Source organism: Candidatus Clostridium eludens (genome assembly GCF_045310515.1).
Taxonomy (GTDB): domain Bacteria; phylum Bacillota; class Clostridia; order Clostridiales; family Clostridiaceae; genus Clostridium_B; species Clostridium_B eludens.
This window is the reverse complement of record NZ_JBJHZX010000013.1, coordinates 57672-115342: the sequence shown is the minus strand read 5'-3', so window position 1 is coordinate 115342 and position 57671 is coordinate 57672. Positions and strand designations below refer to the sequence as shown.

55 protein-coding genes (2 of these 55 cut by a window edge) are annotated in these 57671 nt (G+C 30.6%); 52 read left to right on the top strand and 3 right to left on the bottom strand.

Translation table 11 applies throughout. From position 1 onward, the window contains the following. The 35 genes from pgeF to ACJDU8_RS10315 form a co-directional block, all read left to right on the top strand. Window positions 1-386, top strand: the 3' portion of a protein-coding gene (gene pgeF, locus ACJDU8_RS10485) for a peptidoglycan editing factor PgeF (protein ID WP_406792104.1). The gene continues 334 nt to the left of window position 1, outside the view; only the last 386 of its 720 coding nucleotides appear in the window; its start codon lies off the left edge, out of view; its stop codon occupies window positions 384-386. A 64-nt stretch (window positions 387-450) separates the two neighbouring features. Continuing rightward, entirely contained in the window at window positions 451-1146 is a 696-nt protein-coding gene (locus tag ACJDU8_RS10480) for a response regulator transcription factor (RefSeq protein ID WP_406792103.1), read from the top strand. A gap of 11 nt (window positions 1147-1157) precedes the next feature. Next, window positions 1158-2879, top strand: a complete 1722-nt coding sequence (gene pnpS / locus ACJDU8_RS10475) for a two-component system histidine kinase PnpS (protein WP_406792102.1) — start codon at window positions 1158-1160, stop codon at window positions 2877-2879. 194 nt (window positions 2880-3073) lie between these two features. After that, entirely contained in the window at window positions 3074-3961 is an 888-nt protein-coding gene (locus ACJDU8_RS10470; protein ID WP_406792101.1) for a phosphate ABC transporter substrate-binding protein, read from the top strand. A 112-nt stretch (window positions 3962-4073) separates the two neighbouring features. Beyond that, entirely contained in the window at window positions 4074-4970 is an 897-nt protein-coding gene (gene pstC / locus ACJDU8_RS10465; RefSeq protein WP_406792100.1) for a phosphate ABC transporter permease subunit PstC, read from the top strand. Beyond that, a complete protein-coding gene (gene pstA / locus ACJDU8_RS10460; RefSeq protein ID WP_406792099.1) occupies window positions 4967-5854 on the top strand; it encodes a phosphate ABC transporter permease PstA in 888 nt (295 codons plus the stop codon). The genes pstC and pstA overlap by 4 nt, the downstream gene beginning before the upstream one ends. A gap of 12 nt (window positions 5855-5866) precedes the next feature. Next, on the top strand, window positions 5867-6616 hold the full coding sequence (gene pstB, locus ACJDU8_RS10455; protein WP_406792098.1) for a phosphate ABC transporter ATP-binding protein PstB: 750 nt from the start codon (window positions 5867-5869) through the stop codon (window positions 6614-6616). Window positions 6617-6939: 323 nt separating this feature from the next. After that, window positions 6940-7596, top strand: coding sequence for a phosphate signaling complex protein PhoU (gene phoU, locus ACJDU8_RS10450; protein ID WP_406792097.1), 657 nt, complete (start codon window positions 6940-6942; stop codon window positions 7594-7596). A 310-nt stretch (window positions 7597-7906) separates the two neighbouring features. Further along, entirely contained in the window at window positions 7907-8530 is a 624-nt protein-coding gene (locus ACJDU8_RS10445; protein WP_406792096.1) for a DUF47 domain-containing protein, read from the top strand. Next, window positions 8523-9521, top strand: a complete 999-nt coding sequence (locus ACJDU8_RS10440; RefSeq protein ID WP_406792095.1) for an inorganic phosphate transporter — start codon at window positions 8523-8525, stop codon at window positions 9519-9521. The genes ACJDU8_RS10445 and ACJDU8_RS10440 overlap by 8 nt, the downstream gene beginning before the upstream one ends. Window positions 9522-9908: 387 nt before the next feature. Continuing rightward, on the top strand, window positions 9909-11243 hold the full coding sequence (locus tag ACJDU8_RS10435) for a DUF512 domain-containing protein (protein WP_406792094.1): 1335 nt from the start codon (window positions 9909-9911) through the stop codon (window positions 11241-11243). A gap of 4 nt (window positions 11244-11247) precedes the next feature. Further along, window positions 11248-12564 (top strand): ribosome biogenesis GTPase Der, encoded by a 1317-nt coding sequence (gene der / locus ACJDU8_RS10430; RefSeq protein WP_406792093.1) that lies wholly within the window; start codon window positions 11248-11250, stop codon window positions 12562-12564. A 3-nt stretch (window positions 12565-12567) separates the two neighbouring features. Continuing rightward, a complete protein-coding gene (locus ACJDU8_RS10425) occupies window positions 12568-13566 on the top strand; it encodes an NAD(P)H-dependent glycerol-3-phosphate dehydrogenase (RefSeq protein WP_406792092.1) in 999 nt (332 codons plus the stop codon). 162 nt (window positions 13567-13728) lie between these two features. Beyond that, window positions 13729-15948, top strand: a complete 2220-nt coding sequence (locus ACJDU8_RS10420; protein ID WP_406792108.1) for a glycosyltransferase family 39 protein — start codon at window positions 13729-13731, stop codon at window positions 15946-15948. A gap of 211 nt (window positions 15949-16159) precedes the next feature. Further along, entirely contained in the window at window positions 16160-16837 is a 678-nt protein-coding gene (locus ACJDU8_RS10415) for a response regulator transcription factor (RefSeq protein ID WP_406792091.1), read from the top strand. Continuing rightward, the gene (locus tag ACJDU8_RS10410; protein ID WP_406792090.1) at window positions 16834-18207 is read left to right on the top strand and encodes an ATP-binding protein; all 1374 of its coding nucleotides are present in this window, start codon (window positions 16834-16836) and stop codon (window positions 18205-18207) included. The genes ACJDU8_RS10415 and ACJDU8_RS10410 overlap by 4 nt, the downstream gene beginning before the upstream one ends. A 105-nt stretch (window positions 18208-18312) precedes the next feature. After that, on the top strand, window positions 18313-19287 hold the full coding sequence (locus ACJDU8_RS10405) for a glycosyltransferase family 2 protein (protein WP_406792089.1): 975 nt from the start codon (window positions 18313-18315) through the stop codon (window positions 19285-19287). Between the two features lie 99 nt (window positions 19288-19386). Beyond that, complete coding sequence (gene spoIVA / locus ACJDU8_RS10400; protein WP_406792088.1) at window positions 19387-20865, top strand: stage IV sporulation protein A; 1479 nt, start codon at window positions 19387-19389, stop codon at window positions 20863-20865. 364 nt (window positions 20866-21229) lie between these two features. Beyond that, entirely contained in the window at window positions 21230-22108 is an 879-nt protein-coding gene (locus tag ACJDU8_RS10395) for a YicC/YloC family endoribonuclease (protein ID WP_406792087.1), read from the top strand. Between the two features lie 15 nt (window positions 22109-22123). Continuing rightward, window positions 22124-22402: an extracellular matrix/biofilm regulator RemA gene (remA, locus tag ACJDU8_RS10390; RefSeq protein WP_406792086.1), complete on the top strand. Its 279-nt coding sequence runs from the start codon at window positions 22124-22126 to the stop codon at window positions 22400-22402. Then, window positions 22399-23064 (top strand): guanylate kinase, encoded by a 666-nt coding sequence (gene gmk / locus ACJDU8_RS10385; RefSeq protein WP_406792085.1) that lies wholly within the window; start codon window positions 22399-22401, stop codon window positions 23062-23064. The genes remA and gmk overlap by 4 nt, the downstream gene beginning before the upstream one ends. Beyond that, a complete protein-coding gene (gene rpoZ, locus ACJDU8_RS10380; RefSeq protein ID WP_406792084.1) occupies window positions 23006-23224 on the top strand; it encodes a DNA-directed RNA polymerase subunit omega in 219 nt (72 codons plus the stop codon). Before gmk ends, rpoZ begins: the two co-directional genes overlap by 59 nt. Continuing rightward, on the top strand, window positions 23224-24414 hold the full coding sequence (gene coaBC, locus ACJDU8_RS10375; RefSeq protein WP_406792083.1) for a bifunctional phosphopantothenoylcysteine decarboxylase/phosphopantothenate--cysteine ligase CoaBC: 1191 nt from the start codon (window positions 23224-23226) through the stop codon (window positions 24412-24414). The genes rpoZ and coaBC overlap by 1 nt, the downstream gene beginning before the upstream one ends. Window positions 24415-24517: 103 nt before the next feature. Continuing rightward, window positions 24518-26719 (top strand): primosomal protein N', encoded by a 2202-nt coding sequence (priA, locus tag ACJDU8_RS10370; RefSeq protein WP_406792082.1) that lies wholly within the window; start codon window positions 24518-24520, stop codon window positions 26717-26719. Window positions 26720-26837: 118 nt separating this feature from the next. After that, on the top strand, window positions 26838-27281 hold the full coding sequence (def, locus tag ACJDU8_RS10365; RefSeq protein ID WP_406792081.1) for a peptide deformylase: 444 nt from the start codon (window positions 26838-26840) through the stop codon (window positions 27279-27281). A gap of 15 nt (window positions 27282-27296) precedes the next feature. Beyond that, entirely contained in the window at window positions 27297-28229 is a 933-nt protein-coding gene (fmt, locus tag ACJDU8_RS10360) for a methionyl-tRNA formyltransferase (protein WP_406792080.1), read from the top strand. Window positions 28230-28248: 19 nt separating this feature from the next. Next, entirely contained in the window at window positions 28249-28929 is a 681-nt protein-coding gene (locus ACJDU8_RS10355; protein WP_406792079.1) for a zinc metallopeptidase, read from the top strand. Between the two features lie 30 nt (window positions 28930-28959). Then, entirely contained in the window at window positions 28960-30291 is a 1332-nt protein-coding gene (gene rsmB / locus ACJDU8_RS10350; protein WP_406792078.1) for a 16S rRNA (cytosine(967)-C(5))-methyltransferase RsmB, read from the top strand. A gap of 9 nt (window positions 30292-30300) precedes the next feature. Continuing rightward, a complete protein-coding gene (rlmN, locus tag ACJDU8_RS10345; protein ID WP_406792077.1) occupies window positions 30301-31380 on the top strand; it encodes a dual-specificity RNA methyltransferase RlmN in 1080 nt (359 codons plus the stop codon). Then, a complete protein-coding gene (locus ACJDU8_RS10340; RefSeq protein ID WP_406792076.1) occupies window positions 31352-32080 on the top strand; it encodes a Stp1/IreP family PP2C-type Ser/Thr phosphatase in 729 nt (242 codons plus the stop codon). Before rlmN ends, ACJDU8_RS10340 begins: the two co-directional genes overlap by 29 nt. Beyond that, on the top strand, window positions 32077-33990 hold the full coding sequence (gene pknB, locus ACJDU8_RS10335; protein WP_406792075.1) for a Stk1 family PASTA domain-containing Ser/Thr kinase: 1914 nt from the start codon (window positions 32077-32079) through the stop codon (window positions 33988-33990). The genes ACJDU8_RS10340 and pknB overlap by 4 nt, the downstream gene beginning before the upstream one ends. A 27-nt stretch (window positions 33991-34017) precedes the next feature. Beyond that, window positions 34018-34881: a ribosome small subunit-dependent GTPase A gene (gene rsgA / locus ACJDU8_RS10330; protein WP_406792074.1), complete on the top strand. Its 864-nt coding sequence runs from the start codon at window positions 34018-34020 to the stop codon at window positions 34879-34881. A 69-nt stretch (window positions 34882-34950) separates the two neighbouring features. After that, a complete protein-coding gene (rpe, locus tag ACJDU8_RS10325; RefSeq protein WP_406792073.1) occupies window positions 34951-35601 on the top strand; it encodes a ribulose-phosphate 3-epimerase in 651 nt (216 codons plus the stop codon). 1 nt (window position 35602) lies between these two features. Beyond that, complete coding sequence (locus ACJDU8_RS10320) at window positions 35603-36238, top strand: thiamine diphosphokinase (RefSeq protein ID WP_406792072.1); 636 nt, start codon at window positions 35603-35605, stop codon at window positions 36236-36238. 118 nt (window positions 36239-36356) lie between these two features. Next, window positions 36357-36527: a hypothetical protein gene (locus tag ACJDU8_RS10315; RefSeq protein ID WP_406792071.1), complete on the top strand. Its 171-nt coding sequence runs from the start codon at window positions 36357-36359 to the stop codon at window positions 36525-36527. Between the two features lie 133 nt (window positions 36528-36660). On the opposite strand, the gene rpmB is transcribed toward ACJDU8_RS10315, so the two are convergent. Next, the gene (gene rpmB, locus ACJDU8_RS10310) at window positions 36661-36852 is read right to left on the bottom strand and encodes a 50S ribosomal protein L28 (RefSeq protein WP_406792070.1); all 192 of its coding nucleotides are present in this window, start codon (window positions 36850-36852) and stop codon (window positions 36661-36663) included. A 261-nt stretch (window positions 36853-37113) separates the two neighbouring features. Here rpmB and ACJDU8_RS10305 point away from each other — a divergent pair, with 261 nt between their 5' ends. The 6 genes from ACJDU8_RS10305 to ACJDU8_RS10280 all read left to right on the top strand — a co-directional run bounded on the left by ACJDU8_RS10305 (window position 37114) and on the right by ACJDU8_RS10280 (window position 43031). After that, on the top strand, window positions 37114-37464 hold the full coding sequence (locus ACJDU8_RS10305) for an Asp23/Gls24 family envelope stress response protein (protein ID WP_406792069.1): 351 nt from the start codon (window positions 37114-37116) through the stop codon (window positions 37462-37464). Between the two features lie 17 nt (window positions 37465-37481). Further along, on the top strand, window positions 37482-39155 hold the full coding sequence (locus tag ACJDU8_RS10300) for a DAK2 domain-containing protein (RefSeq protein WP_406792068.1): 1674 nt from the start codon (window positions 37482-37484) through the stop codon (window positions 39153-39155). Between the two features lie 102 nt (window positions 39156-39257). Continuing rightward, complete coding sequence (recG, locus tag ACJDU8_RS10295) at window positions 39258-41297, top strand: ATP-dependent DNA helicase RecG (protein WP_406792067.1); 2040 nt, start codon at window positions 39258-39260, stop codon at window positions 41295-41297. A 128-nt stretch (window positions 41298-41425) separates the two neighbouring features. Then, window positions 41426-41986, top strand: coding sequence for a 16S rRNA (guanine(966)-N(2))-methyltransferase RsmD (gene rsmD, locus ACJDU8_RS10290; RefSeq protein WP_406792066.1), 561 nt, complete (start codon window positions 41426-41428; stop codon window positions 41984-41986). 4 nt (window positions 41987-41990) lie between these two features. Next, window positions 41991-42485, top strand: a complete 495-nt coding sequence (gene coaD, locus ACJDU8_RS10285) for a pantetheine-phosphate adenylyltransferase (protein WP_406792065.1) — start codon at window positions 41991-41993, stop codon at window positions 42483-42485. Window positions 42486-42506: 21 nt separating this feature from the next. Continuing rightward, a complete protein-coding gene (locus tag ACJDU8_RS10280) occupies window positions 42507-43031 on the top strand; it encodes an ATPase (protein WP_406792064.1) in 525 nt (174 codons plus the stop codon). Here the strand turns inward: ACJDU8_RS10280 and ylbJ are convergent. After that, on the bottom strand, window positions 43014-44180 hold the full coding sequence (gene ylbJ, locus ACJDU8_RS10275; protein WP_406792063.1) for a sporulation integral membrane protein YlbJ: 1167 nt from the start codon (window positions 44178-44180) through the stop codon (window positions 43014-43016). The genes ACJDU8_RS10280 and ylbJ overlap by 18 nt on opposite strands. An 85-nt stretch (window positions 44181-44265) precedes the next feature. Then, window positions 44266-45492 carry a nucleotidyltransferase gene (locus ACJDU8_RS10270; RefSeq protein ID WP_406792062.1) on the bottom strand — a complete coding sequence of 409 codons (1227 nt, stop codon included), beginning with the start codon at window positions 45490-45492 and terminating at the stop codon, window positions 44266-44268. A 275-nt stretch (window positions 45493-45767) separates the two neighbouring features. On the opposite strand from ACJDU8_RS10270, the gene pta reads away from it, so the two are divergent. The 11 genes from pta to ftsY all read left to right on the top strand — a co-directional run. Then, the gene (pta, locus tag ACJDU8_RS10265; protein ID WP_406792061.1) at window positions 45768-46763 is read left to right on the top strand and encodes a phosphate acetyltransferase; all 996 of its coding nucleotides are present in this window, start codon (window positions 45768-45770) and stop codon (window positions 46761-46763) included. Between the two features lie 927 nt (window positions 46764-47690). Continuing rightward, window positions 47691-48908 carry an acetate/propionate family kinase gene (locus tag ACJDU8_RS10260; protein WP_406792060.1) on the top strand — a complete coding sequence of 406 codons (1218 nt, stop codon included), beginning with the start codon at window positions 47691-47693 and terminating at the stop codon, window positions 48906-48908. Between the two features lie 161 nt (window positions 48909-49069). Beyond that, window positions 49070-49573, top strand: coding sequence for a YceD family protein (locus tag ACJDU8_RS10255; protein WP_406792059.1), 504 nt, complete (start codon window positions 49070-49072; stop codon window positions 49571-49573). Window positions 49574-49586: 13 nt separating this feature from the next. Then, window positions 49587-49769 carry a 50S ribosomal protein L32 gene (gene rpmF / locus ACJDU8_RS10250; protein ID WP_406792058.1) on the top strand — a complete coding sequence of 61 codons (183 nt, stop codon included), beginning with the start codon at window positions 49587-49589 and terminating at the stop codon, window positions 49767-49769. 197 nt (window positions 49770-49966) lie between these two features. After that, window positions 49967-50974 carry a phosphate acyltransferase PlsX gene (plsX, locus tag ACJDU8_RS10245; protein WP_406792057.1) on the top strand — a complete coding sequence of 336 codons (1008 nt, stop codon included), beginning with the start codon at window positions 49967-49969 and terminating at the stop codon, window positions 50972-50974. A 129-nt stretch (window positions 50975-51103) separates the two neighbouring features. Next, window positions 51104-51337: an acyl carrier protein gene (acpP, locus tag ACJDU8_RS10240; protein ID WP_406792056.1), complete on the top strand. Its 234-nt coding sequence runs from the start codon at window positions 51104-51106 to the stop codon at window positions 51335-51337. Between the two features lie 178 nt (window positions 51338-51515). Further along, complete coding sequence (rnc, locus tag ACJDU8_RS10235) at window positions 51516-52250, top strand: ribonuclease III (RefSeq protein ID WP_406792055.1); 735 nt, start codon at window positions 51516-51518, stop codon at window positions 52248-52250. Further along, window positions 52240-53352, top strand: a complete 1113-nt coding sequence (locus tag ACJDU8_RS10230) for an elongator complex protein 3 (RefSeq protein ID WP_406792054.1) — start codon at window positions 52240-52242, stop codon at window positions 53350-53352. The genes rnc and ACJDU8_RS10230 overlap by 11 nt, the downstream gene beginning before the upstream one ends. Then, window positions 53336-53431, top strand: a complete 96-nt coding sequence (locus ACJDU8_RS10225) for a DUF4044 domain-containing protein (protein WP_406792053.1) — start codon at window positions 53336-53338, stop codon at window positions 53429-53431. The genes ACJDU8_RS10230 and ACJDU8_RS10225 overlap by 17 nt, the downstream gene beginning before the upstream one ends. A gap of 15 nt (window positions 53432-53446) precedes the next feature. Continuing rightward, on the top strand, window positions 53447-57010 hold the full coding sequence (gene smc / locus ACJDU8_RS10220; RefSeq protein ID WP_406792052.1) for a chromosome segregation protein SMC: 3564 nt from the start codon (window positions 53447-53449) through the stop codon (window positions 57008-57010). A gap of 34 nt (window positions 57011-57044) precedes the next feature. After that, window positions 57045-57671: the 5' portion of a signal recognition particle-docking protein FtsY gene (gene ftsY, locus ACJDU8_RS10215; protein ID WP_406792051.1), read on the top strand. 285 nt of this gene lie beyond the right edge of the window; only the first 627 of its 912 coding nucleotides appear in the window; its start codon is at window positions 57045-57047; the stop codon falls past the right edge of the window.

Below are 57671 nucleotides of genomic sequence, written 5' to 3'. Positions count from 1 at the left end.
ATAGTGGGTGGAGGGGCACCTTAGGATGTATTGTTTTAAAGACATTGGAAAAGCTGCAAAGGGATTTTAAAAGTGATCCTTTAAATATAACAGCCTGTATAGGACCACATATCTGCAATTCCTGTTATGAAGTGGGAGAAGAAGTAATACATGAATTTAAAAATTCACCTTTTTACAGAGATAAAAAGATATTTGAAGGACGTAAACTGAGTTTGAAAAAATGTATTTTACACCAATTACAAAGTAAGGGGGTAAAATATGAAAATATAAATTGTTTAGATGTTTGTACTGCATGTAATACAGAATATGAATTGTATTCTTACAGGAAAAATAAATATGGGGGAAGATTGTTTTCTTTTGTTTACCTTAATCCTTCTGTAAATTAATTATATTATGATTAATTGTGCATTTTAGGCAGTGAACTGTGAATTACACAAAAGGGGTGTGTTTATGTCAAAAGAAAAAATACTAATAGTAGATGATGAAGAGCATATATGCGAACTTATTAAGTTTAATCTTGAAAATAACGGATATAAGACTATTGTAGCCTCAGATGGAGTAGAGGCGCTGAAAATTGCAAAGGAGGAAAGACCTAAACTTATTTTACTGGATGTTATGCTTCCAGGAATGGACGGGTATGATATATGTAAAGAAATAAGGAGAGATGAATCTATATCATCTACTCCTGTAATTATGATAACTGCCAGAGGAGAGGAATTTGATAAAGTACTAGGGTTGGAACTTGGAGCAGACGATTATATTACAAAGCCTTTTTCTGTAAGAGAATTAGTAGCGAGGGTAAAAGCCATACTCAGAAGAACCATGATAAAAACTTTAGATAGATATTATGTGTTTGGAGAAATAAGTATAGATTTTGACAGACATGAAGTACTTAAGAACGGTGAAAAAGTGGAATTAACATTAAAGGAATTTGAACTTTTGCAAATGCTTATAAAGAATAAAGGAAGAGTTATGACTAGAGATTTTCTACTTGATAAAATATGGGGATATGAATATGTAGGGGAAACTAGAACTGTGGATGTGCATATAAGGCATATAAGACAAAAAATAGAGAATTGTGATAAAAAGCCTAAATACATTGAAACCATACGTGGAATTGGATATAGATTTAACTGGAAAGAGTAACTGGTGATGAAATGAAAAGAAAATTGATGTTGTATATGTTAGCTACTCTTGCATTTAGTATGCTTATAACTACCTTATTATTTATAGTAATTGAAAATCATGAATATATAAAAAATATGAAAGATACTTTAAAATTAAATAATGAAATCATAATAAATATAATGAGAAATCAGAAAATAGAGGATAAAAGTAGTTTTTTAAAAGAAAATTTTCAAAGTGAAATTACAAGGGAAACTATTATAAATAAAAATGGAAAAGTGCTTGGAGATTCTGTAGCTCTAGAAAGTACTATGAATAATCATAATTCAAGAAAAGAAGTACAGGAGGCTAGAAAAGAAGGAACTGGTTATGACATTAGAACAAGTGATACTACAGGTAAAAAAACACTGTATTTTGCCACTGCATTTGGAAATGGGTATGTAGTACGAAGTGCATTAACCATGCAGACAATTAAAGGATTTGAAAATAATTATCTTAGATATTATGTGTTTATAATGTTCTTTTCCATATTAATGTCTTTAGCTTTTGCCTCAAGACTTTCAAAATCTATAGTAAAACCATTGAAAGAACTTAAGTGTACTACCTTTAGTATAGCAAGTGGAAATTTAAACAAAAGAGTTATAGTTAATTCAGAAGATGAAATAGGTGAACTTAGTAAGACTTTTAATCATATGGCAGATGAACTTCAAAGTACCTTAAGGGATTCTGTGGATAAGAGAAATAAATTAGAAGCTATACTTAAAAGTATGGATAGCGGTGTAATAGCTGTGGATAGCAATTATAAAATTATAATAATAAATCCATATGCAAAAAAAATATTTGGTATTTCTAAAGATATAATAGGGGAAAACTTAATGGATAGTATAAGGGATTTTGAGTTGGAAAGTATATTTAAAAGTGTAAAAAAAGAATATGGTGAGATTAAAATATTAAGACCTAAAGAAAGGGATTTAAGGATAAAAACTGACTATATTATAAATGGAGATGAAAAAATAGGCATAGTAGCAGTGGTTCAAGATATAACAGATATAAAAAAGCTGGAGAATATGAGATCTCAGTTTGTGGCCAATGTATCCCATGAATTAAAGACTCCTCTTACATCTATAAAAGGATTTGCTGAAACCTTAAAATATGTAGAGGATGCAAAAAATAGAAATAAATTCTTAAATATAATAGATGATGAAGCAGATAGACTTACAAGGTTAATAAATGATATACTCATACTTTCTCATATAGAAAGCAATGAGATGGATAAAGTGGAACTTATAAATATAAATCAAATAATAAATGATGTATGCTGTATGATGGAAACTGCTGCCGGAAAAAAACATATAAAAATTAAGAAAATAAATTATAAACTCCCCGATATATTGGGAGATGCGGATAGATTTAAACAGATGATTATAAATTTAGTAGATAATGCAATAAAATATACTAATGATGGAGGAATGGTGAAAATTGGTACATCACTTAAGGATAATGATTGTTTGATATGGGTAGAAGACAATGGAGTTGGAATTTCAAAAGACCACCAGGAGAGATTATTTGAAAGATTTTATAGAGTTGACAAAGCTAGGTCTAGAAGCCAGGGAGGAACTGGCTTAGGTCTTGCTATAGTAAAACATATTCTTCTAAAATTTAGTGGAACTATAGAATTAGAAAGTGAAGTTGGCAAAGGAAGTAAGTTTACAGTTAAAATACCTTTAGATATTAACAGAGATGAAAACATGTAATTGAAAATTACTAATGGAGATAACATCCAGTATATTTTAATATTGGATGTTAATTTTAATTAACATAGCTATAATAAAGCATTAACCTTTGTGGAATATTATAAATACTGTAGAAATTAATGATAATTTTAATTTATTATTTTTATTTTATTTTACAAAGTTAACGGGCAAATCTTAAGGAGGTCTATGTTATTATGAACAAAAAAATATTAAGAACTTTTATAACAGCTGTGGCTATTACCGTAACCACGGGAATATTTGCAGGTTGTGGAGGAAATACTAGCACAGAAGGTGAACAAAAGAATACTAATCAGGAAGTATCTGGTTCAATAACTTTAGCCGGTTCTACTGCACTTCAACCATTGGCTGAACAAATTGGCAAAACATTTTCAGAAAAAAACCCTAAGGCAACTATTAATGTTCAGGGTGGAGGAAGCGGAACAGGATTAAATTTAGTGCTTCAAGGTACTGCAAATATAGGGAACTCTGATGTAACAGCAGAATCAAAATTATCAGCAAGTGATGCAAAACAGCTGGTAGATCATAAGGTTTGTGCTATAGGCTTTGCAGTAGTAGTAAATCCTAATGTAAATGTTGACTCTCTAACTAAGGATCAAATACAGAAGATATTTACAGGAGAAGTTACTAATTGGAAAGATGTAGGCGGAAGTGATATGAAAATAAATGTTATAAACAGGACCAAGTCATCAGGTACCAGAGCTACATTTAAAGATACTGTAATGGGCGGAAAAGAGGAAAAGGAAGGTCTTGGAACAACCCAAGATTCTAATGGAAATGTAGAAAATGCTATTAAGACAACAGAAGGTTCTATAAGTTATCTGGCTTTATCATATTTAACAGATGCAGTTAAAAATAATGTTAAAGCTTTAAAGATAGAAGGAGTTGAAGCTACTTCAGAAAACATAATTTCAGGAAAATATCCGTTTTGGTCTTATGAACATATGTATACAAAAGGAGAAGCAAAAGATTTGACAAAAGCATATATAGATTATGTACTAAGTGATGAAAATAAAGAAACTGTAAAGAAACTTGGATATATTCCAATGAGCGATATGAAATAGAAATGAATTAACTGGCTGTGTACACAGCCAGTTAACTAAAAAATTTTAAAGAGTAATCAGTGACTATACTGGCATGTTTTACTATTAAAATATGATTTTGAGGTTGGTGAATATGGGAAATAAATCATTGTGGCATAAACTAAAAAGTGAATATTTAGGAAAAGGTTTTGCTACATTTTGTGGAGTTATGATTATAATTCTTACGTTAAGTATAATAGTCTTTATAACTTCAAAAGGTGTAGCAACTTTTGTAAAAAGAGGATACCCTATATTAGAATTTTTATTTACTTCTCAGTGGGTACCGGATAGTAATACCCCAAAGCTTGGGGCACTTATATTTTTTGCAGGTTCTACCTTTGTTTCTTTAGGGGCAGTTATAATAAGTGCTCCTATAAGTATAGCACTGGCAGTATTTATGCATTACATATCTCCTAAAATAGGGGCCAGAATATTACAGCCTTCACTGGAATTGTTTGTAGGTATACCTTCAGTTGTGTATGGTTGGATAGGGTTTAGTGTACTTATTCCATTTCTAAAAAGAAGTTTTCATGGAATTGGATTTAGTTTAATGGCAGGTATACTGGTATTAAGTGTAATGATACTACCTACTATAGCCAGTATATCTGCAGACGCAGTAAAAACTATTCCAAGAAGTTATATGGAAGCATCTTATGGATTAGGTGCAACCAGGTGGCAGACTATAAGTAAAGTAATAGTTCCATCTGCAAAAAATGGTATACTTACTGGAGTAGTATTAGGGATTGCTAGGGCTTTTGGAGAAGCATTGGCAGTACAAATGGTAATAGGAAATACTATAAAATTTCCTAAAGGCCTCTTAGATCCTACATCTACCATGACAAGTATTTTAACTATGGATATGGGAAACACAGTATCTGGAACTGCATGGAATGATGCATTATGGTCTCTGGCATTATTTCTTTTAATAGTTTCTTTTATTTTCATTTTAATAATAAAAGCTATAGGAAAAAGGAGTGAAGTTAAAAGATGAATGCTAAAATGAAGGACAAATTCTGGACTGGAGTTTTTTACGGAGTATCTGCTTTTATAGTAGTCATTTTGGTAATTTTAATAGGATATATACTATTTAAAGGTGCGGGATTTTTGAAACCATCTTTTTTATTTGGTGAAGCAAAATTTGGAGAAGCTGGAGGAGGCATAGGCCCCCAGTTATTTAATTCTTTTTATATGTTAATAGTGGCTTTATTTATAAGTGTTCCTTTTGGAATAGGGGCGGGAATATATTTATCCCAATATGCAAAGGAAGGAATATTTTTAAATATAGTTAGGTTGAGTATAGAAACTATGGCTTCATTACCCTCTATTGTGGTTGGATTATTCGGCCTTTTAATATTTGTAAATATGACAAATTGGGGCTTTACTCTTTTATCAGGGGCTTTTGCAATATCTGTATTAAATTTACCTGCTTTAACCAGGGTAAGTGAAAATGCCATAACTGCTGCAGCAGGTCCTGTAAAAGAGGCCAGCCTAGGCTTGGGGGCAACTACATGGCAGACTATATCAAAAATAATTCTTCCATCGGCTATACCACAGATATCTACAGGTGTAATACTTGCTGCAGGTAGAATATTTGGAGAGGCTGCAGCACTTTTATACACTGCAGGTATGAGTGCACCTAAATTAAATTTTTCCTATATAAGCTTGATTGATAAAAGTTCTTCTTTCAGTATAATGAGACCTGCAGAAACTTTAGCAGTATATATATGGAAATTAAATTCAGAAGGAATGGTACCTGACGCAGCCCAGATAGCTAATAAGGCTTCTGCAGTTTTAGTAATTATGGTATTACTTTTTAATCTTATAGCTAGGATATTAGGGAAAAAAATATATGAATCATATACTGGAAAGAAATAAGGAGGAGAATTAATGAATATAATACGGACAGAAGACCTTGATTTATATTATGGCTCTAATCAGGCACTTAAGAAAATAAATTTAGATGTGAAGAAAAATTCTGTTACAGCTTTAATAGGACCTTCAGGGTGCGGAAAATCAACTTTTTTAAGAACTTTAAATAGAATGAATGATTTGATAGATTCAGTTAAAATTGAAGGAAAAGTGTTTTTTGAGGGTAAAAATATATATGAGGATTATGATGTAATAGATTTAAGAAAAAGAATTGGAATGGTATTTCAAAGTCCCAACCCTTTTCCTATGTCCATATATAACAATGTAGCCTATGGTCCAAGAATACATGGGATAAATAAAAAAGGTGTACTAGATGAATTAGTAGAAAATAGTCTTAAGGATGCAGCTATCTGGGACGAGGTAAAAGATAGATTGGATAAAAATGCATTAGGACTGTCAGGAGGCCAGCAGCAAAGGCTGTGTATAGCAAGAACTCTTGCAGTACAACCGGATGTACTTTTAATGGATGAGCCTACTTCAGCTTTAGATCCTATATCTACATTAAAAATAGAAGAACTTATGGACATTTTAAAGAAAAAGTATACTATAATAATAGTAACCCATAATATGCAGCAGGCTGGAAGGATATCCGATTATACTGCTTTCTTTTTAAATGGAGAAATTATTGAAGCTGAAAAAACTGAAAATATTTTCTACAAGCCTAAAGATAAAAGGACAGAAGATTACATTACAGGGAGATTTGGTTAATTCACCCGAGCGCTACCATTGCTAATACTCCCATCGCACTCTGTGAAAGCGATTCACACAAAATTAAAAATTTTGGTTCTCTGCTTTTCTATCAAAGTGGGAGATAAGCACTGCTACGCGCCTGGATAAGTTCTTCCCCTAAAGGATAATGTATTCTAAGTGCTAAAGACACTAAGAATACTGTTAATAAGGTTCAGGTGGAGAAAAGCATTTCTTAGTAAGCAAATTCCATCTGAACCTAAGAATCACTTGATATAAAAAGTATTTTTAAAAACTGTAATATATGGCATAATAAAATTAATAACTGAAAAGAGGTGGATATTATGACGAGAACAGCATTTGACTACGCATTAGAAGAGATGCATAATGATGTATTGAGAATGGGAAGTATGGTTGAAAAACAAATTCATCAGTGTATTGAAGCCCTGGTAAAACAGGATGAGCAGTTAGCAAAGCAGACTATAAAAAATGATGATTTAGTAGATAATCTGTATAAAGAAATAGAGAATAAATGTATAAAACTAACTGCAAAAGAACAGCCACTTGCCATAGACTTGAGAACAATATTTACAACTGCCAGAATAATAACAGATCTGGAGAGGATGGCAGATTATGCTGTAGATATAGCTAAAATAACTATAAGATTAAAAAATGAAAAGTATGTAAAAAAACTAATAGATATATCTAAAATATCTAAAATAGTTAATGATATGATAAAAAGGGCATTGGATGCTTATGTGGATACAAATGTAGAAGAAGCTTATGAATCTTGCAAGATGGATGATGAGGTAGATAGGTTATATAAAAATGTATTTAAAGAAATGATAGAAATTATGATAGAGGATCACAGTAAAATAAATCAGATGACCCAGCTCATATTTGTATGTAAATATTTAGAGAGAGTAGCAGATCATGTAACCAATATATGCGAAGGAACCATATATTTAGTTACAGGAGAACAGAAGGATCTAAATGAATAGCTGGGATATAGAAGCTTAAATTTATGAGATTTTCGGTGTATATCGAAAATCTTTATTTTTTTGAATTTTATTCACTGAATATATATACACTAGTCAGACGGATTTATTTATAATATAAATTGTTATGTTAAACTTAGGTTAACAATAAAATATTGTTAAAGCTTATAGAATTAGAAGAAAGCTTTAATATATGCAATAGTTATTACATACATATTAAATTAAGTATGAAATTTTTTATTTAATTTTTGTTAAATTTATGTTATACTTTATAAGGTCGAAAATGTATACTTTCAATGCCAGGAGGGATATAATGTTCACTTTTACTCCAAAAGAAGACAAGTTTTATGACTTTTTTGTACAAACTGCAAATATTGCTTATAAAGCTGCAAAAATGTTATTGGATTTTTTGAATGATCTTGAAAATTCAGAAGAAAATTTAAAAAAAATAAAAGAGGTGGAACACGAGGGAGATAAAAAACAGCACGAAATACTAGAACAATTAAATAGTACATTCATTACTCCATTTGATAGAGAGGATATATATGTTATAGCAAAGGATACAGATGATATTATTGACTACATAGAATCCACAGCTAGCAGGTTTGTTATGTTTAATGTAAATAAGTGTACTGAAGAAGCTGTTGTTTTAGGAAAAATGATAGTTGACTGCTGTAAGGAACTAATTCTTATAATGGAAGAATTAAAAAATATGAAAAACAGTAAACAGCTGGCCAAGAGAATAATAGAAGTAAATAGAATAGAAGAAGAAGGAGATGTAGTTTCAAGAAAAGCTATTGGAGATATATTTAGAATAAATATGGAAGTTATAGATGTTATAAAATGGAGAGAAATATATCAATGTTTAGAAGATACACTGGATGCTTGTGAAGATTTAGCTAATGTTATTGAAGGGGTAGTAATGAAAAATGCTTGACAGTGCTTTGATTTTAACAATAGTAATAATAGTAATTGCATTAATATTTGATACAATAAATGGTTTCCACGATAGTGCCAATGCTATAGCCTGTTGTGTATCTACTAGGGTAATGACGCTGAAAACGGCAGTAGTGATGTCGGCTTTTTTTAATTTTATAGGGGCTTTTATGAGTGTAAAAGTTGCACAAACAGTAGGAAAGGGTATAGTTAACCCTAATGATATTACTCAAAGTGTAATTATAGCAGCACTTATGGGAGCAATAATCTGGAATTTACTAACTTGGTATTTTGGAATACCAAGCAGCTCTTCTCATGCACTTATAGGAGGATTAGTTGGGTCTGCTATTGTGTATAAGAGTTCTTTTCTAATAATTAATTGGTGGAGTCTTTTTGTAAAAGTCATACTTTGGCTTATCTTGTCACCTATAATAGGATTTATAATAGGTTTTGTGTTTATGACTATAATCAATATGATTTTGAGAAATACAAGACCAAGTACAGTAACAAAAATTTTTTCAAAAGCTCAAATAGTATCTGCAATGTTAATAGCTCTTAATCATGGTGGAAATGATGCGCAAAAAACCATGGGAGTTATAACTATGACCCTAGTCAGCGCAGGTTTTATCAAGGTATTTGCTGTTCCTTTCTGGGTAAAAGTCTGCTGTGCACTTGCCATGGCTTTGGGTACAAGTCTTGGAGGCAAGAAGATAATAAAAACTATGGGTTCTAAAATGGCTAGAATCGCACCTGTAAATGGTTTCTCAGCAGAAATGGGTGCATCTACAGTAATATTTACAGCTACTATGTTTAATGCACCGGTTAGTACAACACACATAATAACTACGGCTATAATGGGGGTTGGAGCTGCTAAAAGGTTTTCGGCAGTAAGGTGGGCTGTAGTAAAGGATATAGTTTTTACCTGGATAGTTACCATACCCGGTTGTGCTTTTATTTCCGGAGGTTTAATATTCTTGATAAATTTAATTTAATTTTAAAAAAAATCTCTTCTATATAAATCTTAGAGAGATTTTTTTTATTTTTTTGGTTTATCCGATCGCTACCACTGCTAACCCCCCCATCTCACTCTGTGAAAGCGATTCACACAAAATTAAAAATTTTGGTTCTCTGCTTTTCTATCAAAGTGGGGGATAAGCACTGCTACGCGCCTGGATAAGTTCTTCTAAGGTTCAGCTGGAGAAAAGCAGTTCTCATAAGCAAACTCCACCTGAACCTAAGAATCACTTGATATACTTAAAAAGTTTAATAATTGACTAAATAGGTATATTAGGTTATATTCTAAATGTATAAAGCGTTTCTTTTAATAGCACTCTATTTTAAAGTTTCTAAAGTAAAAATTTTAAACGGGAGTTGTATACATGAAAAATAAAATTAAGGCAATTAAATCTGGAAGTATTGCTGAAGAAGTGGAAATAGAAGTGGGAGATTACCTGGTAGCTATTAATAATATGGAAGTTAAGGATATAATAGATTATAAATTTCTCATAAGTGATGAATATGTGGAAGTTCAAATCAAAAAGAAAAGTGGAGATATATGGGAGTTGGAAATAGAGAAGGAATATGACCAGGATTTAGGAGTGGAATTTGAAGAGGCAATTTTAGATAAACCTAGAAGCTGTCATAATAATTGTATTTTTTGTTTTATAGATCAGATGCCCAAAGGAATGAGAAAAACTCTTTATTTTAAAGATGATGATTCTAGACTGGCATTTCTTCAAGGAAATTTTGTGACGCTTACAAATATGAGCAAGGATGATATAGATAGAATAATTAAATATAAAATAAGTCCTATAAATGTATCGGTGCATACCACTAATCCTAAGTTGAGAATAAAGATGATAAATAATAAATTTGCAGGAGATATATATAATCTGCTGCAAAGGCTTACAAAAAATCATATAAAAGTGAATTGTCAGGTGGTGTTATGTCCTAATATAAATGATGGCCAGGAATTAAGAAAAACTATAGAAGATCTTTATAAGTTATATCCTGGGGTGGAAAATGTAGCAGTAGTACCTGTGGGAATTACAAAATATAGACAGGGGCTTTTTAATTTAAATCAATATGATAAAAATTCTGCAGCCAAGCAGTTACAAATTGCAGAAGAACTTCAAAAAAAGTATATAAAAGAAATAGGGACTCCTTTTGTAAGATTTTCAGATGAATTTTATATTGTTTCAAATAGGGATATTCCACCTTCGGAATTTTATGGAAATTATAATCAATTAGAAGATGGTGTAGGCATGGTGAGAATTTTTAGGGATAATATAACAAATGAGCTTAAAAATTTAAGTGCAAAGGTAAAAGGTTCATTTACCTTCATAACAGGGGCTTTAGCCTATGAAGAAATAAAAAGTTCAACTGAGAAAATAATGAAAAAAAATCCCCGTATAATAATTAATGTAAAAAAAATAATAAATAATTTCTTTGGTAACACTATAACTGTAGCAGGACTTGTTACTGCAAAGGATATATTAGAGCAATTGAAATATGAAACTTTAGGAAGCTATTTAATTATACCGGATTGTATGCTGAGAAAAGGATATGAGCTTTCAGAATCACAGAAAAGAGTATTTTTAGACGATGTGACTTTAGAGGAATTAGAGAGTTCTTTAAACAGAAAGATACTGGTATGTGATTACACAGGAAAAAATTTAATACAAACTATAAATGAAAACAGCGAGGAGGAATAGCTAAATGGGAAAACCAATAGTAGCTATAGTAGGGAGACCTAATGTAGGAAAATCTACATTATTTAATAAGTTGGCAGGAAAAAGAATATCTATAGTAGAAGATACTCCGGGGGTTACAAGGGATAGAGTATATGCTCAGGCGGATTGGCTGCAGTATAGTTTTACTATAATTGATACAGGAGGAATTGAACCTGAAAATAATGATGTAATAATTTCTAAAATGAGAAGACAGGCACAAATAGCCATAGAGACTGCTGATGTAATAATATTTATAGTAGATGGAAAAGAAGGGCTTACTGCATCAGATAGAGAAGTGGCTCAAATGCTTAGAAAAAGTAAAAAACCGGTAGTACTTGTAGTAAATAAAATAGATAACATAAGTCAAGAAAGCTATGTATATGAATTTTATAACTTGGGAATAGGAGAGCCTATATCTATCTCTGCATCTCAGGGACTGGGACTTGGAGATATGCTGGATAAAGTAGTGGAAAATTTCAGAAATGAAGGTAATGAAGATGATGATAGCGAATATATAAAAATAGCATTTATAGGTAAACCTAATGTAGGAAAATCTTCCCTTATAAATAAGCTTTTGGGAGAGGAAAGAGTAATTGTAAGTGATATTCCAGGTACCACAAGGGATGCTATAGACAGTTATTTAGAAACAGATGAAGGAAAATTTTTATTGATAGATACTGCAGGTGTTAGAAGAAAAAGTAAAGTTAAAGAAGAGATAGAAAAGTATAGTGTTATAAGAACATATACTGCAGTAGAAAGGGCAGATGTATGTATACTAATGTTAGATGCTACTCAGGATATAAGTGAACAAGACGAAAAAATAATAGGGTATGCACATGAATTGAATAAAGCCATAATGGTAGTTATTAATAAATGGGATTTAATAGATAAAGATACCAAGACCGTAGATAAATACAAAACTAATATAGGAAATAGTCTTTCTTTTATGTCTTATGCTCCTTATTTATTTATATCTGCAAAAACTGGTCAGAGAGTAAATAAAATTTTGAAGTTAGTGAGAGAGTGTTATGATAGTTACTGCAAACAGATAAAGACAGGAGTTCTAAATGATATAATAGGTAAAATAATTATGATGAAAGAACCACCTGTTGTAGGTAACAAAAGGCTGAAAATTTATTATGTAACTCAAATAGGAATAAAACCGCCTACATTTGTATTTTTTGTAAATGATCCTAAATGTATTCATTTTTCCTATAGTAGATATATTGAAAATCAATTAAGGGATAGTTTTGATTTTGCTGGAACTGGTATAAAGTTAGAATTTAGAGAAAGGAAGGAATAACTTATGTGTCTATCTGTATCTTTTTTAGGAGGAGGTAGTTTTGGAACCGCTCTTTCAGTAATGCTTGCAAAGAAAGGAATAGACGTAAAACTATGGGATAGAAAAGCCAGTATAGTGGAAGATATAAATGTAAAGAGAGAAAATATACAGTATCTCCATGGTATAGTGATTCCAGAAGAAGTAAAGGCTTCTAGTGACGTAAAAGAAGTTATACAAAAAAGTGATATTTTAGTTTTATCAGTACCCTCCCAGGCGGTGAGAGAAATTTGTAGAAATTTTAAAAGTTTCATAAGCCAGCATCAAATAATTGTAAATATAGCAAAAGGCATAGAAGAGGAGAGTACAAAAAGACTTTCTGAGGTTATTAAAGAAGAACTTCCAAACAATAAAGTAGTAGTACTTTCAGGACCAAGTCATGCAGAGGAAGTAGCACGGGACATACCAACTACAGTAGTTGTATCTTCAAAAGAAATGGAATATGCAAAAAAAATTCAAGATGTATTTATGACAAAAAAATTCAGAGTTTATACTAATGAAGATATTATAGGGGTGGAAATTGGAGGTGCTGTTAAAAATATAATTGCAGTGGCTGCAGGAATTTCAGATGGAATAGGATATGGAGATAATTCAAAGGCTGCCATTATGACAAGAGGTATTGCAGAAATAATGAGAATTGGTGAAAAGCTTGGAGGAAAGAGAGAAACTTTCACGGGACTTACAGGTATAGGAGATCTTATAGTTACCTGTACAAGTATCCACAGCAGAAATAGGAGAGCGGGTATTCTTATAGGTCAGGGAATACCGGTGAAAGAAGCAGTGGATCAAATAGGCATGGTGGTAGAGGGCATAAAAGCATGCAATGCCTTTTATGGATTAAAAGAAAAATTACAAGTACAGATGCCTATAACAGATGCACTTTATAAAATTTTATTTCAAGGAAAAGATCCTAAATATACTGTATATGAACTAATGAGCAGAGATAAAAAAAGTGAAATATATTAATATATGCTCTCTTTAAATTACTTACAATCACATAAACTTCACATAGATTTTTGATATTTGCACAACAAACAGAGGTTATAATTTTTTACATAGTATAACCTCACATTGTGAATGAATGTAGGTAAAAAGGGAGAGTGAAGTCTAATGAATAAAATAAAATTAGTGAACAGAATAAAATTCACCAAACAAAATATTGCACTAATACTAATTGTAATACTTTCTGCTATATTAAATTTTGCAAATTTAAGTATAGAAGGCTATGGGAATTCGTATTATGCTGCGGCCATAAAAAGCATGACTATGAATTTTAAAAATTTCTTTTTCGTATCTTTCGATCCGGCAGGTTTTGTATCTATCGATAAACCGCCTTTGGGTTTTTGGATTCAGGCTATATCTGCTAAAATGTTTGGCTTTAGCGGTATCAGTATAATTTTGCCTCAAGCTCTGGCGGGGGTAATTTCCGTTATATTAATGTATTTTATTGTTAAAAGAGCTTTTGGCAGTATAGCAGGACTTATTTCTGCATTATGTCTTGCAGTAACTCCAGTATTTGTAGCTGTAAGCAGAAATAATACAATAGATAATCTGCTTGTGATGGTTTTATTATTTGCATGTCTGGCACTTTCCATAGCAGCAGAAAAAGGGAAGTTTAAATATCTTATAATAAGTATGGTACTAGTAGGATTGGGGTTTAATATAAAAATGCTTCAAGCTTATATGATAGCGCCTGCGTTATATATAACATATCTTCTTTCTACAAATGTTTCAGTTAAGAAGAGAATACTTCATCTTGTAGTAAGTACTTTTGTACTTTTGGCAGTTTCGTTGTCATGGGCATTAATTGTTGATTCTACACCTGCTGCAAACAGACCTTATGTAGACAGTAGTACAAATAATACAGTTATGGAACTTATAGTAGGTCATAATGGAATGGAGAGGATATCACTTGGTAATTCATCTAATAAAGGCGGCGGAGGTACACCAGGAGGGAATAGACAAGCTATGGGGCAGTCTAAAGATGGTTCAAAAGTTACCTCTGAAACATCTCAATCTAGTTCAAGTGAATCTCAAAGTCAATTTCCAGGAAGTCCTCCAAACAATAATGAAGGTATGACTGGCAGTGCTCCAAATGGCAGTGGAAAAATGAATGGTGGTCCAGGCGGTGGTCAGGGACCTGGAGGCGGAAGTACCCAAGGAGTTCAGTCTGGTACATTTGGAGGTCAAACTACAGCAGGAATTACAAGATTGTTTTCAAAAAATACACTTTCAGATCAAATATGCTGGTTTATACCACTTGCCATATTTGGATTTATAGCTGCATCTATTAAAGAAAAATTGAAATTTAAGTTAGATAATAAGAGAAAACAGGCATTAATTTTGTGGTTTATATGGTTTTTACCTGTATTTATATATTTCAGTTTCAATACAGGCACATTCCACTCTTATTATTTAACTATGCTTGCACCGCCAGTTGCAGCACTTGCGGGAATAGGAATTATTTCAATGTGGGAACTTTATAAAGAAGGTGGATGGAAATGCTGGTTTTTACCTGCAGCACTGGCTGTTAATGGAGGTGTCCAGCTATTGGTAGCTTATTACTTTAATAGTTATTCAAGTATTGTAAAGATATTAATGGCATTAATAGTAGTTTTATGTTTGGTACCTTCTATAATACTTGCCATATTAAACTTTATGAAAAATAAAGAAGTTTATATGAAAAACAATGAATTTAATCAGAGTAAGCTTATTAAATTAAAGAAAATCTTAGTGAGTTTGTCACTTATAGGGCTTTTAATAACTCCACTTGTAGGATCTTCTACTGTAATATTTAATAAGTTAAGCGGATCTACTCCAGCGGCAGGTCTGGAGCTCTTATCCACAAACAAACAGTCTGATTCTAAATTTCAGGGAAGTTCTAAGGGAACTCAACAGGGAAATATGGATAGCAGCAATTCAAAACTTATAGAATTTTTATTAAAAAATAAAACCAATGAAAAATATCTGCTTGTGGTTTCATCATCTAATGATGCTGCAGATATAATAATTAATAGTGGAGAATCTGTAATGTCTCTGGGAGGATTTTTAGGCAGCGATAAAATAGTTACCCTTGATGAATTTAAACAAATGGTTAAGAATGGAGAAATAAGATATGTAATGGTTGGAGGCACTGGTGGCGGGAACTCTAGCAGTGAAATTATGAATTGGGTTAAGAAAAATGGAAAAGTTGTTTCCGCAAGTGAATATAGTAATTCTAGTGAATCTGTCACTAAGTCAACTGATAGTACAGATGGTAATAAAAACTCAAATAATCAAGCTGGAGGTGGCGGCAGAGACTCTGAAAAACAATTATATGACTTGAAAGTTTATACCGATAGTTTATAGTTATATTTTAATAAATAACTAGTCATTTTGACTGGTTATTTATTTTTGGATACTTTGAGAAGAGTGGTAATTAAAGTAGATAAATTAAAAGATGTAGGCAATGTTAGTGACAGTTTTTAAAGAATATGATAAAATAGGGGGGTTAAAGTATCTATAACTAACTAGTTATTAATTTTCAGATGCCTAGCCAATTTAAGTTGAGGTGATAACGTTGGCTAAAAAAATATATTTAGTGGAAGATGAACATAGTTTAAATATTTTGCTTGAAAAGTATCTTAAAAATGAGGGATATGATGTTACAACTTTTTTTAATGGAAGTTGTGCAAAAGACAGGATAAAGGATATGCCAGACCTTTGGATACTGGATATAATGCTTCCTGATATAGATGGTTATGAGTTAATTAAATACATAAAGCAAAATAATAAAGATACTCCTGTTATATTTATGTCTGCAAGAAATGAAGAATTGGATAGGGTGGTAGGTCTGGAACTTGGTAGTGATGACTATTTATCTAAACCATTTCTACCAAGAGAATTAGTTATAAGAACTAATAAACTTATGGAGAGAATTTATGGCAATAAGGATCATAGTAAAAGTACAGATGTAAAGCTGGGAGAATATTTAATCAGTAAAAATCAAAGAATAGTTTTTTTTAAAGGGGAAGAACTCCAGCTTACCAACAAAGAATTTGAACTATTAAACTATCTTATTGAAAACAAGAATAATTTAATATCAAGAGAACAAATTTTAATGAATGTATGGGGAAATAATTATTTTGGTTCAGATAGGGTAGTAGATGATACTATAAGAAGACTTAGAAAAAAGGCAGATAGATTAACCATAGAAACGGTATATGGATATGGTTATAAATTGGTTGTAAGATCATGAAGATATTTAAAATAAGATCTTTAATGTTAAGAATATGGATGACTTTTACAATTATGATTCTTGTAATAATATGCTGTATTTCACTTTTATATTTATTTGTATTTAGGGCCTCTGATGAAAAGGCTAAGATTGAAGATTTAAAGGCAGCTCACATTATGTTATTAACAAATGGTAATTTTAATGATCCTTTAAGTTTTGATAAATTAAGAAATCTTAAGGAAGTACAAAATTTAATTGTTAATATAAATGATAAAAAGACTGAAATAATAGATATAAATAAACCTCCTGACAAACATGGGGGACCTGGACCTGAAGAAAATGATGAGAGGAACTGGATGGTTAGTTTTGTTAAATATACAGGAGATGAACAAAAGCAGTTTAAAGAGTATTACCATAATAAAAAATTCTTTTTTATTATAAGTTTAATGAAAAATGAGAATTCAGAAAAATCTTATTTGATTACCTACATGCCATATTTTTCAGATAATAGTATATTATATAATGTAGTTATTATAGGCATTGTGTTTATCATTTTAGCTTTTTTTACTTCAAAACTTGTGGCCGCATATATTTCAAAACCACTGAAGGAATTAGAAAATTATACCAGAAGAATAGCTAATAAACAGTGGGGAGAGCCTATTAAGGTTAAAAACAACGATGAAATTGGAAGTCTTGCGGACTCTATGAATACCATGCAAAAAAAGTTAAAATATGCTGAAGAAAATGAAAAACTGTTTCTTCAAAGTATATCTCATGATTTGAAAACGCCGGTTATGGTTATTATGGGTCATGCCGAGGCAATTATAGATGGAATTTATATAGATTCTGTTGAAAAAACAGCTGAGATAATAAAGGAAGAGGCTATAAATCTTGAAAAAAGAATTAAACAAATTTTATATTTAAATACCCTTGAATATATACTAGAAAATAATGTCGAAAATGAAACTGTAAATTTACAACGGATTATTAATAATATGGTAGATAGATTTAAGGTATTTAATAATAATATTAATTGGGAGTTAGACATTGGTGAGAGTTTTATTGTAGGCGATAGGGAAAAAATACAGGTTTCTATAGAAAATGTACTGGATAATGCCCTAAGATATGCAAAGACTACTATAAAAATAAATTTAAAAAATCAGGCCGGTTTTTCTATACTTGAAATCTATAATGATGGAAGTATAATTGAAAATAAAAATATAAATCGTATATTTGATAATATGTACAAAGATAAAAAAGGGAATTTCGGATTAGGACTTGCTATTTCAAAAAAAATAATAGATTTTTATAATGGTCATATTAGAGCAGTAAATAGGGAACAAGGTGTAAGTTTTATAATTAAATATCCAGCAAAAAGCAATCATCTGTAAGGGTGGTTGCTTTTTTATCACATAAATTTCACATAACAATTACATATTATAACTACAATTATTATTTATAATTTCTTTAGAAACAAAGTTAAGTGAGGTGTAGAGATGTTTAAAGATAAAATAGTTTATAGCATTGTAGTACCTCTATATAATGAGGAACTTGTAGTTTCAGAAAGTTATAAAAGACTTAAAGAGATTATGGATTTAACTCAGGAGGAGTATGAAATTGTATTTGTAAATGATGGCAGCAGAGATACTACAAGAAAAAAGGTAGAACTTATTTGTAAAAAGGATTCCAAAATAAAATTGGTTAATTTTTCGAGGAATTTTGGGCATCAGGCAGCAATAACAGCGGGAATGAATATATCTATGGGAGATGCTATTGTTGTAATTGATGCAGATCTGCAGGATCCTCCGGAAGTCATTTTAAAAATGATTGAAAAATGGAAAGAGGGATATGAGGTAGTTTATGGCAAGAGAGTTAAAAGGGAAGGCGAAACTTTTTTTAAGAAGTTTACTGCAGGGGTATACTATAAATTATTAAAATCCATGACTAATATTGATATACCTATGGATGTAGGAGATTTTAGACTTATTGATAAAAAAGTATGTCATGCCCTGTGTTCACTTCCAGAAAAAAATAGATATATAAGAGGACTTGTTAGTTGGGTAGGATTTAAACAGACCTATGTGGAGTTTGTAAGACAAAAAAGATTTGCAGGAGAAACAAAATATCCATTAAGTAAAATGGTAAAATTGGCTCTAGACGGTATAACTTCCTTATCCTATAAACCTCTGTTATTTATAAATTATATTGGAGTTTTTATTTTGACAGTAAGCTTGATTTCAGGAATTAGTATAATTATTAAAAACATAGTTAATCAAATCAATGTTTTAAGTATGGGAGTAGTGCTCTCTGTTAATTCTTTTATGATAAGCCTAATTCTTATAAGTATAGGCACAATGAGTCAGTATATTGGAAGAATCTTTGATGAAGTTAAGGATAGGCCTATATATATAGTAGATAACATTGTAAATTATAAAGAAACTAATTCTAAGATTCAATCTTATGGTAGATAGAACGGGAGTTATAATAACCTCTTAAAAAGATCTAGTAATAAAATGGTATATCTAAAAATATATATATACTGTTAATATTAGATTATTGGAGGGCATATTTTGGAAAGTTTTGATATATACAATGATATTGCAGAAAGAACTCAGGGAGACATATATGTGGGAGTTGTAGGCCCTGTTAGAACAGGAAAGTCGACTTTTATAAAAAGGTTCATGGAAATTATGGTATTGCCCAATATAAATAATTCCTATAAAAAGCAGAGGGCTAAAGATGAATTGCCTCAGAGCTCTTCAGGAAAATCTATCCATACTACAGAACCTAAATTTGTACCTAATGAAGCTATAGAGATAAATCTAGAAGGAGGTGCCAAATTTAAAATAAGAATGGTAGATTGTGTTGGGTATATAGTTAAAAGTGCATCGGGATATATGGATGGTGAAGAAGCTAAGATGGTAACTACTCCTTGGTATGATTATGAGATACCTTTTGAAGAAGCTGCTGAAATTGGAACGAAGAAAGTAATAAATGAACATTCTACTATAGGACTTTTAATTACTACGGATGGTTCTATAACTGATATAGATAGAGAAGATTATGTTGAGGCAGAGGAAAGGGTAGTAAATGAACTTAAGGCTATAAATAAACCTTTTATAACAGTTTTAAATTCGCAGCATCCCTATGATCCTGATACCATAGCTTTAAAGAAGGAATTAGAGAGTAAATATGATGTTCCTGTTCAGACTATGGATGTGTTAAATATGAAGGAAGAGGATATAACAAGTGTATTTCAAAGGGTACTTAAAGAATTTCCAGTTAAAGAAATAAATATTGATATGCCAGAATGGATAGAAAAGATGGAGCCATTACACTGGTTGAAGGTGAACTTTATAAATTTAGTAAAAGAAATGTGTGAAACTATATATAAAGTTCGGGATATAGGCAGAGCACTTCAGGGTGTTAAGAACATAGAATTTATTGATGAACCTATAGTAAAGGAAATTAATATGGGAGAAGGTACTGCCAGGATTAATTTAAGGCCTAAAAAAAGTCTTTATTATAGAGTACTTAGTGAAGTTTGTGAAGAGGAAATTGAAGGCGAAAGTGAGCTAATCAATATAATTAAAGAAATGCACAAAGCTAAGGTAGAATATGATAAAATAGCAGGAGCATTAAAGGAAGTTAAAGAAACAGGATATGGACTGGTGGCACCACAGCTTTCTGAAATGAAGCTGGAAGAACCTGAAATAGTAAAACAAGGTAATAGATTTGGAGTAAAGTTGAAAGCTAGTGCTCCTTCACTTCACTTTATAAGGGCAGATATTGAAACAGAAGTTTCCCCTATTATGGGTACAGAAAGAGAAAGTGAAGAAATGGTTAAATCTCTACTAGAACAATTTGAAAGCGATCCTTCTAAAATATGGCAAAGTAATATGTTTGGAAAATCCTTAGAAATATTAGTTAAAGAAGGACTTCAGAATAAATTATATAAAATGCCGGAAGATATTCAGGTCAAAATACAAAAAACTCTACAAAAAATTATAAATGAAGGCAATGGCGGTTTAATATGTATCATACTTTAATACTTAACTATGTATATCAGTGTACTTAAAAATTTATTAATTATGTACTTTAAATTAGGAACTTTAGATAGATTTAAGCTTATCTGAAGTTCTAAATTTTTTATAGGAATGTTGTAATTAGCTAATACTCCCACTTATATACTTGCCGTTGAAAATTAAAATAAATTTTTAATTTGTTATTTTATTATAGATATTTTATGTTATAATCGTTTTAAAGTTCTATTTTCATCTCATTTATAGATAAATACATATGAATTTAGGCATTTATATCTTCTATTGTAAATTATCTTGAAATTATTATTGATGTTTATGTATAATTAAATATGGACTTGTAAGGTTATGTATGTGGAAGGATGAATTTGTAATGATTAAAAGTATGACTGGATTTGGAAGGGGTACTGCAGAGGATCAAAATCAAAGTTTTATAGTGGAAATGAAAAGTGTAAATCATAGGTATTGCGATTTGAATATTAAGATGCCTAAAAGTCTTATGCCTTTAGAAGATAATATAAGAAAATCTACCCTGCAAAGAATAAATAGAGGTAAGGTGGATATAATTGTAACTCAGAGAAATTATAACAGTCATGGTACGAAGGCTGTGCTGGATGAAGGCCTAGCGGATAGTTATGTGGAATGTTTTAATAAAATTAAGGAAAAATATGATATAGAAGAGAATATATCCCTAAGCCTTGTGCTCAGGTTTCCTGATGTAATAACACTAAAGAAAGAAGAAGAAGATGTTGAGAATACTTGGAAGCATTTATCAAAAGCTTTAAATGATGCCCTTTCTATGCTGGTGGATATGAGAAAAAGAGAAGGGGAGAAGCTTAAAAAAGATTTGTTTCAAAAATGTAATTATATTAGAGATTTGTTAGTTAAGGTAGAAAGTAATTCCCAAGAAGTAGTAAAAGATTATAAGGGCAAACTTTTCCAAAGATTGAAGAATTTATTAGAAGAATATCCTGTGGATGAAAGTAGAGTTGCAATGGAGGTAGCATTGTTTGCAGATAAATCTTGTATTGACGAAGAAATTGTAAGATTAAATAGCCATATAATTCAATTTCAGAAAACTTTAGATGCAGGTGAACCTGTAGGGAGAAAACTTGATTTTATATTACAGGAAATGAATAGGGAGGCAAATACTATTGCTTCAAAATCTACAAATTTAGATATAACAAGAATTATATTAGATACAAAAAACGAAATAGAAAAAATAAGAGAACAAATACAAAATGTGGAATAAACTAGGAGGAAATGTATGGGTATAAAGTTAATAAATATAGGCTTTGGGAATATTGTTTCAGCAAATAGATTGATAGCTATAGTTAGTCCGGAATCTGCCCCTATAAAGAGAATAATTCAAGAGGCAAGGGATAGGGGAATGCTTATAGATGCTACTTATGGAAGGAGAACAAGAGCTGTTATAATAACAGACAGTGATCATGTAATACTTTCTGCAGTTCAACCTGAAACTGTAGCACATAGATTGTCAACTAAGGATGAAGAGAGCGATATTAGTGAGGTCGAGGTACAATGAAGAAAGGGCTTTTAATTGTTATATCAGGGCCCTCTGGAACCGGAAAAGGTACAATATGTAAAGAACTAATTAGTAAAAATGATTTTTGGATTTCGGTTTCAGCTACCACAAGATCCCCTAGAAAGGGCGAAGTAGATGGGGTAAACTATCATTTTTTTACTGAAGAGAATTTTAAGACTAAAGTGAAAAATAAGGGTTTTCTAGAATATGCACAGGTATATGGAAATTATTATGGAACTCCTAAATCTGAGGTTTTAAAGGCTATAAATGAAGGTAAAGATGTAGTGCTTGAAATTGACATTCAAGGAGCTTTAAAAGTAAAGAAGGCTTATCCTAAAGGAGTATTTATATTTATACTTCCACCTTCAATGGAAGAACTTAAAAATAGGATTATAAAAAGAGGAAGTGAAACACCAGAATCTCTTATGACCAGATTTAAATCAGCGTATAAGGAGATAAATTATGTGTCAAAATATAATTATGCGGTTATAAATGATACTATAGAAAGTGCAGTAAAAAAGATAGAAAGTATAATTACGGCTGAAAAGTGTAGAGTAGATAGAATTAAAGATGAAATATTAAGTTCCAAGGAGGGTATTACCTATGAACAACTCGATGATAAATCCATCTATTGTGGATTTATTAAGAAAAGTAGAGAATAGATATACTTTAGTTGCTATGACAGCTAAAAGGGCAAGGCAGTTGATTGAAGGTTCTGAGTCTTTAGTAGATATAGATTCTACTAAACCTGTGACCATAGCAATTAAAGAAATAAGTGAAAGTTTAATTACTTATGAAACTGTAAAAGAAGGTATTAAATAATGTTAAATGAAGAAAAAACTATAGTTATAGGAGTAACCGGGGGAATAGCAGTTTATAAAGCCCTGGATGTTATTAGTAAGTTAAAGAAAAAAGGTTTTCAAGTGAAAGTGATAATGACAGAGGCTGCCACAAAATTTGTAGCTCCTCTTAGTTTTCAGACTTTAAGCCAGAATGTAGTAAATATTGATATGTTTCAAGAACCTAAAGCATGGGAGATACAGCATATTTCTCTGGCCAAGGAAGCAGATTTGCTGGCAGTAATTCCAGCTACTGCTAATATAATAGGCAAGGTTTCAAATGGTATAGCAGATGATCTTTTAACTACAACTATTATGGCTACTAAGGCTCCTGTAGTTTTTGCTCCTGCAATGAATACTAATATGTATAATAATCCTATTGTACAAAGCAACATAAATAAACTTATGAGATTTGGATATGAATTTATAAATCCGTCTACAGGAAAGCTTGCCTGTGGTGACGTAGGGACAGGTAAACTTGAAAACACGGACTTTATAGTACAAGTAATTGAAAGTATGCTTTATGATATAAAAGACCTTAAAGGAAAAAAAGTAATGGTAACAGCAGGACCAACAAGAGAGGAAATAGATCCTGTAAGGTATATAACTAATAAATCCTCCGGCAAGATGGGATATGCTATAGCTGAGGAAGCGAGGGATAGAGGGGCAGAAGTAACTCTCATATCAGGGCCCACAAATATAGAAATTCCTTTTGGAGTTAACTTTATAAATGTAAATACAAATGAAGAAATGTTAAACGCAGTGCTTAATGGTTTTAAAAGTCAGGATATAATAGTAAAGGCTGCTGCTGTATGTGATTATAAACCTAAAACATATTCAGATAAGAAAATAAAAAAGAGTGAGGATGAATTTTTATTATCTTTGGTGAAAGATATAGATATATTAAAGAAATTAGGGCAGTTAAAGGATAAGCAGATTTTGGTGGGCTTTGCAGCTGAAAGTAATGATTTGATTGAAAATGCAGAAAAGAAATTAAAAAATAAAAATCTAGACTATATAGTTGCCAATGATATAACGGGTACTGATATTGGGTTTTCTTCAGATGATAATAAAGTGACTATACTGTTTAGTGATGGAAACAAAGTAAGTTTGGATAAAATGAGCAAAAGAGAAGTGGCTAGAAAAATATTTAATATAGTGATGTCCAGATGATTTGATTTTTTAGGTATTTTAAAATATTGAGCTTATAGTTTGAGAGGGAGTGGGATTTAACATACCTCTCTTATTTGATGTTTATGTATAAAAGGGTGATTAGGTGTATATATATGCAGGTATAATTGTAAATAACAGTTTTATAAAATTAGATAAAATTTTTACCTATAAAATACCGGAAAAGTTAAAGAATAAAGTAAATATAGGTTTTAGAGTAAAAGTTCCTTTTGGAATGGCAAATAGAAAATTAGATGGATTTGTAGTAAGACTTTACAGTAAAGAGCAAGAACAAATAGAAACCAAAGAAATTATTGATGTTTGTGATGATTTTCCTCTTTTTACTAAAAGGGATCTGGAACTTATAGAAAATATGAGGGAAAAATATTTATGTACTTATCTTGAATGTATAAAAGTATTTATACCCAGAGGCATATTTAAGGGTATGAAAAATAAAAAGAAAAATTTAGTTTCTTTAGGAAAAAATCTGGAAGGGAGCTTTGACAGAGAACCCTATAGAACTATTTATAAATTAGTAGAAAAGGAGAATGGAATACATACTAAAAATTTTATAAGCAGCAATTATAAAATATCTATATCTTCTATAAACACTATGATAAAACATGGCTTTCTTTTAGTGGATGAGAAAATTATAAATAGATACAACACAATGAACTATGAAAACTATCTAAAGAAAACATTAAATGAAGAACAACAATGTGCAGTAGATAGAATAGTAGCTTCAAATAAAAAAGTTTTTTTAATTCACGGAGTTACAGGAAGTGGAAAAACCGAGATTTATATGCATCTGGTAGAGAAGGCCCTAAGAGAAAAGAAAGAATCTTTAGTGTTGGTTCCTGAAATTGCACTTACACCTCAAATGGTTGAAAGGTTTAAAGGTAGATTTGGAAAAGATATTAGTGTAGTTCACAGCAAACTTTCAGAAGGAGAAAGGTATGATGAATGGATAAGAATAAAACAGGGTAAGGTAAAGGTTGCTATAGGTGCAAGATCTGCAATTTTTCTTCCATTTGAAAACCTAGGATTTATAATAATAGATGAAGAACATGAAGGAAGCTATAAATCAGATAGCAATCCTAAATATAATGTTAGAGAAATAGGAGAAATGAAATGTAACCAATATGACTGTAAGATGGTACTAGGTTCGGCTACGCCTTCTGTGGAAACTTATTATAGGTGTAAAACTGGAGAAATTGAACTCATAACTATAGAAAACAGAGCAAATGGAATAAAAATGCCTGAAATAGAAGTTATAGACATGAGGAAGGAACTTGTAAATAATAATAAATCTATGTTTAGTAAAGACTTATATGAATCTATTTGTGATAGACTAGTGAAAAAGGAACAGATAATATTATTTTTAAATAGAAGAGGATATTCTACTTTTGTATCCTGCAGGAAATGCGGGCATGTTTTTAAATGTAATAACTGTGATATATCCTTCACTTATCACTACGATAAGAAAAAGCTTATGTGTCACTATTGTGGAAGTATAAGTGATGTACCAAAGATTTGTCCTAAATGTTTTAGTAAATATGTAAAGTATTTTGGTCTAGGAACAGAAAAAGTGGAACAGGAAGTAAAAAAATTGTTCCCAAAGGCTAATATTCTCAGGATGGATTTTGATACCACTAGAGGCAAAAATTCTTATGAACATATATATAATAGTTTTAAAAATGGAGAAGCAGATATATTAATAGGTACTCAAATGGTAGCAAAGGGCTTAGATTTTAAAGATGTAACTCTTGTAGGTGTAATAGCAGCAGATGTATCTATTAATTTACCGGATTTTAGATCCGCAGAGAGAACTTATGAACTTATAACTCAAGTTTCAGGAAGAGCTGGAAGAGGAGAAAAGGTAGGAAAAGTAATTGTTCAAACTTATAATCCTGAAAATTACAGTATAAGGTGTGCTGCCAGTAATGATTATAAGGGCTTTTATGAAGAGGAAATTAATATAAGAAAAAATATGCAATATCCTCCATTTGTGGAGCTGCTCCTTATAAATATGAGTAGTAAAAATGAAGATATATTAATAAAAAATATACAAAATGTTGGCATATTTTTAAAGAATATGTGGGAAAAGAATGATAAAATTACAATACTAGGACCATGTCCTTGTGAAATATCGAAAATAAAGGAATTGTATAGGTGGCAGATAATATTAAAGGGAAAAATAGGATTGAATAATGCACAAAATATTAGAAAAACAGTTTATCATTTGTTGAAAGATGTTTATAATGATATAAGGGTTAGTATAGACATAAATCCAAATAATATGTTATAATGCTAAGTTTGTTTGAATATTAGTGAATCATGATATTTATAGGAAAGGGGTTGAATAACCGTAAAATAGTTATAAAGTTTCTTGAAATTTTATAAAGTTTTTTAATACGGTAAGATGTATGGCTTTGAGAAATGTTGTGAAGTATGGAGATGATCTTCTTAGAAAAAAAAGCAGAAAAATAGATGTAATAAATGATAGAATACTTACACTTTTAGATGATATGGAGGAAACTCTATATGCAGAGCAGGGGGTAGGACTTGCTGCACCCCAGGTAGGAGTTTTAAAGAGAGTTATAGTAATAGATATAGGAGAAGGCATACTTAAGCTTATAAATCCTGAGATTATACATTCTGAGGGAAGTTATGTAGATGTAGAAGGATGTTTGAGTATACCTGGAGTACAGGGAGAAGTGAAAAGACCCAAAAAGGTAAAGATAAAAGCCTTAAATGAAAAAGGAGAAGAAGTTATAATAGAGGGAGAAGATCTATTGGCCAGGGCATTTTGTCATGAAATAGATCATTTAAATGGAATACTGTTTGTAGATAAAATGATGAGTAAATAGGGAGGAATTTAATATATGAATGTAGTTTTCATGGGCACTCCTGATTTTTCAGTACCATCTTTAAAAAGATTAGTAGAAGAATTTCAAGTTACGGCTGTATTTACTCAGCCAGATAAGCCAAAAGGAAGAGGAAAGAAATTAGCCTTTTCTCCAGTTAAGGAAGAGGCACTTAAATATAATATTCCCGTATATCAGCCTGTAAAATTGAAACATGACAGAGAGATAATAGATAATTTAAAAAAAATAGAACCGGACTTTATAGTAGTGGTTGCCTATGGACAGCTGCTTACAAAAGAGGTACTAGATATACCTAAAATGGGCTGTATTAATTTACATGCATCCCTTTTACCCAAATATAGAGGGGCAGCACCTATAAATTGGTGTATTATAAATGGAGAAATAAAAAGTGGAAATACTACTATGTTTATGGATGTAGGATTGGATACAGGAGATACTCTTTTAAGCAGTACCGTAGAAATAGGAGAAGATATGACTGCTGGTGAGCTTCATGATATATTAATGGAAGATGGAGCAGAATTATTGATAGAAACGTTAAAGGGATTAAAGAAAGGTACAATTCAGCGAAAAAAGCAGGGAGAATCTCCTACAGAGTATGCAAAGATGCTAAATAGAAATATGGCAGAGATAAATTGGAATTTAAGTAGTAAAAGAATAAAATATTTTGTGAGGGGTTTAAATCCATGGCCTATTGCATATACTCAATATAAACAAAAAAATATGAAGATATATGAGGTAGAAGTATTAAATGAAAATTCAAAAAGAGAAGCTGGATATATAATAAATGTATCTAAAGATGGAATTAAAGTAGCTTGTGGAGAGGGAGTTATATTAATAAAGAAGATACAATTTCCAGGTGGAAGACCTATGGAGGTTAGTGAATATATAAAAGGACATTCTATAGAACAGGATATTATACTGGAAAAATAATCTATGGGAGGTGTAAACTATGCTTTATTTAGATAAAAGTTTTATTATACTAATACCTGCGCTTTTAGTAGCAGCTTGGGCTCAGTACAGAGTATCTTCTACTTTTAATAAGTATTCAAAATATAAAAGTCTTAATGGATATACAGGGGCTCAGGTAGCCAGAATGCTTCTAGATAACAGTGGCCTTTATGATGTACCAGTAGAGTTGATACCAGGAAAGCTAAGTGACCACTACGATCCAGGGAAAAGAGTTATGAGATTATCACAGGAGGTCTATCATGGAAATTCTGTAGCATCTATAGGAGTTGCGGCTCATGAAACAGGTCATGCAATCCAACATAAAAATAAATATTTACCCCTTGTTATTAGAAATTCCATCGTACCTGCAGTTAACTTTGGTTCTAATGCTTCTTGGATATTGTTTATGGCGGGATTTATTCTGGGAATTAGAAGTCTTGTCAGTATAGGAATAGTCTTATTTACTTTGGTTGTTTTATTCCAGATAGTAACTCTTCCTGTAGAATTTAATGCCTCTAGTAGAGCATTAAAAATACTTGAGGGAAAGGCTATACTCTATTCTGATGAATTAGAAGGGGCAAGGTCAGTTTTAAGGGCTGCTGCTATGACATATGTAGCTGCGGCATTAACTGCTATAGCTAATTTGCTCAGGCTTATATATATAAGTAGAGATAGGAATTAATAAATATATATTTTAAAATAGAGGTAAAGTATGAATAGTGCTAGAAGTGTAGCTGTGGAAATTGTTAAAAAGGTACTGTGTGATAATGCATATTCCAGTATAGTTTTAAATAAATATTTAAATAAAGTTGATTTTAACAGGAAAGATAGGGCTTTAGTTACAGAATTAGTGTATGGTACTTTAAAGTATAAATATACAATTGACAGTATATTAGATAGCTTTATAAAAAGTGACTTGGAAAAGATGAATGCAGATATATTAAATATGCTTAGAATTTCTATATATCAGTTAAGATATTTAGACAAAATTCCTGAATTTGCAGTAGTAAATGAAGCCGTGGAGTTTTCTAAAAATATTTCTTTTAAGCTTTCTAAGTTAGTAAATGGAGTATTGAGAAATTATTTGAGAAATAAAAATAAGTTGTCTTGTGAGCATAAAGGGGATGAAATAGATAAAGTATGCTTTAAATATTCTTTCCCAAGATGGATGACTGAGCTTTTTATCAATCAATATGGGGAAGAGATAGGGAAAAATATACTGAATTCACTAAATTTTGTTCCAAAAGTTACAGTAAGAATCAACACTTTAAGAACTGATTATGAACATGCGTGGAATGAATTGATTGATAATGGATATGATATAAAAAAAGGTAATATATGCAAAGAGTCTTTTATAATAAACAGAGGTAGTAACATAGAGTTAAATCCGCTTTTTAAAAAAGGGTATATTACAGTACAAGATGAGAGTGCAATGTTCGTATCTCATTTTATGGATGTTAAGGAGAATATGACAGTTTTAGATCTTTGTAGTGCACCGGGAGGAAAGTCATGTCACCTAGGAGAATTAATGAAAAATACGGGAAAGATATATTCTTATGATTTATATGAAAGTAAATTATTACTTGTAAAAGATAATGCGGCAAGGCTTGGTGTTAACAATATAGTTTGTAATAAATTAGATGCCACAAAGTATGTAGAAAAACTTGAAAATACAGCAGACAGAGTTCTTATTGATGTTCCCTGTTCGGGACTTGGAATAATAAGAAAAAAACCTGAAATTAAGTGGAATAAAAAAGAAGATTCTCTGAAAGGCCTCATAGAAATACAAAGAAGTATTATTTTAAATGCTGCAAAATATGTAAAAACAGGTGGAAAACTTGTATATTCTACCTGCACCTTAAATAAGAGGGAAAATGAGGAAAATATAGATTGGTTTATTTCTAGGAACCCTGAGTATAAATTAGATAAATTATATTGCGGAGATTTTCATAATATAATTTATCATAAAGAAGGGTATATAACTATATTGCCTGATGATTATATGGATGGATTTTTTATTGCAAGATTGATAAAACATAGGTAGGTGCAGTATATGTATAATATTCTTGATTTTGATATAGAGGAATTGAAGAACTGGATGTATCATAATGGTGAAGATAAATTTAGATCAGCACAAATAATGGATTGGATATATAAAAAAGATCAGTATGATTTTAATAATATGACCAATATTCCTAAGAATACTGTAGAAAAATTAAAAAAAGATTTTTATATTGATATACCTGAATTAATTGAAAAATATGAGTCAAAATCAAAAGATACTTTTAAATTCTTATATAGGTTTCGAGATAAAAACATTATAGAAACAGTAGTGATGAAATATAAACATGGAGATTCTATATGTGTTTCAACCCAAGTAGGATGTAGAATGGGATGTAAATTTTGTGCGTCTACAGTAAATGGAATGATAAGAAATTTAACTAGTGGAGAGATATTAGCTCAAATTTTAAAATCACAAAGTCAAATAGGCAGGAGAATATCCAATGTAGTTTTAATGGGTAGTGGAGAACCATTAGATAATTATGATAATGTTTTTAAATTTTTAAATATAGTGAATTCTAAGTACAGTTTAAATATAGGACAGAGGCATATAACTCTCTCTACATGTGGAATAGTTCCTAGAATAAAACAGTTAGCAGATGAAAATTTACAGATAACCCTGGCAATATCCCTTCACTCCCCAGATGACGTAAGGAGAAGAGATATAATGCCTATTGCAAATAAGTATTCTGTAAAGGAAATAATGGATGCATGTAAATATTATATAAGTAAAACTGGGAGAAGAGTTTCTTTTGAATATGCGTTGGTAAAGGGTGTAAATGACAGTTTGGAATTTGCTGGGAGTTTAGTTGAATTATTAAGAGGATTATTATGTCACGTTAACTTAATACCTGTAAATGAAGTTAAAGAAAATGATTTTAAAAAGTCTCCTCAAAATAATATAAAGAATTTTTACAATAAGTTAGTTGAAAATAAAATAGAAACTACCATAAGGAGAGAAATGGGTTCAGACATAGATGCCGCTTGCGGACAATTAAGAAGGAGTTATTTAGAATCAAAAAGTTATAGAAAGGGTGTAGAATATGGTGGGGATCTTGTCAGACGTAGGTAGGGTAAGAAAATTAAATGAAGATTTTGTGGATTTCTATAAGAGTAAAAATCTAGATATATATGTAGTAGCAGATGGAATGGGAGGACATAATGCAGGAGAGGTAGCAAGTAAAATTGCAGTAGAAACAATTATTTCTTACATAAAACTTAAAGAAGAGATAGAGATAGATGTAGAAGATGAACTGTTAAAAGCTATAAATTTAGCAAATGACAAGATTTACAAATTATCAAGAAGCAGTAAAGAATTTGGTGGAATGGGGACAACTATAACAGCCTGTTTAGTTAAAGACAGTGAAATGATAGTAGCTAATGTAGGGGATAGTGGATGTTACATAATAGAATATAGTGGCATTACAAAAATCACCAAAGATCATTCCCTTGTACAGCAGTTGGTGGATGAAGGGAGTATAACTGAGGAAGAGGCTGCTATACACCCCAATAAAAATATAATAACAAGGGCAATTGGAACTAATATGTCTGTAGAAATAGATACCTTTAAGGTAAATTTAGAAGATGTAAGCAAAGTAATACTGTGTACTGACGGATTATCCAACGGGGTAAGCATGGATGAAATGTATGATATAATAATAAAGAACAATAATGAAAGTAGCTGTAAACAGCTAATTGAATTAAGTAACCTTAGAGGTGGGAGAGATAATATATCAGTTATTGTATTTGAAGGAGAGTGTAGAGAGAGATGATAGGAACTGTGCTGGGAAATAGATATGAGCTATTAGAAAAAATAGGAGAGGGAGGTATGGCTGTTGTATATAAAGCCAAAGACAATCTCCTCAATAGAAATGTAGCAGTAAAAATTCTTAAAGAACAGTTTTCAAGTGATGGAGAATTTGTAGAAAAATTTAAAAGAGAAGCTACAGCAGCAGCAAGTCTTTCAGATAACAATATAGTTAATATATATGATGTAGGCTCACAGCAAGATGTAAATTATATTGTTATGGAATGTGTTACAGGAAAAACTTTAAAACAAATAATAAAAGAAGAGGGAAAAATAGCTCCTGGCAGGGTAGTGGAAATAGCTGTTCAAATAACTAAAGCTTTAAAATGTGCCCATAAAAATAATATTATACATAGAGATATAAAACCACATAACATTCTTGTAACAGAAGATGGAATAGTAAAGGTGACTGACTTTGGAATTGCTAAAGCTTCAAATTCTGTTACTATAACTAATTCAAATAAAATAATGGGTTCTGCACATTATTTTTCTCCTGAGCAGGCAAAGGGAAGTTTTGTAGATTTTAGAACGGATATTTATTCTCTTGGCATAGTTATTTATGAAATGGTTACAGGTCGTGTACCTTATGATGCAGAAAGTCCTGTATCCATAGCGTTAAAGCACATACAAGAACCTGTAGTTCCACCTAATCAGTTAAATGAAAATATACCTGAAAGTTTAAATAAATTAATTTTAAAAGCTGTAGAAAAAGATCCTATAAAAAGATATCAAACTATGGAAGATATGCTTTTAGATTTAAAGAAGATAGAGAATAATCAAAAATTAAATTTATTAGATGATGATTTGAATAAAGATATGACTCGGATAATGGAACCTGTAGATGTAGATAATATTTATAAAAATGAAGATGATTATTATGATTATGAAGAAGAACCAATAAATAAATTTAAAAACAAAATAGCATTGGATCCTAAGAAAAAGAAAATTATACTTGCTATAGCCTTATTCATGCTTGTAATAGTTATAGGTGGAGTGTCAGGATATTTTTATAGTAAAACATATGGAAGTTCAAGTGAAGTAACAGTGCCAAATATAATGGGGATGAAACAGGATGAAGCCAAAAAGCTGATAGAGAGTAAAAATTTGGAGTTTACAGTAGGGGCAACTCAGAAAAGTGATAAGCCGGAAGGAACAGTAATTGACTATACTCCTAAGGCAGGAACAAAAGCAAAAGTGAATTCAGAGGTAAGGGTAATTATAAGTGGAGGGCCTGAGACTATAGTAGTTCCTAGTGTGGTTGGTATAGATTTAGATACAGCAAAAGATGTTATATCAAATAGTGGATTTACTGTGGGAAGTATTTCTTATAGATACAGTAACACGGTATCATGGAATCAAGTTGTAAGTCAGGATCCTGAAGCAGATTCTAAAGCAGAAAATGCTGCAAAAGTGAACCTTGTGGTAAGTAAAGGACCGGAAGTTAAATATGTAACGGTACCAGATGTTTCTGGCAAAGGCATAGAAGATGCAATTTCTACAATGGCAAATGCAGGACTTAAAGTTGCAAAAAATCCTATAGATACTTCAGATAAATCTCAAGATGGAATTGTAACTAGCCAAAGTGTAGGAGCATCACAGCAAGTTAAAGAGGGTTCTACCATAACCTTAAACTATTATAAGTATAAGGAACCTGCGGGTGCGATTTCAGATAGTGGAGGAGGTTCAAGTAACGGCAGCGGCTCAAATGATGGCAGTGGTTCAAATAATGGTGGCTCAAATGATGGCAGTGGTTCAAATAATGGTGGCTCAAATGATGGCAGCGGTTCAAATGATGGCAGTAGTGGTTCAGATAATGGTGGCTCAAATAATAATGGAGGTACGGGAGGTAATACTGGAACGCCGGAAAAACAATAGATAATATATTAAATATTAGGAGGAGTTATGCAGGGAACTATAATGAAGGGAATAGGAGGATTCTATTATGTAAAAACTGACAGTGGCATAATTGAATGTAAGGCAAGGGGAAAGTTTAGGTATAATGAACTTTCCCCTATGGTAGGAGATAAAGTAGAGATTATATTAGAAAAAAATCAAGGAGTTATTGACAAAATTTATCCAAGAACAAGTGAATTGAAGAGACCTGCTGTAGCTAATGTGACTCAGGCATTGGTAGTGTTTGCGTTTAATTATCCAGAAATAAATGAGGATTTATTGAATAGATTTCTTATAAACTGTGAATTTAACAATTTAAAAGCAGTAGTATGTTTTAACAAATTGGATTTAGCTGAAGAGGAAAGAAGTTCACATGTTATAGACATGGTAAATAATATAGGTTATGAAGTATTATTTTTAAAGGCCAAAGAAGGGTATGGAATTGATCAGGTTAAAGATAGGCTAAAGAATAACATTACAGTTTTGTGCGGGCCTTCGGGAGTAGGAAAATCTACTATTTTAAATGCTATTTGTGGGAAGAAGCGTATGGAAACAGGACAGATAAGTTATAAGTTAAATAAAGGAAAGCATACTACAAGGCACAGTGAAATAATAGAATTAGATCAGGGATTTATGGTAGATACCCCAGGCTTTTCCTCATTAGATATAAGTCATATAAATAAAGAAGAGCTTCAATACTGTTTTCCAGAATTTGCAGAGTTCATAGGGATGTGTAGATTTACAGGGTGTGTTCACTACAAAGAACCTAACTGTGCTATTAAGTTGGCTATTGATGATGGGAAAGTAAATAAAAGAAGATATGATTTTTATATTAAAGTTTTAAGTGAGATTAATAATAAAAAGAAATATTAACTTATCAGCATGATGATGAGTTTAGCTTACTGCAATTTTAAGATACTTAAAGAAAGAGAGAGGTTACGTATGATAAAAATAGCACCTTCAATATTATCCGCAGATTTTTCAAAATTGGGAGAAGAAATAGAGTGCTTAAATAAGTTTGGAGCAGATTTGATTCACATAGATGTAATGGATGGAAGTTTTGTTCCAAATATAAGTTTTGGTGTACCTATTATGAAAAGTATAAAGCATCTTGCTAAGCTGCCTTTTGATGTACATCTAATGATAGAAGAACCTTCAAGGTATGTAAAGGATTTTGTTGACGCAGGAGCCGATATTATAACAATACATTTTGAAGCGGATAGGCATTTAGACAGAACCATAAATTATATAAAAAGTTTTGGAGTTAAAGCAGCGGTTGCATTAAATCCTGCTACTTCAGTGGATAATATAAAATACTTAATACCTGATTTAGATATGGTTCTTATTATGTCTGTGAATCCTGGCTTTGGGGGACAAAAGTATATAGATTATTGTGACCATAAAATTAAGTATACTAAGGAACTGGCAGATAAATATAATAAAAATTTAATGATAGAAGTAGATGGAGGCATTATAAAGGATAACATAGGCAGAGTAGTACGTAATGGGGCTAATGTGATAGTGGCAGGGTCGGCTGTATTCAAAGGAGGAACTATAGAAAATAATATAAGGATGTTAAGAGAGGAAATTTAATATGAAAGCACTTATAGTATCTGGCGGTGCTGCACCCTCCAGAGAATTAGTTCAGCAACAAATTAGCAAATGTTCGCTGGTGGTTTGTGCAGATGGGGGAGGTAATTGCCTCTATAAGTATAAAATTATACCTGAATATCTTGTGGGAGATTTTGATTCTATAAATCAGGAAGCTTTAACGTTTTTTAAAAATAGCAACTGCGGCATAGAGAAATATCCCCAAACTAAAAATTTCACAGATACTGAAATTGCATTAAATAAAGCTGTGGAATTAGGAGCAAGTGAAGTGGTATTTACTGGGTGCACTGGATATAGGTTAGATCATGTTTTGGCTAATTTGGGTATGCTTTTAAAGTGTAATTACCTAAATGTTAAAGCATGTATAAAAGATGAGCATAATACCATTGAATTATTGGATATGTCTACTATAATAAAGGGACATGCGGGAGAAACTTTTTCACTTCATGCGTATTGTGATTGTGTTAAAAATTTGAGTATAATAGGAGCCAGATACAAACTGGACAACTACGATTTATGTATAGGAGATGGAAGGACGGTATCTAATGAATTTTTAGATAAAGATGTAAGTATAATATTTGACGCTGGAAAATTGATTTTAATGAGGTCAATAGATTGATTCTGGTTAAGGGTTAGATACTAATAACAAAGAATAATGGTTTGCCAGTTAAAATATTAGTAACACTATAGAAGTAAAATGCATATAATAGTATAAAGCAATTTTTGGGGATAATAGTGTGAAAAAAAGGACCTTTAAAAAAAGGACTAAAAAGAAAATAGGATTAGTGGTTGTATGTATTGGTGCTGGTTTTTTAATGACAGTTATTATCCCTATATGGGGCTGGATAATAGCTGCAGGAGCAGGGCTAATCTATTGCGGATGGTACTTAATAGAATCTCATAAATAAGGAGGTAGTTTAATGAAGATTATTGCATTTAAGCTTCCGGGGGCTCTATCTGCAATTATAAAGTTTTTTACTAGAAAAAAGTAATATTTGAGAACAAAAAATGCAATTGTTTATAACAACTGCATTTTTCTTTTTATATGGCACGTTGAACCTTTCCTGAACGAAGGCATCTTGCACAAACATGTATAGTTTTTGGTGCTCCCTTAACTATAGCTTTAATCTTTCTTATATTCGGAGACCAGGTTCTTTTAGATTGACGGTGTGAGTGGCTGTATTGTACACCAAATACAACGCCTTTTCCACATATATCACATTTCTTTGACATTGAAAACACCTCCTTAAGAGTTTTCATCAATTTAAACACAAATTATTTTACCACAGAATGTATAATATGTGCAAGTAAATATATAATTAAAAATAGGCATCTATGTTACTTTTCTTATTAATTAATGGAAGGGCCTTTAGTGGGAGTTAGGAGAAGAGTAGTGTTTTACAAACTTAATTTTCCAATATTGCAGGTTGAATAAATACTTTATTTAATATAAAATATGTTTATGGTATTATAGGAATGTAAGGAGGTTTTCATATGATAGGCAGTATTGTTGGTGAAAATGGGTGTACTGATTATTCAGAAGAAGTAATTGCTAATATAGTTGGGTTATCAACTATGGAATGTTACGGAGTAGTGGGTATGGCTTCTAAGAATGCAAAAGATGGTTTTTGGGAATTAATAAAGGGCGAAAATTTAAGTAAAGGAGTAAAGATTCGCTCTAAGGATAATGAGTTAATAATAGAACTTTATATAATAGTGGAATACGGAACAAAAATATCTGTAATTGCAAATAATATAATACAGAGGATAAAATACAATGTAGAAAACTACACGGGACTCAAAGTATCAACTATTACGGTAAATGTTCAAGGTGTTAGAGTCTAGGGAGGTAATTCGTAAAAATGGAATACTTAAATATAGATGGACAGCATTTTTATAATATGGTTGTAAATGCTAGCAATAAACTGGAAGAACAAAAAGATTTTGTGAATTCCTTAAATGTATTTCCTGTACCCGATGGGGATACGGGAACTAACATGTCTATGACCCTTAAAAATGCGGTACTGGAAATATCTGATGTGGAAGAAGGAAAATCCATAGATGATATATCTAAAAAGCTGGCTAAGGGAGCCCTTATGGGAGCAAGAGGAAATTCAGGAGTAATACTTTCTCAAATATTTAGAGGTATATCTAAAGGACTTCAAGGGAAAAAACAGGTAAATTCAGTAGAGTTTGCAATAGCTTTAGAAGAAGGAGCGAAGTCTGCTTATAAGGCTGTTATGCGTCCTACAGAGGGTACCATATTGACTGTTATAAAAGCTGCTGGAGAGAGTGCTTTAAAATCTAAAAAACAAAATGTAACTGAACTTTTACAGGAAGTATGCGATTATAGTAAGAAGATATTGGATAAAACGCCTGATATGCTCCCAGTATTAAAAAAAGCAGGGGTAGTGGATGCAGGTGGTACAGGACTTTTCATTATATTTCAGGGAATGTATGAGGCCCTAGAGGAAGGTATAGAAAAAGTGTGTTTAAAGGAAGCTGGAGATATAGTTACTCAATCTTCAGCTAAAAATTTGGAATCACAAGATATAAAATATGGATACTGTACAGAATTTTTCATTCATTTTCAAAATAAAGATGTAAGTGATTTTAAGAATAGAATACAGCTTTTAGGAGATTCCATAGTAGTAGTAGATGATGAAGATATTTTAAAAGTTCATATCCATACCAATGAGCCAGGGCAGGTTTTATCACAGGCAATTAAACTTGGGGAGTTGTCAAAAATAAAAATTGATAATATGAGGGAACAGCATAGAAATATTTTAGATATAGGGAATGTTGAAAAAACCACACTTGAAAGCATAGATTCTTACAGCGAAGAAGAATCATCTCCATTAGGACAAAAGGACCAGTTTAAAAAATATGCCTTTATTGCAGTAACTATAGGAGAGGGAATTAAAAGAATATTTAAAGATTTGGGTGTGGATTATTTGATAGAGGGTGGCCAGACTATGAACCCTAGTACGGAAGACATATTAAATTGTATAAATAAAGTAAATGCACAAAATATATTTGTGTTACCTAACAATAAAAATATAATTATGGCTGCTAATCAGGCAGCAGAGCTTTCAGATAAAATGGTAAAAGTAATATCTACTAAGACTGTACCCCAGGGAATTACTGCCATGACAGCTTTTAATTCAGATGAAGATTTAGATGAAAACATAAGTGTCATGGAAGAAGCTATAAACACTGTGGTTACAGCTTCTGTAACCTATGCAGTAAGGGATACGGAAATAGATGGAAAAGTTATAAAAGAAGGAGATATATTGGGACTTGTAGAAGGTAAGATAGAACAGGTTGGAAAAGATATATTTGACGTATGTGATAAAGTTATAGATAACATAGTAAAAGAAGAAAGTGAGCTTATAAGTATATATTATGGTAAGGATTGCAATAGCGACCAAGTAAATTGTTTTGTACAAAAACTTGAAAGTAAATATAGTGATATAGATATACAGTGTTATAGTGGAGAGCAGCCTCTATATTATTTTATAGTTTCTGTTGAATAAAAAAGCCTGCTGTGGGCTTTTTTAATTTATACCTATTATTTGTATTTTAATTGAAAGAAGTAAAAATTTTATTGTAAAGTATAGTAAGGGCAGGTGACATATATGAAAGTATATGATGACATAAGAAATATAAAAGGAGTAGGCGTTATAACTGCCAAAAATTTAAATAAATGTTGTATATTTAATATATTAGACCTACTTTTATATTTTCCTAGAGATTATGATGTGATTTCTAGCTGCAGCAACTTAAATAAAGGTGAAATTGGAAAAGTTATAGTAGATTGTAGAGTAAAGACCATAGGGAAAGATATAAGGACTAAAAGTGGAAAGATACTTTCCACAGTTGTATTTGAAAATGAAGATGGAACTTTTCAGGGTAAGTGGTTTAATCAGCCTTATATGAAGAATAAATTTCAGGTAAATAAAGTTTATAGGATAATGGGTAAGCTTCAAAGATTTAATGGAGCTATTTCTATTATGAATCCTATTTTATTTAATAATAGTATAGAAAGTAGAAAAAAAGATAGAATAATACCAATTTATCCGTTAAAATCAGGTATTACAAATAATACTTTTATAAACCTTATATCTAAAGTGCTCCATCAAGTTCATATAGAAGAAAATTTCCCTATATGGATAATTGAAAAATATAAGTTTTATAGTTTAGATAAAGCTATAAAAATAATACATAATCCTAGTAGTATAGAAGAATTAGAAGAATCAAGGAGAAGACTTAAGTTTCAAGAACTTTTTTCGTACTCTCTAAAAATTTTGATGCTAAAGGAGTATTACAATAAAAATAGAAAGGGTATAGCTTTTACAATAGTTCCTGAGCTAAAGGAATTGAAGAAAAGGATACCCTATAAACTTACTGAATCTCAAAATAAGGTTATAAGGGAAATATTATTAGATGAGAAAATAGATATGCCTATGAATAGGTTATTACAGGGAGATGTGGGCAGTGGAAAGACTGTAGTTGCTTTTATATCTATTTTTAATGTAATAAAGAATGGATATCAGGCAGTTTTAATGGCTCCTACGGAAATACTTGCAAGCCAACATTATTTGGAGGCTAAAAAGCTTTTAAAAGACATGGGTGTAAATATAGAATTACTTTGTGGAAGTGTAACTGAAAAGAATAAAAAAAGAATAAAAGAAGAATTGAAAGAGGGAAAAATAGATTTTATAATAGGTACTCATGCCTTAATTGAGGATGATGTAGAATTTAAAAATATAGGAATGGTAGTTACAGATGAGCAGCATAGATTTGGAGTAGTTCAAAGGAGTAAACTTATAAATAAAGGTAAGCATATAGATACCCTGGTTATGACAGCTACACCTATTCCAAGGACTTTAAGCCTATATTTATATGGAGATTTAGATATATCTACAATAGATGGACTTCCACCTGGAAGAAAAAAGATAGATACATGCTGTATAAATAAAAACTTAAAGGATAAAGCATATAAATTTGCACTAGAAGAAATAAAGAAAGGGAGGCAGGTATATGTAGTATGCCCTTTAGTAGAAGAAAGCGATAAGTTAAATTTAAGCTCTGTAAAAGAGATTCATGATAATTTAAAGGAAAAATATTTTAAAGATGTACAGTTGGATATACTACATGGTAAAATGTCTCCTGCTTCTAAGGAAGAGATCATGAATAAATTTAAAGATGGACATATAAAGGTTATTGTATCTACAACGGTTATAGAAGTAGGAGTTAATGTACCTAATGCCACAGTTATGATAATAGAAAATGCAGAAAGATTTGGACTTGCGCAGCTCCATCAGCTTAGGGGAAGGGTAGGAAGGGGAAAACATAAATCCTATTGTATTTTAGCTGCAGACATTAAAAATGACATAATAAGAAAGAGAATGGAAATAATGAAGAGCAGTAATGATGGATTTTTTATTGCAGAACAGGATTTAAAGATAAGAGGAACGGGAGAGATTTTTGGATTTAGACAGCATGGTGAGGATGAATTGATTTTTTCAAACTTATCAGAAGATGTAAATATATTTAAATTAGCTAATTTAGAAGCTAAAAAAATCTTAAAAAGTAGACAAAATCAAGATATAAAGATTAAAGAAGAGATGATAAATAATCTGAAAAAGACTTCCAAACTTATAAGCTTTAATTAGTTTGCTAATTTAATGTATAAGGTTTAGAATAACAGTTATTGAAATGGTTTTGAATAATATAAATATATATGTTAAAATGTTATAGAAAAATACAATACATGAAAATATGGAAAGTAGGGAGAAGAGTTATGAGAGTAATTGGAGGTCTTGCAAGGGGAAGAAAATTAATGTCTCCTGATGGATATGGTACTACAAGACCTACTTTAGATAGGGTAAAGGAATCTATGTTTAATATAATACAAAATAGAATTTATGGAGCTTGTGTGTTAGATATATTCGCAGGTACGGGAAGTCTTGGGCTGGAAGCTGTGAGTAGAGGGGCTAAAAAATGCTATTTAGTTGATAAGGATAAGGATACGTTTTTTTTCTTGAAAAAAAATGTGGAAAATTTGGGTTTCAGTGAAATGTGTGAAACAATAAATGTGGATTCTCATAAATTCCTTAAAGAAATTGTAGGAAAAAAAGAAATATTTGATATAATATTTATTGATCCACCTTATAAAAAAGATATGATTCCACCAATTATAGAAATAGTGGAAAGTGAAAAGTTATTACGTGAAGGTGGAATCATAGTTACTAAAATCGATACTAGTGAAAAGATGTATGATGGGAAGGATAGTATAATTTTAAGTGATTATAGAAAATACGGGAATACTACAGTATGCTTTTATAAATACAAGGAGGACTAATTTTATGAGTAGGGCAGTATATCCGGGAAGTTTTGACCCGATAACCAATGGACATTTAGATATAATAGATAGAGCATCTAAGGTATTTGATGAATTAATAGTTGGGGTATTAGTTAATCCTGCCAAGAAGGGATTATTTAATGTTGAAGAAAGAGTAGAATTGATACAACGGGTAGTGAAAGATATACCAAATGTTAAGGTGGAAAGTTTTAGTGGACTTTTAATAGATTTTATGAAAGAAAAACAGAGTCAAGTTATAGTGAAGGGATTGAGGGCCGTATCGGATTTTGAATATGAATGCCAAATGTCTCTCATGAATAAAAAACTTGATCCTAATATAGACACGGTATTTATGATGGCCAGTGCCATGAATTCATTTTTAAGTTCATCTTCAGTAAAACAGGTAGCTATGTTTGGGGGATGTATTGAGGGATTAGTTCCTGAAGAAGTAATGAATGATATTATTAAAAAATTTAATGGAGCTTATAAAAATCGTTAATGTACCTTAGGGGGAGAAATTATGGATATTATCAAACTACTTGAATATCTTCAAGAAATTGTAGATACTTCTGCTAAAGTTCCTTTAACTAAAAAAGTTATGGTAAATAAGAATGAAGTATTAGAAATATTGGACAAGATAATTAACTGTCTTCCCGGCGAATTGAAAAAGGCAGAGTGGATAATAGGAGAAAAAGAGAGAATTTTAACTGAAGCTGTACAAGAATCAGATGATATAAAAAAACAAAATTTAAATTTATTGAGACGTCAGATAGAAAATCATGATATTACCAAAGAGGCTCATATAAGAGCTCAAGAGATTATTTCATCTGCACAAAAAAATGCTAAAGCTATAAGATTAGGTGCAAGGGATTATGCAGATGAAATGCTAAGTAACTTAGATAATGAAATAATACATAAAGGCAGTGAAATGTTATCAAATTTAAAGTCAGAACTGCAGGGATTTTTAGATGATTTAGAAGGCAGTATAAATTTAAATACTGAATCTATAAAGGATAATATAGAACAGTTAAGAGATATGAAATAGCTCTTTTAATTTAAATATTATCCAAGGTATTGTAAGTAAAATGAAAGTAAATATAAATACATTGCTTATATTTTGTGCAATTTTATAATTAGGTAAAAAAGCTTCTGTAGACAGTTTGTGAAAAGATAAATTATAGAGTAGAAAACTTGTTATGGAACATATAATTCCTTGAAATATTTTTCTAACTATATATTTTTTCATAGATATTTTAAATTTATAAGTAAAAGAGTAAACCTGAGATATAATAGAAATACCACTAAAAGTAAATAAAAAACTTATAATTATAAGTTTTAAGGTGATGGAAGCAGTAGAAGACGATATAAGACTGCACCCATTTGTCATTTCTATTATTCCAAGTAAAGTACCCTCTACTATGTCTTTAGAAATTCCAAGTATACTTGAAATTCTATATACTAGGGAATTAAATAAAAAATTGTGTTTTAAAATGTTATTAATAACAGAAAATATAATTATGAATCCACCTATAGATGTACAGGTTGTTAGGGAACCTTCAATACTTTTTTTAATTGATTTTCCAATGTTTTCGTAAGTATGGGTGTGATTTTTTTTGATATTATACTCTTTGTAGGTTTTTCTAGTAGGTATTAAAAGACCCATAACAATACAGGATATCAGGTTAGATAATAGTAGTATGTATCCGATAAAAGAATTTTTAAGCATTGATATTCCAACGGAACCAAGTATGAATATAGGACTTGCGTTAGAAGCTATATTTAAAAGTCTTTCGCAGGTAAAAGAATCTATTATATTTTTTTCATATAATTCACATGAATATTTTGCTCCTAAAGGATAGCCACAGAGTATACTTATTATTATTACAAAGCTGCAGCTGACAGGAAGTCTAAGTGGTTTACAAAGGATTTTTCCTATTAACCTAGAATATATATTTATTCCATCATAACAGAGAATTATATTGCATACAACCAAAAACGAAAATAGGGATGGAAATACTTTGTAAAAAAACAATAAAGTTCCTGAAATCACACCATCTATACATATTTGAGGAGCTAGTATAATTTGTATTATTAAAAGTGAGCAGATTATAGTTATGATCCAATTTGTATTTTTAAATAAAAAGTATAAGAGAAGTATTATTGCACCTATTAAAAAATAAAGTAAAATTTCCAAAATGAATCGCCTACTTTCTAAGAAAAAAACTTTTGTTTTCAAGTGATTCTTTAGTAAATTATATTTATAAAGCAGGCCACTTATTCTAAATTTTATCTATTATAATGGGACTTGAAGTATAATCGCGATTAAAGGCTATATTTTCATTCAAAAGGCTATAACCTTTTGTAGCCATAACATCCATATTTAATATATCATTTGTTTTCTTGGGAAGCTTTGTATAAATTGGTATAAGGGAACTTTTTTTTATTTTTCTTAGTATTTCTATGCCTTTACTGTTAAATCCTAAAACCCTTGCATAAGGACACTTATTTTTTCTCCAAGTTTTTGTGTCTGAATCTTCAAAACCTAAAAAAAACTGACAGAGTATTCTGCTTATCCGGCTGTAAGTATATCTTTTAGTTTTAGCGTCAGTTATGATTTGGTCATATGAGAAGTTATTTTTTAATGATGTAAGTATTCTATTTTCAATTCCTTCTGACACATCCGGTAAGGATTTTATATTTTTTCCATAAAAGAAACCTTTGTATTTTAGATAAGATACCATAGAATCTTCAAAAGTAAATTTGTAACCTGAGGTTTGCAAATTCTTTAAGATAGATAATACATTATGAGGCAAATCCCTTTCTAATCCTCTTATGGTAGTATTTTCTTTTAGAAATCGGCGAATGGAAGTGGCACTTGAAAAGCCGTGATTTATATGTAAACTATTATAACAATTTCCTAATCTTTTTATGGGAACAGGAATAATAGTACTGTTTATTTTTATTAAGCTTTTACAATATTCTATTGCTAAAATATTGTTAGGCGAATGTAGTATTTCTGGTATATTATAATTTTTTAAATAGCACTTATGTAAAAGAAATTCACTTAAAGCACTGCTCCGTGCAGAGGCATAAGACATTCCTTCCGATAGTTTTTCTTTCAAGGTTAATTTAAATTCTTCTGGTTCTTCATATAAAATTTTTGCTATTAAATTTAATAGCTCAATATCCTCACATTCGCTTCCAAAACACAGATTTTCTACTATACCTAAATTTTCCAAAAGACTTACAGCTCCATAGGCGAAAAATTCTGCAGAGGATAAGCTGTAGAGAACAGGTAATTCAAGTACTAGATCTACCCCGTTTAAAAGAGCCATTTTAGTTTTAGTCCATTTGTCAATTATAGAGGGAGCTCCTCTTTGAACAAAGTTACCACTCATTACTGCAACTATGGCATGGCAGTCTGTTATGGATTTTGTTTTTTGAATATGATATTTGTGGCCATTATGGAAAGGGTTATATTCCACTATTATGCCAGCTACTTTCATATATTAAAATTCCTTTCATTAGTGTTATTTCTATATATTTAATTCTAACATTTTGTAATATATATAAACATTATACCAGTAAAATTTTGCTTATTGTAATTATTTTTGAATAAAATACTTGAAAAAAGTTGTGAAGTTTATATATTATGAAGAAAAATTTTAACAAAATTTTAAAATTAGATAATTTTTCATTGAAAAATATAGCTAAAAAGGATTATAGTATAAGTGTATGATTTTAATTATATTAATTTTAAACTTGAAAGGAGAATAATAACATGAAATTAATGGAAAAAATTTTAGCTGATGCAAAAGCAAATAAGAAAAAAATTGTTTTAGCAGAAGGAGAAGAAGAGAGGAATATTAAAGCTTCCGAGCAAATAGTAAAGGAAGGTATTGCAGACATAATTTTGGTAGGAAGTGAGAGTGTAATAAAAGAAAATGCAGCAAAGTTAGGTGTAAATTTAGCTGGAGCTGAAATAGTAGATCCTGAGGTTTCTGATAAGACAGCAGGTTATGCAAATGCTTTTTATGAAATTAGAAAAAATAAAGGGGTTACACTGGAAAAAGCAGATAAAATAGTTAGAGATCCTATATATTTTGGAACAATGATGGTAAAACTTGGTGATGCAGATGGTTTGGTTTCAGGGGCAATACATACAACAGGAGACCTCCTAAGACCAGGACTTCAAATAGTAAAGACAGTTCCAGGTGCTTCAGTAGTTTCTAGTGTATTTTTAATGAGTGTACCAGATTGCGAATATGGAGAAGATGGATTCCTTTTATTTGCCGATTGTGCCGTAAACGTATGCCCTACTGCTGAAGAATTAGCTTCAATTGCAGTAACTACAGCAGAAACTGCAAAGAATTTATGTAAAATAGATCCAAGAGTTGCCATGCTTTCATTTTCCACTATGGGAAGCGCCAGCCATGAATTGGTAGATAAAGTTACAAAAGCAACAAAACTTGCTAAGGAAGCTAGACCTGATTTAGCTATAGATGGAGAACTTCAGTTAGATGCTTCTATAGTAAAAAAAGTTGCGGACTTAAAAGCTCCTAATAGTAAGGTAGCAGGAAAAGCTAATGTACTTGTATTCCCTGATATTCAAGCAGGAAATATAGGATATAAATTAGTTCAAAGATTTGCTAATGCTGAAGCTATAGGACCTATATGTCAAGGATTTGCAAAACCTATAAATGATTTATCAAGGGGTTGTAGTGTTGAGGATATAGTAAAGGTAGTAGCTGTAACTGCAGTTCAAGCACAAAGCTAGTTATTTATAAATAAAATTATATAGAAAATAATTATTTTTAAAGAAAAATAAGCTGTCACTTTGTGGTATAATATTTTTAAATAAAAAATCCAACAAAGGATAGCTTATACAAAAAATGATCAAAGCAAGACATTTTTATATAGAATTAGGTTACATATTTTTGGGGGAAAATACAGGACATTTTTTAGTTAAAAGCCTTTTAAATATTTTGTGTTTGTATATTCATAAGTTTAATGAACTTGTTACAATGTTAGATAATAAAAATAGGGTTTATATGCTAAAATTATATAAATAGTTGTATAATTTATGATTTATGGTTAAAATAATATTAGTATATATTTTACATATTAGCATTTTTGTGTATCGTGGTATAAGTCAGTGTGATGTATCTGGCTCTTCATAATGTTATCGCTTTCACTTTGCTTTAAACTTCAAAGTATCATAAAGAGCTTTGTAAGCCTGGTAATAAATTTAATGATTTTACGGCAATAGTTTTAGTGAACTTAAAAATTATAGAGAAAGGCTTAAGAACCATGTGTATATACTTAGGTTATTGATTTTATGGTAATAAATGTTATTAACTTTATATTAAATAGTTTTTTATTCTGTTAACTATATATTTGATAAAATAAATTAAAGTGGAATATTATGGGTTCTTTATAAATTGAATACAGTTATTATATTTTATGATTATTAATATTTATTATTAATAATATATAAAAAATGTCTAGTTAAATTATATTGTTATAAAATTATTATAACACAGAATTTTGAATAAACTTGAGTTTTTAAACAAGCATTATTTGTAGTACTGTTTAATGAAATTTAAAAGTATGCTGGGACATTTATTATTAAATAATTATAAACTTTAATATAGAGTTATTATAACAAAATATAAAGATTAATTTTATTAGGAGGAAAACGCATATGAAAATATTGGTGGTAAATTGCGGAAGCTCATCTTTGAAGTATCAATTAATAAATATGGAAGATGAAAAAGTTTTAGCAAAGGGTCTTGTGGAAAGAATAGGAATAGAAGGTTCTCTTCTAACCCACAAGGTCAATGGCGAAAAGCATGTTGTAAGTCAGCCTATAAAGGATCATAAGGTAGCTGTAAAATTAGTATTAGCGGCTCTTGTGGATGAACAACATGGTGTCATAAAAGACATGTCAGAGATATCTGCCGTAGGACATAGGGTTGTTCATGGCGGTGAACAATACTCAGATGAGGTTCTTATAGATGATAAGGTTATGGAGTCATTAAAGGATAGCGTTAAGTTAGCACCATTGCATAATCCGCCAAACATAATAGGAATAAATGCTTGCAAAGCATTGATGCCTGATACACCTATGGTGGCAGTATTTGATACGGCATTCCATCATACTATGCCGAAGTATGCTTATATTTATCCGCTGCCTTATGAATTATATGAGAGATATGGAATTAGAAAGTATGGATTCCATGGTACATCTCATAGATTTGTATCACAAGAAGCTGCAAGACTTATGGGAAAAGATATAACTGAACTTAAAATAATAACTTGTCATTTAGGAAATGGAGCTAGTATTTGTGCTGTGGACAGAGGAAAGTCAATAGATACAAATATGGGTTTTACTCCACTTGCAGGTTTAGCTATGGGAACTAGGTGCGGTGATATAGATCCAGCTATAATACCATTTTTAATAAATGAATTAGACATGTCTATAGATGAGATAAATAATATAATGAATAATGAGTCTGGAATACTTGGAATGTCAGGAATAAGCAGTGATTTTAGGGATGTAGAGGAAATTGCAAATTTCAAGCATGACAGAAGAGCACAGCTTGCGTTAGATGTATTCTACTATAGGGTAAAATCTTATATAGGCTCTTATGTGGCAGTTTTAGACGGAGTAGATGCCATAGTATTTACAGCAGGAGTAGGAGAAAATTCTGCTGTTGGTAGGGCTGAAATATGTTCTGGACTTACGTATCTTGGAATTACAATAGACGAACAAAAGAATAGTATAAGGGGAGAGGCTGTAGAGATAACTACTGAAGATTCAAAAACAAAAGTATTTGTAATTCCTACTAATGAAGAACTTGTGATAGCTAGGGATACAAAAGCAATAGTTGAAAAAAAGTCTCCTTCAAAAACTCAATAATGTATAAAAATTTTTAAAATACTATAATCTATAATTAATAAGGACAATAGCAGAATAAAGTTTATTTTTATTCTGTTATTGTCAATAAAGACAATAATAACTTGACTTTTTAGGGTTACCTTTATATAATAGGTTGTGGCTAATGTATAGAGGTGAGTATTGTGGAACTAAATATATCAGAATTATTGAAGGAAAAAAAAGTTGAAAAAAAACTCAATCTTATAATACAAGAGGATGGGCTTTATGATGGTATTGAATATATTAAATTATTACAGCCCATAAGTTTTATTGGAACTTTGAGCAAAGTAGAAGATGATTTTACATTAAAGGGAAAACTTCAAGGAGTGTTAGAACTTACCTGTTCACGGTGTATTGAAAAATTTCCGTATGCAATAGATATTGCAATTGTTGAAAAGTTCACAAATATTGATAAAGTGGATAGGGATGATGAAATCATATTTATAAATAGTGATGTTATAGATATTACACAAGTAATACAAAATAACATTATACTGACCTTACCAATAAAGAGGCTTTGCAAAGAGAATTGTAAGGGGTTATGTCAACAGTGTGGCACTAATTTAAACAAGTTTGAATGCCAGTGCAAAAGCCATGATATTGATCTAAGATTAGCAAAGCTAAAAGATATGTTTTTCACTGATTAAGGAGGTGTTTACTGTGGGAAATCCAGCTAGAAAATTCTCAAAAGCAAGAAGGGACTCAAGGCGGGCACAAACTTTTAAGTTAAATGCGCCACAATTAGTTGAGTGTCCTCAATGTCATGAAATGAAACTTGCCCATAGAGTGTGCAAGAACTGTGGATATTATAAAGGTAAAGAAGTTGTTTTAACTGAAAATTAGTGAAACTGCTAATAAATCTTACATAAGAATCCCATCCTTTTGTTTTATTTTATTTATAATTTATTTTGATAAAACAATTTGATGGGTTTTTTATAGTTAAGATGTTTTAAGGAGAATTATCTTATGGTATAATGTTAATATTTGATTTTAGTTCCAATAAAATCTAAGCCACTACATTTAAGGATGTGAAATAAATTATGATAATTGCTGTGGACGGTATGGGAGGAGATTTTGCACCTGGCTCAGTAGTAGAAGGCGTAGTTGAAGCAGTTAAAGCTCAGAATGTAGATATAATTATAACCGGAAGAAAAGAACTCATTGAAACAGAATTAAGTAAATATCAATATGATAAAAGCAGAATAGATATTTTAGATACCAGGCAGATTATAACTACTGAAGAATCACCAGTAATGGCAGTAAGGAGAAAAAAAGATTCTAGTCTGGTAAAAGCACTTCAGCTTGTGAAAGAAGGAAAAGCAGATGCTGCTGTATCTGCAGGAAGTACAGGAGCACTTATGGCTGGTGTAACTTTAGTTGTGGGAAGGATTAAAGGTATAGAAAGGGTAGCACTTGCACCTATGATACCCGGCAAAAATGGAGCTTTTATGATTATAGATACTGGAGCTAATGTGGACTGTAAACCTCAGTATCTTTTGCAGTTTTCACTTATGGGAAAGATATATTTTGAAAATGTATTGAAAATAAAAAATCCATCAATAGGTCTTATAAATATAGGTATAGAAGAGGAGAAAGGTAATGAATTGACTAAAAATACCTATAAACTTTTAAAAAACATGGATTTGAATTTTGTGGGTAATGTAGAACCAAGAGAAGCCACAAATGGAGATGTAAACATACTGGTTTGCGACGGATTTGTAGGAAATACAGTTCTAAAAACCTATGAAGGTGTATCTTTAAATTTGCTTAACATGTTAAAAGAAGAGATTATGAAATCAACTACTGCTAAATTAGGAGGCATCTTTTTAAAATCTGTTTTTAAGAGGATAAAAACTAGATTAGACTATTCAGAATATGGAGGTTCTGCTTTTTTAGGTTCTAGGGGAATATGTGTAAAAGCACATGGGAATTCTAATGGTAAAGCTTTTAAAAATGCAGTAAAACAAGCGGTAGCATGTTATGAGAATAGAGTTATAGATAAAATAAAATTTGAAATAGAAAAAATATATGAAGAAGAAAAGGAATAATATTTTAGCAAAAATAATTATAAGTATATTGATATAAACTAATTTATATAGTTTTAACAATAGTTGTTGTTGACGGTACATAAGTTATATAATATTATTTATGTATAAAAATTTTTTGGAGGTAAAATTATGATTTTTGAAAAAATACAGAAAATAATATCCGAGCAACTCGGTATAGATTCAGAGGAAATAACTTTGGAATCATCCTTTATTGACGATTTGGGTGCAGATTCACTTGATATAGTTGAGTTGATAATGGCGATAGAAACAGAATTTGATTTAGAAATACCGGATGAAGAAGCGGAAAAGGTGAAAGTAGTAGGAGATGTAGTTGAGTACATAAAGGCTCATATTGAAGAATAGTAGTAGATGATAAAGTCCCGTTTCACACGGGACTTTAAGTTTAAATTTTTGTGTGCATATGTATAGTGTATTATAGGTATTTTATAATAAAAGTAAATTTATTCTTGAATTTGTTAATAAAACTTAATATACAACTTTTCAGCAGACTGAAGAATAGATTTCGAGGGAGAAATATAAAATGGAGAAAAAAATAAATTTTTTTGAAGAAGTGGAAAAGACATTGGATATATGCTTTAAGGACAAAGAATTAATAAATACAGCATTAACTCATAGTTCTTATGCTAATGGAAAAAAAGGAGTAAAGTTTAATGAAAGGTTGGAATTTTTAGGAGATTCCGTACTGCAACTTTGTATATCTGAATATTTGTTTTTAATATATAAAAATAAATCAGAAGGAGAACTTACAAAAAAAAGGGCATTAATAGTTTGTGAAAATTCCTTATATGAGGTAGCTAAAAAGTGGAATATTGGAAAGTATATGAAAATGAGTAAAGGTGAAGAGATTACGGGAGGTCGTGAGAGAACTTCCATACTGGCAAATTGTGTTGAAGCTGTTATTGCGGCAATTTATATGGATTCTGGATATGAGAAAACTAAGAAATTTATAATAAGCAATTTTGAAGATATTATAGAAAAGGCTATGAGAAACGAAATAATACTGGATTATAAAACCAATCTTCAGGAAATTATACAACAAAATGGAGATATACATATAGAATATATACTTACAAAATATGAAGGCCCTCCTCATAGAAGAAAATTTTATACTGAAGTGTGTGTGGATAATAGTGTTTTAGGAAGCGGTGTAGGATATAGTAAAAAGGAATCGGAACAAAATGCGGCCCATAATGCTTTGAAAGAGTTAGTATATGAAAATAAACATGATAAGGAGATGGGGATGGATGCAAAATAGACATTATATAATACCTATATTTGTTCCCCATGAGGGATGTCCCCATAGTTGTATTTTTTGTGATCAAACTATAATTACTGGAAATGAACAAAAGGTTGATGAGGGTTTTGTAAGAAGTACTATAGAACAGTATTTGGAAACTATAAAAAGAAAAAATTCTATAGTAGAAGTATCTTTTTTTGGAGGGACCTTTACTGCCATACCAATAGATAAGCAAAGAAATCTGTTGAAGGTAGCCAAAGAGTATAAAGATAGAGGAGATATAGATTATATTCACCTATCTACCAGGCCAGATTATATTGATAAATTTATACTGGATAATTTAAAGGAATATTCTGTAGATATAATAGAGCTTGGTATACAGTCATTAGATAGGGAAGTGCTTTTAAAATCGGGAAGAGGACATTCTGCCGAAGATGTAAGGTTGGCATCCTACCTTATAAAAAAATATGAATTTGTATTGGGACATCAGGTTATGCTGGGATTACCTCATGATACTTTTGAAAAAGATATAGAAACAGTAAAAAGTTCAATAAGTATGAAACCTGACATATACAGGTTATATCCTGCTCTAGTGATAAAAGGTACTGCTATGGAGCATATGTATAGAAAGAATCAATATGAGCCATATAAACTTTCTCAGGCGGTAGATATATGTAAGATTTTATATTGCATTTTAAAGGCTAATAAAATACAGGTAATAAGAATGGGACTTCAACCTACGGAAAATATAAATTTGCAAAAAGATGTAATAGCAGGCCCTTTTCATCCTGCATTTAGAGAACTTGTAGAAGGCAGCATTTATAATAGCATTATAGAAGAAAATATACCTGCACATTATAAGGGATATATAACTATCAAAATAAATACTAGAGATCTTTCTAAACTTTATGCCAATAAAAAAGAATATTTTAACCATATGCAAGAAAAATTTAATGATTGTTTTATAGAAGTTGTACAAGATTCTTCAATGGATAGAGAAACCCTAAATATAACTGGGAAAGATTTAAGTAAATCTATATTGTTAGATGATTATATAATAGACAATTATAAAAGCAAAAATCTTTGCAAGGGAGATGAGTATTATGAAAAAAAATACTAGAGATAAGATGTTAAAAGTATTAATAGTTTTCGTGGTATTTATGTTTATAATTGGATTACTTCCAATGTTTTTTTACTAGGTGAGGAGTTGTTGTATGTTTTTAAAGGCTATTGAAATAAAAGGATTTAAGTCTTTTGCAGATAAAACGGAGTTAATATTTACAGGAGGAATTACCTCTATAGTGGGACCAAATGGAAGTGGAAAAAGTAATATTTCAGATGCAGTTAGGTGGGTGCTGGGGGAGCAGAGTGTAAAGAATTTAAGAGGAGGCAAAATGGAAGATGTTATCTTTGCAGGTACGCAGTTTAGAAAATCTTTAGGATTGTGTCAGGTTTCTCTTACTTTAGATAACGAAGACAAAAAACTGTCCCTTGAGTATTCCAATATAACTGTTTCTAGAAGGCTTTATAGGTCTGGGGAAAGTGAATATTACATAAATAATGTGCAGTGCAGACTAAAAGATATACACGAACTTTTTATGGACACAGGAATAGGGAGAGAAGGGTATTCTATAATAGGGCAAGGCAGGATAGATGCATTGTTAAGTGGAAAACAAGAAGATAGAAGGCTTGTGTTAGAAGAGGCTGCAGGTATTGTTAAATTTAAGTGGAGAAGAGGAGAAGCTGAAAAAAAATTACAAAATACTGAAGTGAATTTAATAAGGATAGAAGATATTTTAAAAACTTATGAGGAAAGACTAAAACCTCTTGAACAGGAAAATAAAAAGGCCAGTGAGTTTTTAAGGCTGTCGGAAGAACTGAAAGAGAAGGAAATAACAATATTAGTACATTCCTTAAAAAAGGTACAATATAAAGTAGACAAGCTAGAAAAATCTATAAAAGATATAACTAATAGTAATGCAGAATTGAATGAAGAACTTGCAAAGTTGAAGTATAACATAAATAGTTATAATGCACAAATTGAAAATATTAACGGAAAAAATGCTAAATACAAAGAAAATTATTATGATAAAAAGGAAAAGATTCAGCAAACGGAGAATGAAATAAGACTTTTGAAACAAAAAATAGAAGATTTAAAAGGTAATGTAAAAAGAAATTATTTAGAGTTGAAACAAATGGAATATGATAAGGATAAAAAGTTAGAAAAGGTAAATTTACAAAATCAGAACCTTTTAAAACTGGAAAGTAAGGAGAAAGAAGTTACTAGTAGTATACTGGACTATGAAAATAGTATAAAGAAAATTGAATATAATATTTCCGGTAAGGAGAATTTATATAAGAAATTGAAAGACGATAAAATAAAGTATTTTAATCATATTTCAAATTTGAAAAATAATATTGTATCAATTAAAAAAGATATAGAAAGTATGTTAGAAAGAGTTAAAAATATACAAGGTTCCTGTGAAAGTTATAATAAATGTATTGAAACAAACTCTGTAAATAAAGAAAAATTGCTTATAAGAATTTCCGATATTAAAAACCATATATCAAGCAATGAAAAAAAAATTGATGAAAATAATAAAGAAATCCTAAAGCTAAATAATATTTTTCAGGGTAAAGAAAGGGAATTACAAAAATTAAGTGGAGAATATAACAGATTAGAAGCAAACTATACAATGCTTGTAAATTTTCATAAACATTATGAGGGATATAATAGAGCCGTAAAAATACTTATGGAACGTATAAAAAGTCATAAACTGGATATACCTGAAAAGAGCTGTTTTTTAGTAGGTGAAGTAATAAGTTTGCATGAGAAATTTGAGACTTGCATAGAAATTTCACTGGGAAATAATATATCTAGTGTAATAACTAAAGATGAAATTGTAGCTAAAACTCTCATAGAATATTTGAAAAAAAATAATATAGGTAGGGCTACTTTCTTACCTATTTCTACAGTTAAGGGGAGAAGAACTTTAAATGTACGTAGGTTTGAAAAGATAAAAGGCTATATTGGAGTTGCCAGTGAACTTGTAAGTTACAATGAAGAATTTAAAGATGTTTTAAATTATATACTAGGCAGGACAATAATTTGTGAAAATATAGATAATGCTTTTCAAATAGCCAAATTAGGGGAATATAGTTTTAGAATAGTTACTCTATCCGGCGATGTGGTAAATTCTGGAGGAGCAATTACAGGAGGAAGTTTGGAAAAGAGAAGCAGCAATATAATAGGCAGGAAGAGAGAAATAGAAGAAACCTTAGCTAAAATAAAAAATATTACTCAAACTTTAACAGTCTTGAATGAAAATATAAAAAAGTGCAAAGAGGATATGAATATACTTGATAAAGAAAATGTCACTTTAAAGGAAGAAGTCTATTTAAAAAATATAGAATTGACTAAATTGCAGCAAGAAAATAATACTCTAGAAAAAGAAACTAAAAAATTAATAGAAAATAAAAAAATAGCTAATAAAGAAATATATGTGATTAATGAAAATAAGAAACTTAGTCTGAAAAAATTGAAGGAAGAAGAGGAAAAATTAAATAATTATTGTAAAGATGAACTTGAAAATAATGGTTATATTTTAAAAATAGAAGAAGAATTAAAAGATAGCAGGGAACATATTACAAATTTTAAAGAAGAACTTATGAATTTAAAAGTGAAAAAAGCTCAAATTAGTGAAAGTATTTTAAATGGAAAAAGTGAATCAGCTAGGTTAACCAGTGAAATAGAAGAAACAGATGCCAAGAAACATACTGTGGACGAGGAAATTAAAATTTGTGAAAAAAATATACATAAAAACCAGTTAGATATAAACTTAAATGAAGAAGAAATAAAAGATTTAAAACAAAAAATAGAGATTTCACAAAGAGACATAGAAGAAAGCAATTTAATGATAATTAAACTAAAACAAAAAATAAATAATAGTAATGAGCAAATAGAAATTTTAAATCTTTCCATAAATAAAAAGGAAACATCGCTTCATAAAATACAACTTACCCTTACCAGATTAATTTCTCAAAAAGATAATATACATTTAAAACTGCAAGAAGATATAAAAATTACCTATGATGAAGCCATGCAATATGATAGAGAAATAGAAAATTTAGAGGAGTATAATAGTGAAATAGTACGCTTAAAAAATAGTATTTCCAGGCTTGGAATAGTAAATTTAGGTGCTATAGAAGAATATAAGAATTTAGAGGAAAAGGTAGCATTTTTACATGCCCAAAAAGGGGATTTAGTAAAATCAAAGCAAGAGTTAAAAAAAGTAATAGATGCAATGACAGAAAAAATGAAAGGTGTGTTTAAAGAAAATTTTAGTAAATTAAAAATAAATTTTAATTATACTTTTAGAGAGTTATTCAAAGGTGGAAGTGCGGATTTGATACTTACTAAAGGAGATGAACTTACTGGAAATATAGATATAGCAGTACAGCCACCAGGTAAAAAACTGAAAAATATAAACCTTATGTCTGGAGGGGAAAAGGGATTGTCTGCAATAGCTCTTTTATTTGCCATACTTAAAATTAAGCCTACTCCTTTTTGTATACTGGATGAAATAGAAGCTTCATTAGATGATGCAAATGTGCTACGGTATGCACAATTTCTTAAAAGATTTTCTAAAGACACCCAGTTTATTGTAATAACCCATAGAAAGGGAACTATGGAAGTGAGTGATATTCTATATGGAGTTACCATGGAGGAAAAAGGGGTTTCAAAAATAGTCTCTTTAAAATTGAAGCAGTCATCTTAATTATAAATATTTATATTGAAAGGACAGATATACCATGTTTAAAGGATTTTTTAATAAACTAAAGAATGGACTTGAGAAAACTAAAAATAACTTAACGGAAAAAGTAACAGATCTTTTAAGTAGGGCAGTTAGCATAGATGAAGAACTTTATGAGGAGTTAGAAGAGATACTTATAACTTGTGATATAGGGGTGGAGACCACATTATATATTATAGAGAGCCTAAAGAAAAAAATAAAAGAAAATAAAATAAAAGATCCTTCTCTTCTAAGTAATTGTTTAAAAGAGGTTATATTGGATATATTGGGTTATGAAGAAAATAGCATTAAACCTGAGAGTATTCCAGAGATAATTTTAGTAATAGGTGTAAATGGTGTGGGCAAGACTACATCTATAGGTAAGATGTGCTATAAACTAAAAGATGATGGTTATAAAGTAATTATGGCTGCAGCGGATACTTTTAGAGCGGCGGCTATAGAACAACTGGAAGTATGGAGTCAGAGGGCAGGGGTTGATATAATAAAGCATCAATCTGGGTCAGATCCAGCTGCGGTGATCTTTGATGCCATCCAAGCATCTAAGGCGAGAAAAGCGGATGTGCTAATATGTGATACAGCAGGGAGACTACATAATAAGAAAAATTTAATGGAGGAACTGGGGAAA

What these genes read in the sequence shown, in the direction of transcription:
- ACJDU8_RS10480 (WP_406792103.1), top strand. Translation starts at nt 451, where the DNA reads ATGTCAAAAGAAAAAATACTAATAGTAGATGATGAAGAGCATATATGC.
- pnpS (WP_406792102.1), top strand. Translation starts at nt 1,158, where the DNA reads ATGAAAAGAAAATTGATGTTGTATATGTTAGCTACTCTTGCATTTAGT.
- ACJDU8_RS10470 (WP_406792101.1), top strand. Translation starts at nt 3,074, where the DNA reads ATGAACAAAAAAATATTAAGAACTTTTATAACAGCTGTGGCTATTACC.
- pstC (WP_406792100.1), top strand. Translation starts at nt 4,074, where the DNA reads ATGGGAAATAAATCATTGTGGCATAAACTAAAAAGTGAATATTTAGGA.
- pstA (WP_406792099.1), top strand. Translation starts at nt 4,967, where the DNA reads ATGAATGCTAAAATGAAGGACAAATTCTGGACTGGAGTTTTTTACGGA.
- pstB (WP_406792098.1), top strand. Translation starts at nt 5,867, where the DNA reads ATGAATATAATACGGACAGAAGACCTTGATTTATATTATGGCTCTAAT.
- phoU (WP_406792097.1), top strand. Translation starts at nt 6,940, where the DNA reads ATGACGAGAACAGCATTTGACTACGCATTAGAAGAGATGCATAATGAT.
- ACJDU8_RS10445 (WP_406792096.1), top strand. Translation starts at nt 7,907, where the DNA reads ATGTTCACTTTTACTCCAAAAGAAGACAAGTTTTATGACTTTTTTGTA.
- ACJDU8_RS10440 (WP_406792095.1), top strand. Translation starts at nt 8,523, where the DNA reads ATGCTTGACAGTGCTTTGATTTTAACAATAGTAATAATAGTAATTGCA.
- ACJDU8_RS10435 (WP_406792094.1), top strand. Translation starts at nt 9,909, where the DNA reads ATGAAAAATAAAATTAAGGCAATTAAATCTGGAAGTATTGCTGAAGAA.
- der (WP_406792093.1), top strand. Translation starts at nt 11,248, where the DNA reads ATGGGAAAACCAATAGTAGCTATAGTAGGGAGACCTAATGTAGGAAAA.
- ACJDU8_RS10425 (WP_406792092.1), top strand. Translation starts at nt 12,568, where the DNA reads ATGTGTCTATCTGTATCTTTTTTAGGAGGAGGTAGTTTTGGAACCGCT.
- ACJDU8_RS10410 (WP_406792090.1), top strand. Translation starts at nt 16,834, where the DNA reads ATGAAGATATTTAAAATAAGATCTTTAATGTTAAGAATATGGATGACT.
- ACJDU8_RS10405 (WP_406792089.1), top strand. Translation starts at nt 18,313, where the DNA reads ATGTTTAAAGATAAAATAGTTTATAGCATTGTAGTACCTCTATATAAT.
- ACJDU8_RS10395 (WP_406792087.1), top strand. Translation starts at nt 21,230, where the DNA reads ATGATTAAAAGTATGACTGGATTTGGAAGGGGTACTGCAGAGGATCAA.
- remA (WP_406792086.1), top strand. Translation starts at nt 22,124, where the DNA reads ATGGGTATAAAGTTAATAAATATAGGCTTTGGGAATATTGTTTCAGCA.
- gmk (WP_406792085.1), top strand. Translation starts at nt 22,399, where the DNA reads ATGAAGAAAGGGCTTTTAATTGTTATATCAGGGCCCTCTGGAACCGGA.
- rpoZ (WP_406792084.1), top strand. Translation starts at nt 23,006, where the DNA reads ATGAACAACTCGATGATAAATCCATCTATTGTGGATTTATTAAGAAAA.
- coaBC (WP_406792083.1), top strand. Translation starts at nt 23,224, where the DNA reads ATGTTAAATGAAGAAAAAACTATAGTTATAGGAGTAACCGGGGGAATA.
- def (WP_406792081.1), top strand. Translation starts at nt 26,838, where the DNA reads ATGGCTTTGAGAAATGTTGTGAAGTATGGAGATGATCTTCTTAGAAAA.
- fmt (WP_406792080.1), top strand. Translation starts at nt 27,297, where the DNA reads ATGAATGTAGTTTTCATGGGCACTCCTGATTTTTCAGTACCATCTTTA.
- ACJDU8_RS10355 (WP_406792079.1), top strand. Translation starts at nt 28,249, where the DNA reads ATGCTTTATTTAGATAAAAGTTTTATTATACTAATACCTGCGCTTTTA.
- rsmB (WP_406792078.1), top strand. Translation starts at nt 28,960, where the DNA reads ATGAATAGTGCTAGAAGTGTAGCTGTGGAAATTGTTAAAAAGGTACTG.
- rlmN (WP_406792077.1), top strand. Translation starts at nt 30,301, where the DNA reads ATGTATAATATTCTTGATTTTGATATAGAGGAATTGAAGAACTGGATG.
- ACJDU8_RS10340 (WP_406792076.1), top strand. Translation starts at nt 31,352, where the DNA reads ATGGTGGGGATCTTGTCAGACGTAGGTAGGGTAAGAAAATTAAATGAA.
- pknB (WP_406792075.1), top strand. Translation starts at nt 32,077, where the DNA reads ATGATAGGAACTGTGCTGGGAAATAGATATGAGCTATTAGAAAAAATA.
- rsgA (WP_406792074.1), top strand. Translation starts at nt 34,018, where the DNA reads ATGCAGGGAACTATAATGAAGGGAATAGGAGGATTCTATTATGTAAAA.
- rpe (WP_406792073.1), top strand. Translation starts at nt 34,951, where the DNA reads ATGATAAAAATAGCACCTTCAATATTATCCGCAGATTTTTCAAAATTG.
- ACJDU8_RS10320 (WP_406792072.1), top strand. Translation starts at nt 35,603, where the DNA reads ATGAAAGCACTTATAGTATCTGGCGGTGCTGCACCCTCCAGAGAATTA.
- rpmB (WP_406792070.1), bottom strand. Translation starts at nt 36,852, where the DNA reads ATGTCAAAGAAATGTGATATATGTGGAAAAGGCGTTGTATTTGGTGTA.
- ACJDU8_RS10305 (WP_406792069.1), top strand. Translation starts at nt 37,114, where the DNA reads ATGATAGGCAGTATTGTTGGTGAAAATGGGTGTACTGATTATTCAGAA.
- ACJDU8_RS10300 (WP_406792068.1), top strand. Translation starts at nt 37,482, where the DNA reads ATGGAATACTTAAATATAGATGGACAGCATTTTTATAATATGGTTGTA.
- recG (WP_406792067.1), top strand. Translation starts at nt 39,258, where the DNA reads ATGAAAGTATATGATGACATAAGAAATATAAAAGGAGTAGGCGTTATA.
- rsmD (WP_406792066.1), top strand. Translation starts at nt 41,426, where the DNA reads ATGAGAGTAATTGGAGGTCTTGCAAGGGGAAGAAAATTAATGTCTCCT.
- coaD (WP_406792065.1), top strand. Translation starts at nt 41,991, where the DNA reads ATGAGTAGGGCAGTATATCCGGGAAGTTTTGACCCGATAACCAATGGA.
- ACJDU8_RS10280 (WP_406792064.1), top strand. Translation starts at nt 42,507, where the DNA reads ATGGATATTATCAAACTACTTGAATATCTTCAAGAAATTGTAGATACT.
- ACJDU8_RS10270 (WP_406792062.1), bottom strand. Translation starts at nt 45,492, where the DNA reads ATGAAAGTAGCTGGCATAATAGTGGAATATAACCCTTTCCATAATGGC.
- pta (WP_406792061.1), top strand. Translation starts at nt 45,768, where the DNA reads ATGAAATTAATGGAAAAAATTTTAGCTGATGCAAAAGCAAATAAGAAA.
- ACJDU8_RS10260 (WP_406792060.1), top strand. Translation starts at nt 47,691, where the DNA reads ATGAAAATATTGGTGGTAAATTGCGGAAGCTCATCTTTGAAGTATCAA.
- plsX (WP_406792057.1), top strand. Translation starts at nt 49,967, where the DNA reads ATGATAATTGCTGTGGACGGTATGGGAGGAGATTTTGCACCTGGCTCA.
- acpP (WP_406792056.1), top strand. Translation starts at nt 51,104, where the DNA reads ATGATTTTTGAAAAAATACAGAAAATAATATCCGAGCAACTCGGTATA.
- rnc (WP_406792055.1), top strand. Translation starts at nt 51,516, where the DNA reads ATGGAGAAAAAAATAAATTTTTTTGAAGAAGTGGAAAAGACATTGGAT.
- ACJDU8_RS10230 (WP_406792054.1), top strand. Translation starts at nt 52,240, where the DNA reads ATGCAAAATAGACATTATATAATACCTATATTTGTTCCCCATGAGGGA.
- ACJDU8_RS10225 (WP_406792053.1), top strand. Translation starts at nt 53,336, where the DNA reads ATGAAAAAAAATACTAGAGATAAGATGTTAAAAGTATTAATAGTTTTC.
- smc (WP_406792052.1), top strand. Translation starts at nt 53,447, where the DNA reads ATGTTTTTAAAGGCTATTGAAATAAAAGGATTTAAGTCTTTTGCAGAT.